This window comes from Polaribacter gochangensis (assembly GCF_046224025.1).
Classification (GTDB): Bacteria; Bacteroidota; Bacteroidia; order Flavobacteriales; family Flavobacteriaceae; genus Polaribacter; species Polaribacter gochangensis.
The window spans coordinates 346028-403698 of record NZ_JBJXRF010000002.1; the positions used below are offsets into that span (position 1 = coordinate 346028).

42 protein-coding genes (2 of these 42 running past the window's edge) are annotated in these 57671 nt (G+C 30.4%); 17 read left to right on the forward strand and 25 right to left on the reverse strand.

Features of this window, described 5'->3' with window-relative positions; genetic code table 11:
- Positions 1-38, reverse strand: the beginning of a protein-coding gene (locus ACEWL1_RS06910) for a T9SS type A sorting domain-containing protein (RefSeq protein ID WP_409232562.1). Its footprint begins 7693 nt before the window's first position; the window shows 38 of its 7731 coding nt (coding positions 1-38); the start codon lies at positions 36-38; its stop codon lies off the left edge, out of view.
- A gap of 367 nt (positions 39-405) precedes the next feature.
- Here ACEWL1_RS06910 and ACEWL1_RS06915 point away from each other — a divergent pair, with 367 nt between their 5' ends.
- The 3 genes from ACEWL1_RS06915 (at position 406) to ACEWL1_RS06925 (ending at position 4760) form a co-directional block, all read left to right on the forward strand.
- Positions 406-3618: a sensor histidine kinase gene (locus tag ACEWL1_RS06915; RefSeq protein ID WP_409232563.1), complete on the forward strand. Its 3213-nt coding sequence runs from the start codon at positions 406-408 to the stop codon at positions 3616-3618.
- Positions 3619-3625: 7 nt separating this feature from the next.
- The gene (locus ACEWL1_RS06920; RefSeq protein WP_409232564.1) at positions 3626-4267 is read left to right on the forward strand and encodes a response regulator; all 642 of its coding nucleotides are present in this window, start codon (positions 3626-3628) and stop codon (positions 4265-4267) included.
- 127 nt (positions 4268-4394) lie between these two features.
- The gene (locus tag ACEWL1_RS06925) at positions 4395-4760 is read left to right on the forward strand and encodes a response regulator (RefSeq protein ID WP_409232565.1); all 366 of its coding nucleotides are present in this window, start codon (positions 4395-4397) and stop codon (positions 4758-4760) included.
- Between the two features lie 194 nt (positions 4761-4954).
- On the opposite strand, the gene ACEWL1_RS06930 is transcribed toward ACEWL1_RS06925, so the two are convergent.
- Positions 4955-5467, reverse strand: a complete 513-nt coding sequence (locus ACEWL1_RS06930; protein WP_409232566.1) for a hypothetical protein — start codon at positions 5465-5467, stop codon at positions 4955-4957.
- 480 nt (positions 5468-5947) lie between these two features.
- Here ACEWL1_RS06930 and ACEWL1_RS06935 point away from each other — a divergent pair, with 480 nt between their 5' ends.
- Positions 5948-6313 (forward strand): response regulator, encoded by a 366-nt coding sequence (locus tag ACEWL1_RS06935; RefSeq protein ID WP_409232567.1) that lies wholly within the window; start codon positions 5948-5950, stop codon positions 6311-6313.
- 424 nt (positions 6314-6737) lie between these two features.
- Here the strand turns inward: ACEWL1_RS06935 and ACEWL1_RS06940 are convergent, their stop codons facing one another.
- Positions 6738-7250, reverse strand: coding sequence for a hypothetical protein (locus ACEWL1_RS06940; protein WP_409232568.1), 513 nt, complete (start codon positions 7248-7250; stop codon positions 6738-6740).
- Between the two features lie 347 nt (positions 7251-7597).
- Positions 7598-8992, reverse strand: a complete 1395-nt coding sequence (mnmE, locus tag ACEWL1_RS06945) for a tRNA uridine-5-carboxymethylaminomethyl(34) synthesis GTPase MnmE (protein WP_409232569.1) — start codon at positions 8990-8992, stop codon at positions 7598-7600.
- A 103-nt stretch (positions 8993-9095) separates the two neighbouring features.
- On the opposite strand from mnmE, the gene ACEWL1_RS06950 reads away from it, so the two are divergent.
- A complete protein-coding gene (locus ACEWL1_RS06950; protein ID WP_409232570.1) occupies positions 9096-9434 on the forward strand; it encodes a DUF4870 domain-containing protein in 339 nt (112 codons plus the stop codon).
- A gap of 308 nt (positions 9435-9742) precedes the next feature.
- Here ACEWL1_RS06950 and ACEWL1_RS06955 read toward each other — a convergent pair whose 3' ends face one another.
- The gene (locus ACEWL1_RS06955) at positions 9743-10180 is read right to left on the reverse strand and encodes a DUF4268 domain-containing protein (RefSeq protein ID WP_409232571.1); all 438 of its coding nucleotides are present in this window, start codon (positions 10178-10180) and stop codon (positions 9743-9745) included.
- Positions 10181-10269: 89 nt separating this feature from the next.
- Entirely contained in the window at positions 10270-10851 is a 582-nt protein-coding gene (miaE, locus tag ACEWL1_RS06960; protein WP_409232572.1) for a tRNA-(ms[2]io[6]A)-hydroxylase, read from the reverse strand.
- 113 nt (positions 10852-10964) lie between these two features.
- Here miaE and ACEWL1_RS06965 point away from each other — a divergent pair, with 113 nt between their 5' ends.
- Entirely contained in the window at positions 10965-12788 is a 1824-nt protein-coding gene (locus ACEWL1_RS06965; protein ID WP_409232573.1) for a cation:proton antiporter, read from the forward strand.
- Positions 12789-12868: 80 nt separating this feature from the next.
- Here the strand turns inward: ACEWL1_RS06965 and ACEWL1_RS06970 are convergent, their stop codons facing one another.
- Together ACEWL1_RS06970 and dnaX are read right to left on the reverse strand one after the other, a co-directional pair.
- Positions 12869-13648 carry a hypothetical protein gene (locus tag ACEWL1_RS06970; RefSeq protein ID WP_409232574.1) on the reverse strand — a complete coding sequence of 260 codons (780 nt, stop codon included), beginning with the start codon at positions 13646-13648 and terminating at the stop codon, positions 12869-12871.
- A 70-nt stretch (positions 13649-13718) separates the two neighbouring features.
- Positions 13719-15413 (reverse strand): DNA polymerase III subunit gamma/tau, encoded by a 1695-nt coding sequence (dnaX, locus tag ACEWL1_RS06975; RefSeq protein WP_409232575.1) that lies wholly within the window; start codon positions 15411-15413, stop codon positions 13719-13721.
- A gap of 216 nt (positions 15414-15629) precedes the next feature.
- Here dnaX and msrA point away from each other — a divergent pair, with 216 nt between their 5' ends.
- Complete coding sequence (gene msrA, locus ACEWL1_RS06980) at positions 15630-16214, forward strand: peptide-methionine (S)-S-oxide reductase MsrA (protein ID WP_409232576.1); 585 nt, start codon at positions 15630-15632, stop codon at positions 16212-16214.
- Positions 16215-16304: 90 nt separating this feature from the next.
- On the opposite strand, the gene ACEWL1_RS06985 is transcribed toward msrA, so the two are convergent.
- The 7 genes from ACEWL1_RS06985 to ACEWL1_RS07015 all read right to left on the reverse strand — a co-directional run bounded on the left by ACEWL1_RS06985 (position 16305) and on the right by ACEWL1_RS07015 (position 26072).
- Positions 16305-17135: a hypothetical protein gene (locus ACEWL1_RS06985; protein WP_409232577.1), complete on the reverse strand. Its 831-nt coding sequence runs from the start codon at positions 17133-17135 to the stop codon at positions 16305-16307.
- 296 nt (positions 17136-17431) lie between these two features.
- Positions 17432-18436 (reverse strand): alpha/beta hydrolase, encoded by a 1005-nt coding sequence (locus ACEWL1_RS06990; RefSeq protein WP_409232578.1) that lies wholly within the window; start codon positions 18434-18436, stop codon positions 17432-17434.
- A gap of 256 nt (positions 18437-18692) precedes the next feature.
- On the reverse strand, positions 18693-20468 hold the full coding sequence (locus ACEWL1_RS06995; RefSeq protein ID WP_409232579.1) for an AMP-dependent synthetase/ligase: 1776 nt from the start codon (positions 20466-20468) through the stop codon (positions 18693-18695).
- A 76-nt stretch (positions 20469-20544) separates the two neighbouring features.
- Positions 20545-22305, reverse strand: a complete 1761-nt coding sequence (locus ACEWL1_RS07000; protein ID WP_409232580.1) for an AMP-dependent synthetase/ligase — start codon at positions 22303-22305, stop codon at positions 20545-20547.
- Between the two features lie 241 nt (positions 22306-22546).
- The gene (locus ACEWL1_RS07005) at positions 22547-23323 is read right to left on the reverse strand and encodes a pentapeptide repeat-containing protein (protein WP_409232581.1); all 777 of its coding nucleotides are present in this window, start codon (positions 23321-23323) and stop codon (positions 22547-22549) included.
- A gap of 55 nt (positions 23324-23378) precedes the next feature.
- Positions 23379-24701: a sensor histidine kinase gene (locus ACEWL1_RS07010; protein ID WP_409232582.1), complete on the reverse strand. Its 1323-nt coding sequence runs from the start codon at positions 24699-24701 to the stop codon at positions 23379-23381.
- Positions 24702-26072 (reverse strand): sigma-54-dependent transcriptional regulator, encoded by a 1371-nt coding sequence (locus ACEWL1_RS07015; RefSeq protein ID WP_409232583.1) that lies wholly within the window; start codon positions 26070-26072, stop codon positions 24702-24704.
- Between the two features lie 274 nt (positions 26073-26346).
- On the opposite strand from ACEWL1_RS07015, the gene ACEWL1_RS07020 reads away from it, so the two are divergent.
- The 4 genes from ACEWL1_RS07020 to ACEWL1_RS07035 all read left to right on the forward strand — a co-directional run bounded on the left by ACEWL1_RS07020 (position 26347) and on the right by ACEWL1_RS07035 (position 33150).
- On the forward strand, positions 26347-27477 hold the full coding sequence (locus tag ACEWL1_RS07020; protein ID WP_409232584.1) for an efflux RND transporter periplasmic adaptor subunit: 1131 nt from the start codon (positions 26347-26349) through the stop codon (positions 27475-27477).
- A gap of 64 nt (positions 27478-27541) precedes the next feature.
- Positions 27542-28243 (forward strand): ABC transporter ATP-binding protein, encoded by a 702-nt coding sequence (locus ACEWL1_RS07025; protein WP_409232585.1) that lies wholly within the window; start codon positions 27542-27544, stop codon positions 28241-28243.
- 69 nt (positions 28244-28312) lie between these two features.
- Positions 28313-30733, forward strand: coding sequence for an ABC transporter permease (locus ACEWL1_RS07030; RefSeq protein ID WP_409232586.1), 2421 nt, complete (start codon positions 28313-28315; stop codon positions 30731-30733).
- Between the two features lie 2 nt (positions 30734-30735).
- Positions 30736-33150 (forward strand): ABC transporter permease, encoded by a 2415-nt coding sequence (locus ACEWL1_RS07035; RefSeq protein WP_409232587.1) that lies wholly within the window; start codon positions 30736-30738, stop codon positions 33148-33150.
- Between the two features lie 77 nt (positions 33151-33227).
- Here ACEWL1_RS07035 and purL read toward each other — a convergent pair whose 3' ends face one another.
- The 7 genes from purL to ACEWL1_RS07070 all read right to left on the reverse strand — a co-directional run bounded on the left by purL (position 33228) and on the right by ACEWL1_RS07070 (position 47540).
- Positions 33228-36929 (reverse strand): phosphoribosylformylglycinamidine synthase, encoded by a 3702-nt coding sequence (gene purL, locus ACEWL1_RS07040; protein ID WP_409232588.1) that lies wholly within the window; start codon positions 36927-36929, stop codon positions 33228-33230.
- Positions 36930-37069: 140 nt separating this feature from the next.
- Positions 37070-39286, reverse strand: a complete 2217-nt coding sequence (locus ACEWL1_RS07045; protein ID WP_409232589.1) for an endonuclease — start codon at positions 39284-39286, stop codon at positions 37070-37072.
- Positions 39287-39366: 80 nt separating this feature from the next.
- Positions 39367-40578: an RsmB/NOP family class I SAM-dependent RNA methyltransferase gene (locus tag ACEWL1_RS07050; protein ID WP_409232590.1), complete on the reverse strand. Its 1212-nt coding sequence runs from the start codon at positions 40576-40578 to the stop codon at positions 39367-39369.
- 69 nt (positions 40579-40647) lie between these two features.
- A complete protein-coding gene (locus ACEWL1_RS07055; RefSeq protein WP_409232591.1) occupies positions 40648-45117 on the reverse strand; it encodes a hypothetical protein in 4470 nt (1489 codons plus the stop codon).
- Positions 45118-45169: 52 nt separating this feature from the next.
- Positions 45170-45811, reverse strand: a complete 642-nt coding sequence (locus ACEWL1_RS07060) for a hypothetical protein (RefSeq protein ID WP_409232592.1) — start codon at positions 45809-45811, stop codon at positions 45170-45172.
- Between the two features lie 69 nt (positions 45812-45880).
- Complete coding sequence (locus ACEWL1_RS07065; protein ID WP_409232593.1) at positions 45881-46651, reverse strand: hypothetical protein; 771 nt, start codon at positions 46649-46651, stop codon at positions 45881-45883.
- A gap of 43 nt (positions 46652-46694) precedes the next feature.
- Positions 46695-47540 (reverse strand): hypothetical protein, encoded by an 846-nt coding sequence (locus ACEWL1_RS07070; RefSeq protein WP_409232594.1) that lies wholly within the window; start codon positions 47538-47540, stop codon positions 46695-46697.
- A gap of 141 nt (positions 47541-47681) precedes the next feature.
- Here ACEWL1_RS07070 and recG point away from each other — a divergent pair, with 141 nt between their 5' ends.
- On the forward strand, positions 47682-49778 hold the full coding sequence (gene recG / locus ACEWL1_RS07075) for an ATP-dependent DNA helicase RecG (protein ID WP_409233040.1): 2097 nt from the start codon (positions 47682-47684) through the stop codon (positions 49776-49778).
- Here the strand turns inward: recG and ACEWL1_RS07080 are convergent.
- A complete protein-coding gene (locus ACEWL1_RS07080) occupies positions 49771-50403 on the reverse strand; it encodes a hypothetical protein (RefSeq protein WP_409232595.1) in 633 nt (210 codons plus the stop codon). The genes recG and ACEWL1_RS07080 overlap by 8 nt on opposite strands.
- On the reverse strand, positions 50390-50797 hold the full coding sequence (locus tag ACEWL1_RS07085; RefSeq protein WP_409232596.1) for a MepB family protein: 408 nt from the start codon (positions 50795-50797) through the stop codon (positions 50390-50392). Before ACEWL1_RS07085 ends, ACEWL1_RS07080 begins: the two co-directional genes overlap by 14 nt.
- Before the next feature lie 237 nt (positions 50798-51034).
- Here ACEWL1_RS07085 and priA point away from each other — a divergent pair, with 237 nt between their 5' ends.
- The 5 genes from priA to ACEWL1_RS07110 all read left to right on the forward strand — a co-directional run bounded on the left by priA (position 51035) and on the right by ACEWL1_RS07110 (position 56917).
- On the forward strand, positions 51035-53482 hold the full coding sequence (gene priA / locus ACEWL1_RS07090) for a replication restart helicase PriA (protein WP_409232597.1): 2448 nt from the start codon (positions 51035-51037) through the stop codon (positions 53480-53482).
- A 113-nt stretch (positions 53483-53595) separates the two neighbouring features.
- Positions 53596-54048, forward strand: a complete 453-nt coding sequence (locus ACEWL1_RS07095; protein ID WP_409232598.1) for a hypothetical protein — start codon at positions 53596-53598, stop codon at positions 54046-54048.
- A gap of 305 nt (positions 54049-54353) precedes the next feature.
- Positions 54354-54914 carry an RNA polymerase sigma factor gene (locus ACEWL1_RS07100; protein WP_409232599.1) on the forward strand — a complete coding sequence of 187 codons (561 nt, stop codon included), beginning with the start codon at positions 54354-54356 and terminating at the stop codon, positions 54912-54914.
- A complete protein-coding gene (locus tag ACEWL1_RS07105; RefSeq protein WP_409232600.1) occupies positions 54901-55767 on the forward strand; it encodes a hypothetical protein in 867 nt (288 codons plus the stop codon). The genes ACEWL1_RS07100 and ACEWL1_RS07105 overlap by 14 nt, the downstream gene beginning before the upstream one ends.
- 28 nt (positions 55768-55795) lie before the next feature.
- Positions 55796-56917 (forward strand): hypothetical protein, encoded by a 1122-nt coding sequence (locus ACEWL1_RS07110; protein WP_409232601.1) that lies wholly within the window; start codon positions 55796-55798, stop codon positions 56915-56917.
- Between the two features lie 147 nt (positions 56918-57064).
- On the opposite strand, the gene ACEWL1_RS07115 is transcribed toward ACEWL1_RS07110, so the two are convergent.
- A protein-coding gene (locus ACEWL1_RS07115) for a sterol desaturase family protein (protein ID WP_409232602.1) crosses the window boundary here: on the reverse strand, positions 57065-57671 show its 3' portion. The gene runs 287 nt beyond the window's last position; 607 of the gene's 894 nt are visible here — the last part of the coding sequence; its start codon lies off the right edge, out of view; it ends in the stop codon at positions 57065-57067.

Sequence of the window (57671 nt, forward strand, 5' to 3'; positions counted from 1 at the left end):
GCTGTATGTACTAATTTTTTATGTAGTATTAGTTTCATAAAATTTTTTATTTATTAAAGAGGTGCCGCTAATTTTATTATGCAAAATAAACTTTTTAGCTGAATTAGTATCGCAAAAATACAAAAAAAGGATTATAATTAATGTAAATACCTAGTATTACAGCTATAGAATTTTTGTTTCATATTTTTTTGTATTTTAGGACTTATGATTTTTAAAAGAAAAATATACAAAAGGAGGCTAGTACTCTTAGCTATTGTTGGTAGTTATTTTGTAATTAGTAGTTTGTATATTATTTACTCGGATAAGTTTTTAATTTATTTTTTTAGGGGTGACCCTACTAATGTTCTGTTTGACGAGATACAATCATATAAAGGTATTGCCTTTATTTTCTTAACAGCGATTGTTTTGTTTTTAATACTTAAAAAAAGAGATGCTATCATAGAAAAATATATTAACAATAAAACAAGGTATTATAATTTATTTAATAACACACTTCATGGTGTAATCTATACCACAAATGATGGTGTGATTTTTGCGTTAAACAAGGCTTGTCTAGATATTTTTAATGTAACCAAAGCAAAGGTGATTGAAAAATCTGTTTATGATTTATCATCAAAATTAGTTGATGAAAATTTAACTCCAATAGCACTTCGTGAGCATCCAGTTAAAAACGCAATTCTAACAAAAAAAGTAGTTAGTAATGTAATTGTTGGTTATTTAAGCCCTAAGACCAATGTGTATACTTGGTTAAAAATTAATTGCATTCCTGAGTTTAAGAGAGGAAATAAAAAGCCATACAGAATTTGTATTACCATTGACGACATTACTTTGTTGAAAAATTATCAGAAAGAACTTGAAAAATCTCAAGAAGAAATAAAAGATTCTTTACAGAAAGTTGCTTTAAATGAATTTTTATTGAAAGAAGCCAATGTGATGGCAAAAATTGGTGTTTATGAAATAAATTCTAAAAAAGACAACATCAATCTTTCTGAGGAGATGTACCGCATTTTTAATATTCCTATCGAAGAAGAATATCCTTTTGAAATAGTGAGAAAATCTTTTAAAGAACAGTCGAAAATTCTTTTAAATAAAGTGGTGAATGAGTGCATGGAAAAAGGGACTCCATTTGATGTAGTACTCGAAATAGAACTCAGAGAAAGGCCAACAGTGTGGGCGAGAGTAATAGGAAAACCCATCTACGGAGAAAATAATGAAATAATCGGCAGGAGAGGAATCGTAAAAGATATTACCAAATCTAAAAATAATCAGGATAAATTAGAACAATCTAAAATAGATTTAGAAGAATCTTTAGCTGTAGTTAAGCGGAGTGAAATTCTGTTAAAAGAAGCTGGAAAGTTAGCTAAAATAGGAGCTTACGAATTGCTTACAGAAGCAGATGAATATTATTGGTCTGATGAAATGTATGCCATTTTTGGTCTAGAAAAAGGCACAGAAATTCCTCCGGAACAAGAGGTTAATAACCTATTTACTAGTAAATCTAAAGAGAAGTTATTGTTAGCTGTTGTAAACTTGGAAACTAAAAACATTCCTTTTGATTTAGAATTAGAACTAATTAATTTTAATCAAGAATATATTTGGATACATGTTATCGCTAAGCCTATTTTTAATGAAGACGAAAAAGTAATAGGAAGAATAGGTGTGATGCAAAATATTACAGATTCTAAAAATGTACAACTAGAATTAGAACTTTCTAAAAACAAACTTGAAGCTTCTTTAGAATTGGCAGAAAAAAAAGACATTTCACTAAAAGAGGCGAGTAAATTAGCGAAAATTGGGTATTGGGAATATGATCAATTAAACGATACAGTTACATGGTCAGAGTATATTTATCATATTTACGGAGCAGACCCAAAGCAAGATCCACCGTTACAACAAAAAATTGTAAAAGTTTTTGATAAAAAGTCTCAACAAAAATTAATGGAGGCAAATACAAGACTTATTGAAAAGGGTGATTCTTATGATCTTGAGTTTAGAATAGTCAATTTAAAAAATGAAGAAATTTGGATACGAAATGTAGTTCAACCTGTATTTAATGAAAAAAATGAAGTTGTTGGTAGAAGAGGAGTTCTGCAAAATATCACAGATTCTAAAAAAGCACAATTAGAATTAGAATTGTCTAAAAACAAACTAGAAGCTTCTTTAAACTTAGTAAAAGAAAATGAATACCTGTTAAAAGAAGCTGGTAGAATGGCAAATATTGGTTACTGGGGATACGATATGCAAACAAATACAAACATTTGGTCAGAACCTATTTATAAAATTTATGGAGTAAATCCAAAAGACGGCGTACCAGAGCTTAATGTTATTCTTAGTGTTTTTGAGGAAAAATCAAAAAAGAAACTTTTAAAAGCAATGTCAAACCTTACCAATAATGGAGTTCCTTTTGATATTGATTTAGAAATGACCAATTTAAAAAAAGAAAAACGTTGGATACGTAACATAGGAGAACCCTTGTATGATGCGCAAAATAAAATTATTGGAAGAAAAGGTGTGGTACAAGATATAACAGAACCAAAAAAAATAATGGCTCAAATAGATGAAACTGAAAAAATGTATCGTTTATTAGCTGATAATGCAAACGATTTAATTTGTTTGCACGAAACAGATAGTACTTTGGTCTACCTAAGTCCTTCTATAAAAGATTTATTAGGCTATAATAGGTCTGAACTTCTAGGTAAACCAATTTTTGAGTTAATTTATAAAGAGGATGTCCTACCTCTAAAAAAAGCTATTGAAGAAAGAGTATTTAAAGATGTTGATGCCGAGGCTTTTGTTTTTAGAATTCGCCATAAAAAAGGACATTTTATATGGCTAGAAACTTTAGCAACCTCTATTACTAAGGATAATGAAATAGTTTCATATGTTTCTTCAAGTAGAGACATTACACCTTGGGTTTTAGCAAAGCAAGAAATTCAAGAAAACCAAGCTTTACTTCAAAAATTAACAACAGAAATTACTTTAATAGAAGAAAAACAAAAAAAAGAAATAGCCACGAATATACACGATCATTTAAGTCAGTCTTTAGTGATTTCTAAAATGAGAATTAATGAATTGAAAAGGAACCCAGTATTTAAAAAGGTTGGTAAAGATTTGTTATTTATAGAAAAACATATTTCTGAAGCTTTAGAAAATAGTCGTAAAATAACCTATGAGCTTTCTCCACCTGTACTATATCAACTAGGAATTATAGATGCATTAAATTGGTTACTTGACAATATAGAAACTACGCACAAGATTAAGTGTGAGCTGAACTGTAATGTAATTCACATTAAACTTAGTGATGTAAAAGCAATTTTATTGTATAGAAGCATTCAAGAGGTAGTCATGAATTCAATAAAATATGCAAAAGCCTCATCAATAAATTTAACTATTGATAAAACCGATTCTGAGATTCAAATAAGTATTAGAGACAATGGAGTTGGTTTTGATATCACTACACTAAACAGGAAACATCACAACAAAGAATCAGATTTAGGATCAGGACTTGGATTGTTTACAATTAAAGAGCGTATCCGAAATATACAAGGTGAGTTTTCTATTTTATCAGAAATAAATGTTGGCACAACTGCAAAAATTGTTGTTCCTTTAACCCAATAACTTAACTATGGAAGAAATTAGAATATTATTAGTTGATGATCATAAACTGCTTCGTGATGGATTAAAAAACATTATAGAACAGAGAGCTGATATGCATATAATTGGAGAAGCATCTAATGGTAGAGAAGCAATTAAAAAATGTTCAAAACTACAACCAAATGTTGTTGTAATGGATGTTGCAATGGCTGGTTTAAATGGAATAGAGGCTGCAAGTCAAATTCATAAAAACCACCCAGAAATAAGAATTATTGGTGCTTCTATGCATTCTAGTAAACAGTTTATACAAGGAATGTTTAATGCTGGGGCATTAGGTTATTTATTAAAAGATGGAGACGCAGAAGAATTAATTACAGCCATAATTACCGTAATGGAAAACAGAAGATACTTATCAAAAGATATCAATCAAGAAATTCTTATTTCATTAAATAATAGTGAAGAAGAAGAAGATAAAAAAGAATTGAGCTTTAGAGAAAAAGAAGTTTTACAATTAATTGCAGAAGGTAATTCTTCAAAAGAAATTGGAGAAATTTTATTTTTAAGCTCAAAAACGGTTGATGTACATAGAAATAATATCATGAAAAAAATAGATATTTACACCATTTCAGAATTAACAAAATATGCAATACAAAAAGGATTAACTTCATTGTAAAGACAAAGATTTTTCTTTTTGTTAAATACGTATCTGTACTTAGGTAGTAAATATAAAAAAATAACTATCTTCGTCTTTTATTTTAGTTTATTTATTTTCTTCCCCCACAATAATTTAATTAAAACATATGAAACCAGAATTAAGCAACTTATTAGTTGTGGAGGATAACCTGTTTATAGGTGAAAAAATAGTTCATGCAGCTAAGGAAGTTAGTGGTATTAAAGAAGTGTTTTTAACTGAGTTTTTACAGGAAGCAATTTCTACTTTAAGCAACGTAAATTTTAAGTTAATTGTACTCGATCTGAGTTTGCCTGATGGTAATGGTATTGAGTTACTAAAATGGCTTAAAGAAAAAGAAACGACAACAAAGGTGCTTGTGTTTTCTACAGGTGTTGAATTAAAACAAATATGTTTAAGATATGGTGCTTTTGCTTTCTTTGATAAATCAAAAGATTTTGATAAATTAATTGATACTCTTAAAACACTCAACTGATAGCACTTAACAAATTACACCTCACTTGACAAGTTATTACTTAATCTTGTAAAAAAATGGAGAGCATAAAAAGGGCCCTACACCTCTAATTACACTCTCCTTTTCACCCTAATTATTATATTGTTTTTTATTAAGAAAATTGGAGAGTGAAAAAGGTCCCTACACCTCATTTATCACTCTCCTTCTCCCTTAAGTTATAAGCTAAATTTTAGTCCAACAAACCCGCTAATTACGTATTCGTTATCAGAATTATATAGCACTTTTAAATCTTTTCTTTTTGTAAGTTGTTGTGTACAAACAAACTTTAATTTGTCATTAACTTTAAAATTAAGTTCTCCACTTAAACTAAAACTAGCAAATCCTTCTTCTTGTCTGTAAATTTTTCCGTAATCTAAATAGATACCAGCACCAATTTTATTATAAATACTTTTAACAACGTATCCAGCACCAATAGCATATCTTTTGTAATTTTTTCCTATTAAATCAGCATACTCAACAGATACATAGGTTGCAAAATGACTTTTTTGAAGATTGTAAACAGGAACTTCAATTTTAGATAAAATGTTTGTTGTTAAAGGATCGTTTCCTTTTTGATCACCAACTAAGAAAAGTCTTAAATCTTGTTGTAAAGAAATTTCGATGTTGCTTTGAGCGTAGCTAAATAATGAAAGTATAAGTAGAAAGCTAGTAAAAAATATTTTTCTCATAATGGGGGATTTTATGTAATAATTAATTTGTATAAATTAGTACACTACAAAGATGCGCAGTAATGCAAAACCTCCCAATAGGTAATTTTCTTAATTTTAATAACTGTTATTAAATTGATATAAAAGGACTTATAAAAGGTGAAAAGAAGTGTGCATAAAAAAAAGCTAAACTTACAGGGGATAGGTTTAGCTTTTTTATAAATTCTAAGGGGATAAAATATAAAGGGGATAAATATAATTGTAGAACTTAATTGTATTAAAATGCTACACTACAAAGATGCTTGTAATTACGGAATGTACCTATAGGTAATTTCCTTAATTATTTAAGACTTTATTCTTGTTTTTGAAAATACTGTTTTGTCTTTATTTATTTGGATTAACTCGTATTTTTTTAGGTGATTTGCTTATATGAAAATTTGTTAAAGATGTATATTTTTGCCTTTTAGTTTATTAGTCTAACAAAACAAAATACATCAAAAATTGAATTCTAAATCAAATAACTTGTTAGTTGTTGAAGATAATCTCTTTATAGGGGAAAATATCGTTCATGCTGCCAAAGAAGTTAGTGGTATAAAAGAGGTGTATTTAACTGAATTTTTGCAGGAAGCAATTTCTACTTTAAGTACTGTAAATTTTAAGCTAGTTGTACTCGACTTAAGTTTACCTGATGGTAATGGTATAGAGTTGCTAAAATGGATTAATGAACAACAAATTAAAACAAAAGTTCTTGTATTTTCTACTGGTATAGAACTAAAACAAATATGTTTAAGATATGGTGCTTTTGCTTTCTTTGATAAATCAAAAGATTTTGATAAATTAATTGATACTCTTAAAACATTAAATTAAAAGCGTATTTCTTCTTACTTCTAAATTATAGAATTTTAAAATTTCGAAAAGTATTACAGATAAAAAAAACTAAACTCAGGATGAGATTTAGCTTTTTTAAATAATCTTTAAAAAAAAGGATATACTTGTGTGGTTAATTCTTTTTTAAATAATTACTGTATAAAAAGAGGAACTATTGTATACATTCCAAATAGGTATTTCTCTTAATTGAACAATTAACTATTCTTATTTTTTTTTTGAAATCATTTTTTAAGAAGAGTAATACAGGTTTCTGTTAAAGAAAAATAGGAGAATGTAAAAGAGATCCCTACACCTCTAATATCATTCTCCTTTTCACCCTAATTATTATATTGTTTTTTATTAAGAAAATTGGAGAGTGAAAAAGGTCCCTACACCTCATTTATCACTCTCCTTCTCCCTTAAGTTATAAGCTAAATTTTAGTCCAACAAACCCGCTAATTACGTATTCGTTATCAGAATTATATAGCACTTTTAAATCTTTTCTTTTTGTAAGTTGTTGTGTACAGACAAACTTTAATTTGTCATTAACTTTAAAATTAAGTTCTCCACTTAAACTAAAACTAGCAAATCCTTCTTCTTGTCTGTAAATTTTTCCGTAATCTAAATAGATACCAGCACCAATTTTATTATAAATACTTTTAACAACGTATCCAGCACCAATAGCATATCTTTTGTAATTTTTCCCTATTAAATCAGCATACTCAACAGATACATAGGTTGCAAAATGACTTTTTTGAAGATTGTAAACAGGAACTTCAATTTTAGATAAAATGTTTGTTGTTAAAGGATCGTTTCCTTTTTGATCACCAACTAAGAAAAGTCTTAAATCTTGTTGTAAAGAAATTTCGATGTTGCTTTGAGCGTAGCTAAATAATGAAAGTATTAGCAAGAAACAAGTAAGTAATATTTTTCTCATAATGGGGGATTTTATGTGAATAATTAATTTGTATAAATTAGTACACTACAAAAGTGGTTAAAGTTGTTGGCTGCACCAATAGGTAATTTTCTTAATTTTTACCATTAACATTTTTATTAACAAAGAATGACTTATAAAACCTTTCGAAAAAGTATGCATAAAAAAAAGCTAAACTTACAGGGGATAGGTTTAGCTTTTTTATAAATTCTAAGGGGATAAAATATAAAGGGGATAAATATAATTGTAGAACTTAATTGTATTAAAATGCTACACTACAAAGATGCTTGTATTTACCGAATGTACCTATAGGTAATTTTCTTAATTATAATAATTGAAACTTTTTTGTATTACTTCCCAATACAAAAGTTAGAGAAAATATGTCCAAGTATATCTTTATCAACATCATATTCTCCGGTAATATTTCCTAAATGGCGTAAACATTCACGAATGTCAATAGAAAATAAATCTGTAGAGATTTCTAAATCGATTCCTTGTTGCACAGAGTTAATTGCAATCAACGCATTATTTAAGGCTTCAAAATGACGAGAATTAGAAACTATAGTTTCATTATTGCTTAATGCGCCTGTATTAACCAATGAAGTTAATTCAGTTTTTAATTCGTTAATACCGATTTTTTGTTTTGCGGATAATAAAATTAAATCAGCTATTTCTGATTGTAAAATTGATGAATCATGACAAGATATAGTGTCAATTTTATTTGCTATAACTAATAAACGTTTATTTGGAAAACGTTCTTTAATCGTTTTAATCTCGTCTAAAAACACATCACTAGAATGTGAAAATTTATTAGAGTCAATTAAGAAAATAATTAATTGCGCATTTTCGGCTTTTTCGTAGGCTTTTTTAATTCCGATATTTTCTACAACATCTTCCGTTTCTCTAATTCCGGCAGTATCTATAAAGCGAAAGGCAACACCATCAATAATTAACTCATCTTCAATGGCATCTCTAGTTGTTCCTGCAATTTCAGAAACAATGGCTTTTTCTTCGTTTAAAAGTGTGTTTAACAAGGTTGATTTCCCAACATTTGGTTCGCCAATAATGGCAACCGGAATTCCGTTTTTCATGGCATTTCCAAATGCAAACGAATCAATCAAGCGTTTTAAAACCGAAGTAATTTGAGCAACCAATTCTTTAAATTTTGCTCTATCAGCAAACTCAACATCTTCACCAGAAAAATCGAGTTCTAATTCTATCAACGCAGCAAAATCTAACAGTTGTGCACGTAATTCTTTCAATTCATTGGTAATTCCGCCACGCATTTGCTGAATCGCCATTTGATGACTTGCTGCCGAATTAGAAGCAATTACATCAGCAACAGCTTCGGCTTGACTTAAGTCCATTTTTCCGTTTAAAAAAGCACGCATGGTAAACTCACCATTATCTGCCATTCTACAACCATTTTTTAAAAACAATTGTATAATTTCTTGCTGGATAAATACAGAACCGTGACACGAAATTTCAATGACATTTTCACCTGTATACGAATTTGGATTCTTAAAAACAGAAACCAATACTTCATCCAAAATATTATCATTATAAACAATATGACCTAAATGTATACTGTGAGATCTTTGATTGTTTAATGTTTTTCCTTTTTTTACAGATTTAAAAAAAGCATCCACAATTTCAATCGATTTTTCGCCAGAAAGGCGAATCACAGAAATAGCTCCAACTCCAGACGGAGTGGCCAATGCAATAATTGTATCGTTTTGAATCATGGCACAAAGATACGTAGTTAAATTAGTTTGAAAAACTCAAATTGTGTAACAAACTATAATTTTTAGAGTCTTATTAATAGATCAACTACTAAAATTTATCAAGATGAAAGAAAATAAACAATTACTCGTATTAACACATTTAAGTCAGTTATTAGACTTTGTTTCTGGAATTGGCGGATTTATTGTTCCTTTAATTTTATGGCTAGTAAAAAAAGATGAAGTTTTCGGAATGGATACACACGGAAAAGCAATTTTAAACTTTAGAATTACCATGTTTATCTACTTGCTAATTTGCATTCCATTAGTATTGTTCTTAGGATTAGGAATTGTTGGGTTTATAGTCATCGGAATTTTTTACTTAATTTTTCCTATTATAAATGCGCTCAAAGCAAACAATAATGAAGCTCCAAATTACCCGTTTAGCATTCAGTTTATAAAATAACACAACAACACATTATTTGAATTTAAAATCGCTCTTTTTGGGCGATTTTTTTTGTGAAAAAATAATAAAAAGTTGGGCGTTCCCTTGCTTCGCAAAAGCTACGTAAGGTCAGGCTTTGCACTACAATCTTTTTATTTGTTCTCGATACATCACGCTTTGGCGCGACTCTCGAACTGACATAAAAAGGATTTCCGCTACAATCCTTAACGCAGGCTAATTTATGAAGAAGCTGTTTTCTTGAAAGTATCGGAGTTTTTATTTTGCTTAGATTCCTGCTTCCACAAGAATGGCAAAGTCAATAATGTGTATTAAATCGCTTGCTTGATATACTCTTCGTATTCATGAAAAAACAACTCAAACTGTTCCATGTTTTCAACAAAAAACTCAAAACAACCTTGCCAAGAATTTTTGTTATAAATGCTAAATTTCTTCGGATAATTTACATAAACACGATGAATAATTTTACCAGAATCTAATTGGAATTGCTGATCAAAAATTACTTCAGAAAGATATTCTTCTGTTAAAATATTTTTTAAGGATAGTAGTTGTTCAAATAACAATTCGTTTTGTGTTTCATCAGGATGTTCAATATCTAGCACCACCATTGCTTGTTTGCGTTCTGCAACAAACTTAAACGAAAAACCTTTTATTTGTGTATTGTATTTCAACCACTTCCTAGGAAAAGATTTCCCAAATGCAATCCAAAAGTCTTTTCTAAGTTGGGCAGCTTCTTCTTTGCTAAACATTCTTTCAATTGTCAGTTATCAGTTATCAATTACCAATTATCAGTTATCAATGATAATTGTCCATTGTTCACTGTTCACTGTTCATTGTTTTATCCGTGAACTTTGGCTTCTGTTCCACGATTTCTCATCATTTCTGCTTCAAATTCTAATAAGGAATTCCATAGTTTATCAACAATATCTCTTTCTTCATATTCACGAGCAAAACCTAAAAAAACTGTATAATGATTGGCTTCAGAAATCATTAAATCTTTATAGAATTTAGACAATTCTTTGTCCTCCATATTTTCTGAAAACACTTTAAAACGCTCGCAACTTCTCGCTTCAATTAAGGCAGCAATTAATAAACGTTGTATCAAAGCTTCTTTTCTATCACCCGTTTTTTTGAAGAATTTCATCAACTGAATGGCGTAATCGTTTTTTTGTTCACGTCCTAAAACCATTCCGCGTTTTACCATAAAATCGTGCACCATTTTAAAATGCTCCATTTCTTCGATGGCAATTTCACTCATTGCTTGTACTAACTTCGTTTCTTCAGAATAATTGATAATGATAGAAACGGCGTTAGACGCCGCTTTTTGCTCTAAAAAAGCATGATCTGTTAATATTTGCTGTAAATTATCTTTGGCAATTTCTGCCCAAGAAGTTTTTGTTTCAAACTGTAATCCTAACATAAATTTATCTTCTAAAATAGGAAAACAAAATTACTGATAATTTATAGAAGCATCATGGCTGGTTTTATTGTTTTTTTTTTAACTTCCCAACCAAATTTTAAGAGAATTAAAGTATGTTAGAATTAGCAGGAATTATCATTTTAGGAATATTAGCACAATGGGTTGCATGGAAATTTAAAATTCCAGCAATTTTACCATTAATTTTAATTGGTTTATTGGTAGGGCCTATTGCTGCTGAATTTTTAACAGAAGATGGTTCTAAGTGGATTGAACCAATTTGGGATGGAAAAAAAGGTTTATTTCCTGGTGATGGTTTGTATTATTTTGTTTCACTAGCAATTAGTGTAATACTTTTTGAAGGTGGATTGACTCTGAAACGAGAAGAGATTAAGAATGTTGGCCCTTCAATTACAAAACTAATTACTTTAGGTTCTGCAGTAACCTTTTTTGGTGCTGGAGTATTGGCACATTATTTATTTGATTTAAGTTGGCAAATATCATTTCTTTTCGCGGGATTGATTATTGTAACCGGACCTACAGTTATTACACCCATTCTTAGAAATATTCCGCTTAAAAAAGATGTGTCTGCCGTATTAAAATGGGAAGGAATTTTAATTGATCCTATTGGTGCGTTAGTTGCCGTTTTGGTTTTTGAATTTATTAGCGTTGGTGGAGATAGTGGTTTTACAAAAACTGCTTTGATGGAATTTGGTAAGATTTTATTATTCGGAACATCCTTCGGATTTACCTTTGCGCACGCATTGGCATTTGTCATCAATAAAAAATTAATTCCACATTATTTACTAAACGTTGTTTCATTATCAACCGTGTTATTGGTTTTTGTTGAATCAGAAGTTTTTGCTCATGAGTCTGGTTTATTAGCTGTTGTTGTCATGGGAATGGTTTTAGGTAACGGAAAATTAAAAAACATTAAAGAGTTATTGTATTTTAAAGAATCCCTAAGTCTTTTACTCGTTTCTATTCTATTTATCTTACTTGCTGCAAATATAGATATAGTTGATTTAATGCTACTGTATAATTGGAAAACAGCTGTTTTATTTGCAGTTGTTGTATTTGTAATTAGGCCTTTAGCAGTTTTTCTAAGTACGTATAAATCAAAGCTAAAAACAAACGAAAAGTTATTTATAAGTTGGGTTGGGCCAAGAGGAATTGTAGCTGCCGGTATTGCATCTTTGTTTGGAAGTAAACTAATAAAACAAGGTGTAGAAGGGGCTGAATATATCACACCAATGGTATTTATGATTGTTTTAGGTACTGTTTTATTGAATGCAACAACAGCAAGGGTTTTTGCTAAAATTGTTGGTGTGTTTTTAACCTCATCAGACGGAATTTTAATTATTGGTGCATCACCAGCTTCACGTTTAATAGCTTCTTATTTGAAGAAAAATAACAGAAGAGTAGTGCTAATAGACAGCAATCCTAATCATATTAAAAAGGCAGAAGACATGGGTTTAGAGGCTATTGAAGCAAGTGTTTATGATGATGATTTGTCAGAAAACATTGAACTAAATGATGTAGGTTATTTAATGTCTTTAACCGGAAGCACTGTTATTAATGAATATGCCTTGTCGAAATATACAAAAGATTTTGGGGAACAGGGTGCCTATCGTTTAATTTCATCAGATGAAATGAAAAACCCAGAGGAAACGCCTATAGTTGGATTGTTTTCACATACTGATGATTTTATCAATTTAAGTGAAGTCGTTAGAGATAACCCAAAAATTAATGAGGTAGAAATACTTTCTAATGAAGATTATATTACTAAAATAGGAAAACTTAATTCAGAAATTGGCTCAATTCCTGTCTTTGTTAAAAGTAATGATGGTGTGATTCATATCATTTCTTCATATTCAGAAAAAATGAATGTAGAAGAAGGAAATATGTTAATGTATTTAGGGAAAACAATAGAATTTTAATTAAAAAGTAGCTGTTCGAGGTTTTTCTTTAAGTTTCCCCTTAAAATTGTCATTCTTGTGAAAACAAGAATAAAATTACTTTATTTACTCCAACTTTTTTCAAAAGAAACTCCTTTTTGTAATTGCTTTGTTAACGACGTTAAACCAGCATTTTTAATGATTGAAATCACTTTTTTTGGCCATGTTTTTCTGTAGTTATAAGAATTTAATTTACCTCCAATTCCGTTGATAAAATCAATAGCAGTTTGTTCTTCTAATAATATGCTTTTTCCGTGCTTTGCAACTAAAGCATCCATTTTTTTTCGAGTTTCTCGATAGGCTTTTATTCTACTTTTTCTTCCAATAAAAACAGTAACAAAATCTCTAATATTTGCCACATGAGCATTCGCTTTTGCCTTTGGATTGTGTTTAAAATACCCTAATTGATATTTTGTGCCAGCTATTGGTTTTGGTCTATAATCTTTCTTTAAACATTCTGGTCTGTTTTCCCATTTCAATTCTTTTTTAGAATATTTTAGAATCTCTAAAGAATCAAATAAAATCTTCTTAGTTTTTAAGACTCTTGGCAAACGTAAAGCAGGCAATTCTGTATCGCCTCTTCTGGTTCCTAAACTCAAAATGTTTCCTGTAATTTGTCCGATATAACCGCTGTCCCAACCAGATTCTAGGCCAGTAATTGCCAATAAAGCTGCTGGAGGAATATTATTGTCTAAGCATAATATAGTCGCTTTTTTAGACATTCCTTTGTAAAAAGATTTTACATGAGCATATTTGCGTAAACTATATTTTTTTGTATTTTTTTCTTGAGAAAGACAATGAATAGTAAGTAATAAAAATAAAATGGCAGTTATTTTTTTCATTATCAGCAACTTAACTTTAATTCTTTTTTTTAAACTGGCTAAAGATATAAATTAAACAGTGCTATACAAATTATACGTCTAATTTAAATACATCTTTTAACCTTGCCATTGCAGGGTTTTTTTCTAGCAATTTAGAAAATTTTTCTTGAGGTGTATATGCAAATTTTTTAACAACAGTTTCATTTACAAGAATTGAAAGTTCAATTCCGTAATTATTTAAAGTAGTTCTTAGGTGTTTTATAAGTTTTGGTTTTTCCTTTTCTATTTGATCTTGCATCAAAGTATTTGGCAATGTCAAACTAATGGTAAAGCCTTCATTTAAAACAGGAAGATCCGCATTAAAAGTAGCTGCAATGCTTTTTTGACCACTTTTAATTAATTTTGTATGATATAATTTCCATGCTTTTTCAAGCTCTTTTTGTGTAAAAACATCTTTTGGGTGATTGTCGAAATTCTCATCAATAACAACTTCTTTTTTGTCTTCTTTTTTGATGTGAATACTTTTTAAAGACAATGAAGAGGCTCTTCGTTCAACGTTTTTAAGAACAGGCTTTTTTGAAACAACTTTTTGTGTTGGTTTTTTTGGCTCTTCAACTTTAGCGATATTTTTTTTGTTTGCTGTTGTTTTTGCAATTGCTTTTGCAACAGGAGAAAGTGAAGTGAAAAAAGTAGCAGGAATTATGTAGTTAACTGACTTTTTTTTTTCTCCATCAAAAGTGATAGAGGCAATTTGCATTAAGGTTAATTCAACCAACAATCGTTGATTTTTACTAGCTTTATAACTTAAATCGCAATCGTTTGCTTTGTTAATTGCAGCAACTAAAAAAGGTACATTTGCTTTAGAAGATTGTGCTAAATATTTCTTTTTAGCCGAATCTCCAACCTCTAATAAATCAATAGTTATTTTATCTTTGGCAACTAACAAATCTCTAAAATGAGAAGCCAAACCATTGATAAAATGATGCCCTTCAAAACCTTTTGATAAAACGGTATTAAAGGCAACTAGAATTTCGGGAATCTTGTTTTCTAAAATTAAATCTGTTATGTTAAAATACACATCGTAATCTAACACGTTTAAATTTTCAGCGACTGCTTCTCTAGTTAAGTTTGTTCCAGAAAAACTTACAACTCTATCAAAAATTGACAATGCATCTCTCATTGCACCATCTGCTTTCTGAGCAATGATGTGTAGTGCATCATCATCAGCAGCAATTCCTTCTTTTTCAGCTATAATTTTTAAGTAATTTTTTGCATCTAAAACGCCAATTCTCTTAAAATCAAAAATTTGACAACGTGATAAAATAGTCGGAATTATCTTATGTTTTTCTGTAGTAGCTAAGATAAAAATTGCATGTGCTGGCGGCTCTTCTAAAGTTTTTAGAAAAGCATTAAATGCAGCTTGAGACAACATGTGAACCTCATCAATAATATATACTTTATACTTTCCTGTTTGTGGCGGAATTCGAACTTGATCTGTTAAATTTCTAATATCATCAACAGAATTGTTTGAAGCAGCATCCAACTCAAAAATATTAAAAGCAAAATCTTCATTTGTAGAAATATTTCCAGCTTGATTTATTTGTTTTGCTAAAATTCTTGCACAGGATGTTTTTCCAACTCCTCGCGGTCCTGTAAACAATAAAGCTTGTGCTAAATGATTATTTTTTATAGCATTTTCTAACGTATTGGTAATTGCTTGTTGCCCAACAACATCGGCAAAAACCTGAGGTCTATATTTACGTGCAGATACTATAAATTGTTCCATGAAATAACCATTTCTTTATAAAAACAAATGTAGGTAACTCGATGGCGTTTTACAACTAAACTTGTATTTGGATTGCTAAAGTTTTTAACAATTGTATAATTTCTTTTTATCTTACGACCAAGTTAAAAATTAGAAATCATTTGTATGAAATTTTTAAAATCTATTCTTGTTATAACTTTTACTCTTTTGTTCTTTTTAATGATGAGCTTTTCCAATATGTCAGCTCATAAAACTTTTTACAAAACTCAACATAAAGAACTAAAAATTGCATATTTCGCAAGCGGATGTTTTTGGTGTGTAGAAGCTATTTTTGAAAGTGTTGATGGAGTAGAAGAAGCCATTTCTGGTTATGCTGGCGGATTTACAAAGAATCCAACATATCAATCAATCGGAACAGGAAGAACAGGACATGCAGAAACGGTTGCTGTGTATTACAATCCCAAGAAAGTAAATTTTATAACGCTCGTGAAAGTTTTTTTTGGTTCTCATGATCCAACCACAAAAAATGGTCAGCATCCAGATTATGGTTCACAATACAGATCTATTGCTTTTTATCAAAACAATTCAGAAAAAAATATGATTGAGCAATTTATAAAAGATCTAAATGATTCTTATTATAAAGGTAAAATTGTAACTGAAGTTACAGAGTTAAAACAGTTTTACCAAGCAGAAGCATATCATCAAAATTATGAAAAACTAAATCCGAACAATCCGTATGTGAAAAATGTTTCAATTCCGAGATTAAATCGTTTTAAAAAGAAGTTTCCTGAATTGTTAAAGAAAGGTGCTGTTAAACATTAAATATAAAAAAAGCGTTGCCAATTGGCAACGCTTTTACATGCATCCTTAATACACAATAAAGTATAAACTGTGTGGGTTTATACAATGTTTTTATTGATCCTCTAATAGCACATATTGAACATACATTCTATATGCTCCTGGTTCTGCAAAACTTTTATTTCCATTAGATGCGCCACCTCCAGCTAATACTGTATTGGCATTTGCACTAGCAACAATATTTTCTGCAACTGTTGCATCTGCGTTATAAGCATTTGGAAAAACCGCTGGATAACCTGGTAATATTCTATAATCAATTTTGTAATAGAAGTTTGGATCTTTCTTTTTTACGTTCGAATAAAAACTTCCAGCTGGCATATAATCTTTTTTATCACCACTAGATAGTCCGCTTTGTCCTGCAATATATTTTCCACTTCTATTTGGCGGTGTAGCAGAACCATCAGCAGCAACATACAAGCTGTTTCCAGCACTTGATCTAAACGGATTTGTAAAGTCTTGACTGTAATCTGGATACGTTGCTAAGCTTCCTTCAGTTGCAGTATTAATTTGACTTTGTTTAATCTCTAACAAGCTAAGTGGTAAATTTGCAACAGAATTTACGTCAGAGCCATAACTTTTTTCTTGTTCCCAAAAAGTACTTCCGTTTGGGTTGTCTTTAATTGTTCTTCCAACAGCATATAAATCCCATTTAACAGTAGAAGTTACTTTTAAAATGGTTGCAGCATTTTTTACAATTCCGTTTGCAAGTTGTTTTTTGTTGTTAAAAACAAAATTAATTTGTTCTGGCGATGTCATTTCTAATTGCAGAACAGGTTTTAAATCCATCAGAAAAGAAACTCCTGATTGACTACTTTTTTGAGCTTGAATTAAAGTAACGATTCCAATTAAGAATACACTGGTTACTAATTTTGATACATTTTTCATAATACACGTGTTTTAAGGATTACTAATTATTTTTACTTTTATGTTTAACCTTCCTAAAGCACCTGCAATTAAATGCAGATGCCGTTTAGGAGGGGTTATCTTGTTTATTATCAATGCAGTAATTAGGTGAGCTAATTATTGTACTGACGGTTATTATTTAATTTTTAATTTGAAAAACGATGTTAAAAACAATTGCTAATACTGTAGGGATTCATTAGCAATACCACATGTTTAGGGATTCTGTGGTTCGAATCTGTTGACTTTAACTGTACTTGAATTTTTCTTTATTTCTAAATTTAAATTTTTTGTATCCAGTTAATAATCGTGTCTGTTGCTTTTTTATCGATGTTATAAATAACATTAGATTGTAAAGCTCCAGCGGTTAAGTAATGATTTAAATTTTTCATCACTTTTACCGTTATTAAGGGGTTGTTGTAATTTTTCAACAAATTAACTTCCGTTTTAGGGTTTACAAATTTATCTTCTGTACCAATGAGATAAATTGTCGGAATTTGAAGCTGTTTGTAAACAGTTTCATAATCTTGTTTGAAAAGGTTGATATGTGTTAAGCTCCAAAATTTGATATCATTTAATTTAAAACCTTTTTTATGAATGGCTTTAATACCTAAATCTCTTAGTGCTATAGAACTTATATTTTTTTGTTGCTTTGTTATTTGTACTAAGGTGTCTAATAAAGCAATAGTTTCTTGTGCTGTTTTATTTTTGATTTTATACTGTGGAAGTGTTTGTATCTGATACTTAGAAGCTTCAGAAAAGTTTTTAACAGGTGACGCAATTTGAATTAAAAAATCGACCTTAGTTGTAGAGTTTGCACTATTATTACTCGTAATTGCAGAAGCCATTCCGCCTAAGCTATGGCCAAGTATGCCAATTTCTTTATTTTTTAATTCGGGTAAGGATTTTAGATATTTTATACAATAAGAAACATCGTCAGTTAGGCGTTCAATATTAGATGTAAAGTTTCCTTGAGATTTACCTACACCACGTTCATCAAAGCGATAAACGGCAATGTTGTTCTCTAAGAATGTGCTAGCTAATTTATAATGTGAATAACGAGTGTCTTTTCCAGAACCAGGAACAATTACTACAATTTTTTTATAAGAAGATTTTGGCGTAAGTAAGGTACCAGACAAAAGAATATTATCTGTGTAGTTAAAGAAATCTATATCTAAATGAGTATAGTTTTCTTTCCCTTCTATTTTCTTTTCATGAGAAAATATAATTTGACCATTAACGAATGTGCACACCAATAGGAGTGACATTACAATGATTTTCTTCATAATATTTAAAATATAATTACGATTTACATTGTACTTATATCTTCTTTAGGGTGAGGATAGATGATAAAATTAATGATGAATTTTAAGGGAATTCATCTGATAAACTAGGGTTGTTTATCGTATCGTATTTAAGGGAGTATAGAAACTTTAATTCCTATATTAAATTCGCTGCAAATATATACTTTTTATTTTATTAAAAAAAATAAACATTTTATAAATAAAAAAAGCGCTACTTGCTAAGTAACGCTTGTTGTAATTATCCTCTGTAAATTTCTTCGTAGAGATCTTTATAAATTTCTTTTATTATTTTTCGTTTCATTTTCATGGTCGGAGTTAAATGTCCGCCATCAATTGACCATTCTTCTGGAGTTAATTTAAACTTTTTAATTTGTTCCCAATTACCAAAATTAATATTGCAATTGTCTACTTCAACTTGAATTCTATGATGTACAATTTCAGAATTTGCAATTTCTTCGTTAGACGTTCCAACTGCATGTCCTTTTCTTTTAATCCAATCTTTAATAAATTCAAAATTAGGCTGAATCAAAGCTGCAGGCATTTTCTCTCCTTCTCCAATTACCATAATTTGTTCTATAAAACGAGATTGTTTTAAAACACCTTCTAAAAGGGCTGGAGCAACATATTTACCACCAGAGGTTTTAAACATTTCCTTTTTACGATCTGTAATTTTTAAAAATCCGTCTTTAGAAACTTCTCCGATATCTCCAGTATGAAAATAATCACCAGTCATCACTTCTGCTGTTTTTCCTGGATCTTTGTAATAGCCCAACATAACATTTGGACCTTTTACTAAAATTTCTCCGTCTTCAGCAATTTTTACTTCAACATCCTCAATAATTCTACCAACTGTTCCAACTCTAAATCCTTCATTTCGTTGGTCATTTACAGAAACAACAGGGGATGTTTCAGTTAAACCATAACCTTCCATAATTGGCATTTCTGCGGCAGCAAAAAAGCGTGTTAATCTTGGTTGTAAAGCAGCACTTCCAGAAACCATTAAATCCAATCTTCCTCCTAAACCATCTTTAATTTTTGAAAATATTAACTTGCGAGCTAAGGCTAATTTTTTTTCGTACCACCAACCATTGGCGCCATAAGGTTCGTATTGTAAACCAATTTCAATTGCCCAATAAAATAATTTTTGCTTGATGCCTTTTAACGCTGTACCACGTCCATATATTTTATCGAATACTTTTTCGTATAACCTAGGAACTGCTGTCATTACATGAGGTTTAATTTCTTTTAAATTATCGCTCATTTTTTCTATAGATTCTGCAAAATAAATTTCTACACCACAATATTGATATAGGTATAAAATCATTCTTTCAAAAATATGACAAACAGGTAAAAAACTTAAAGCCTGACTTTCTCCGCTAACTAAAGGGACTCTTTTTTCACTTGCTAAAACATTAGAAACAATATTACCATGCGATAACATTACTCCTTTGGGCTTTCCAGTTGTTCCTGAAGTATAAATAATTGTTGCTAAATCATCAGAAGTTACTACCTTTTTGCATTCTTCAACATCAGGTTGATTGCTTTCATCAATACCAAGTTGAAGAATTTCAGACCAATTATGTTCACCTATTATGTTATCAAATGTATAAACTCCTTTTAGCTGTGTATTTCCTTTAATTTGATTTAATTTTTCTAATACAGTTTCATCAGAAACAAAACAATAAGTTGCACCTGAATGATTTAAAACATATTCATAATCTTCTTTACAGATGGTTGGGTAAATAGGAACGTTTTGTGCACCTAATTGTAAAATACCAATATCCATTATATTCCACTCAGTTCTATTTGTGGTTGATATAACAGCAATTTTGTCATCTTTTTTTATTCCTAAACGTAATAATCCACGACTAATCTGATTTGCTTGATCAATATATTCCTTAGTTGTTATTGAATACCATTTATTATCTTTAAAAGAAGTTAACGCTTTTTCTAGGTTGTATTTTTTTAGCTGATAATATGGAAAATCGAATAATCGTAAAATTTTTGATGACATAAAGTAACAATTTGAAAGTAGTGCAAAGTATAAAAAATAGGTTGATTTTACAAATGAAATCAGCCTAGATATCATTTTAAGAATTATAAATTTTTTGGAATAAATGTTTGTACTTCTTTTTTATATTTTTGCGTTTCATTTTCATGGTTGGTGTTAGTAAATCATCTTCTATTGACCATTCTTCTGGAGTTATTTCGAATTTTTTTATTTGTTCCCAATGTCCAAAATTTGCATTACAAATAGCTATCTCTTTTTGAATTCTTGAAATAAGTTTAGCATCTGTTGCAACATTTGTAATGGTGTAGTTTTTTCTTCTTGCCCATTCTTTTACAAAATCAAAATTAATTTGTATCAATGCTGCTGGCATTTTTTCACTTTCTCCAATCACCATTGCTTGCTCAATAAAACGAGATTGCTTTAAAACACTTTCTAACACAGCAGGAGCAATATATTTTCCACCAGAAGTTTTAAACATTTCTTTTTTACGATCTGTGATTTTTAAAAACCCATCTTTATCTATGGTTCCAATATCTCCTGTATGTAAAAAACCATTTATAATGGTTTTATTTGTTAGTTCTTCGTTTTTATAATACCCCAACATTACGTTAGAACCTTTTACTAAAATTTCTCCGTCCTTTGCTATTTTAACTTCGATATCATTTAAAACTTTACCCACAGATCCAATCTTAAAATTACCATTTCTTAAATCGTTAATAGATACTCCAGGAGAAGTTTCTGTCATTCCATAACCTTCAAAAATCGGAATTCCTGCTGCGCAAAATATGGTAATTAAACGTTCTTGTAGAGGAGCGCTGCCAGAAACCATAAAGCGTAATTTACCACCTAAAGCTTCTTGCCATTTGCTAAATATTAGTTTTCGAGCTATTTTTAGTTTAAAACTATAAAAAGCAGTATTTTGATTATACGGTTTATATTTTTCAGCCAAAGCTAATGCCCAAAAAAAGAGTGCTTTTTTTATTCCAGAGAGCCCGTTTCCTTTAGCTACAATTTTATCAAAAACCTTTTCAATTAATCTTGGAACAACCGGCATAAAATGTGGTTGAATTTCTTTTAAATTATCACCTAATTTATCAATTGATTCAGCAAAATGAACTTCAAATCCCATTAAGTGATAATAATAGGAAGCAAAACGCTCAAAAATATGATTGATTGGTAAATAACTAACAACTCTATGATGATTGCCCTTTAGATCTAGTGCTTCTGCACTTACTAATGTGTTTTCAACAATATTTCTATGTGATAACATTACACCTTTGGGTGTACCAGTTGTTCCAGAAGTATAAATTATGGTTGCCAAATCATCTGGTTTTACAGTTTTTTTACGCTCTTCTACTATGAGTTGATTCTTTTCTGAATCCCCCAATTTTAAAAAAGAACTCCAGCTAGTTTCTGCATTGATTTCATCGAATGTAAATACTTTTTTTAACTGTGTTTTCTCTTTAACGGCATTGACTTTATTTAATAAATCTTTATCAGAAACAAAGCAATACAAAGCATCAGAATGGTTAATGATATATGCATAATCTTTTTCAGATAGCGTAGGATATATGGGAACATTTTGAGCGCCAATTTGTAGTATCCCAATATCTAACACATGCCACTCATATCTGTTGTTTGAACTTATAATTGCAATTTTATCATTTGGTTTTATGCCTAAGTTTAATAATGCTCTACTAGCATTATTTGCTTGTTTTATAAATTGTTGGGTAGAGATTGATTCCCAACTATTTTCTTTCTTAAATACATAACATTTTTCTTGAGGAAATTTTTCATGTTGATGATAAATAAAATCAAATAATCTGCTGGGCTTGCTCATGTTTAAAAAATATTGAGCAATATAAATAAAAAAGCGTTATTTTCGAAGATAACGCTTTCTGTATATATTAATAAAAGTTTATAGAAGCTGGCTTTATTTATATAAAGCCAGCTATTTTAAGAGTAAGTCAGCCCCTAATCTCACTTAAACTTAACTATTTCATCTTTTTCAGGGATCATAATTTCCAGTGCAAGATATATAGTTTATAGTTTAATGTCAATAGGTATAAATACCTGTTTTTTTAGTGGAAACTAAACTTTTTTCCATTAATGCTGGCATATTTTGCATCAACATCATATTCAACATGCATTCCTGCAACATCAAATTGGCCTTTTACTTTTGTGTATTTAATGTTTAAATCTTCTTCAAAACGTGTTTTATTAAAAGAAACACCATCTTTAAACTTTGTATATTTGAACGTAGCTGATTCTTTAAAAACAGCATTAGCAAAGCTTACATTATTATTAAAAACAGTGTATTTAAAAGTAGATTCTTCTCCGAAAATAGTATTTAAGAAACTAATATCTCTTTTAAAATCTGCATATTTAAATGAAGTATCTCCATTAAATTTACTCTCAGAAAAATCAGCTTTGCTTCTAAAGTGTGAATATTTAAATTGTGCCATTTCTTTAAAAACACAGTTTTTAAAAACGGCAAGGTCATCAAAATTGGCTACAAAGGTATATCCAGTATCTTCATCATGGATGTATGCAAAAACATTGTCTTCAAACGTACAGTTTACAAATGAAATTTTACTATTAATTTGTTTTTCTACCTTATTGCTAGAACTATTATTGCTCCACCAACTACTTTTTCTTCTTTTTGGTAGTTTTTCTAACTGATCGTTCATGAAAGTGAAATCTAAATCACCTACAATTGTTGCATTTTTATAGGTAATATCTTTTCCGTTTTTGATATCTCTCATAATATCTGAAGCATGTATTCTTTTTTGTGCGATACTTATTGTTGTAAATAAGAAACAAACAATAAGAGCTGTAATTTTTAAACTAATTTTCATAATTGATTCTTTAAGGTTTGTTGTAAAGACATGTATTTTCTTAAATTGTTACAGTTTAGTTTATGAATGTTATAATAAATGAAGTCTTTCCTTTTTTAGAGTTAAATTGAAGAGTTCCGTTATGTGCTTCGATGATGCTTTTAGAAAGTGTTAGACCAATTCCAGAGCCATCTTTACGAGTTGTAAAATACGGAATGAATATTTTGTCTTTAATTTCATTAGAAATACCACTTCCATTATCTATTATAGATAGATGTGTTCTGTTTTTATCAGAAGAAATATTAATTTTAATTAGTGGTTCAGCAACTTTTTCGAAAGAGTGAATACAATTAGAAATTAGATTTATAATTACTTGTTCTATTTGTTGACTGTCGGCATTTAAAATATTAAAATTTTCGACTGTAAAGTCTATTTTAATATTTTTTTGAGAAAACTCTTGATCAAATAATAGCAACGTATTTTTAATGATTTCTGTTAAGTTTACTTCCTCTTTTTGTGGCAAAGGTAATTCTGCTAATTTTCTATACGTATCTACAAACGATGTTAAATGATGTGATCTTCGTTTGATGATTTTTAATCCTTGAGAAAGCTCATCGATGGTATTTTCATCTGTGTTTTCTTCGTGCAATAAGGAGTCTAAATTTTCTGCCAAACTACTAATAGGGGTAATGGTATTGATAATCTCATGAGACATTACATTCATCAATTTAAACCAAGCTTCTTTTTCTTTTTTATCAATTAATTGCTGAATGGTTTCTAAGCTAACAATTAAATAACCATATTCATTTGTTTGAGTAACAGAGGTTTTTAAAAAGAAATTTTCTTGTTCTTCGTTAATAGTTAAAGAAATGGTAAGTCTGTTTTCTTTCCAATCGTTTATGTATTGGGCAAGTGTTCCTATTCTCTTGTTTAATAAATTCCAGTTGTAAAATTTCGGAATTTTTAAAAAATTAGCAAATGCTTTGTTGATTTGAAAAACTTCAATGGATTCGTACGTATCTTTTCTTAAAATAAGAATTCCGATACTTAAACTTTCAATAATATTTATAAAAATTAATTCTTCGGATGTTTTTTGAAGATTATTTTTCCTATGTTTTTCTAGCAATAAAGCAGTTTTGTTATGTAAAGGGTTTTTCCTTTTTTCACTAGAAATGGTATTCGAATAATCGTCGTACAATAAACAATCCATAGATTTTTCTATGTCACTAAATAATTTTTTTAGATAATCAATCAATAAAAAAAGTTGAAAAAGGATAAGTAAGAAAAAGCCAATAGTATTAATGATATAGGCGTTTGTATAGCTGTTAGAAACAACAATTCCGTTAAGAATAATTAATAAAACTCTAACAATAATTTGAATGTATTGTGGTTTCCCCATTTATAATTGATGCTTTTCTAATCTTCTATATAAAGCGGCTCTTGTTAAGCCTAAATCTTTTGCAGCTCTAGAAATATTACCTTGATGTTTTTCTATTGCTTGTTCAATTAAAATTTTTTCTGTTTCCTCTAAATTTAGACTATTTTCTAATTGTACCGTTGTTTTTTTTGCAGAAAAATGTAAATCTTCAGGCACAATTTTGACATTGTCTGTAATAATAACAGCACGTTCAACGATGTGTTCAATTTCTCTAATATTTCCCGGCCAATTGTAATTATTTAATCCGTTTATAGCTTCTTTGCTAAAACCTTCAATTTTTTTTCTGTACTTCTGATTCAGTTTTTTCAAGAAATAATTCGCTAATAATTCTATGTCTTCTGAACGGTTACGAAGTGGCGGTAAGTTTAATTCTATGGTGTTAATCCTAAACAATAAATCTTGTCTAAAAGTTTGTTCATCAACCATTTGGTGAATTGGCGCATTGGTAGCACAAATAATACGAACATCTAAATCTCTTTCTTTTCCTTCTCCTAATCGTGTTATTTTTCTATTCTGAATTACAGTTAGTAATTTAGATTGTAAATGAAGTGGTAGGTTACCAATTTCATCTAAAAAAATGGTTCCACCTTTTGCCAATTCAAATCTACCTAAAGTATCTTTTTGTGCATCTGTAAAAGCTCCTTTTGCGTAACCAAATAATTCACTTTCAAATAAGTTTTCATTTAGAGAACCTAAATCTACATGTATAAATGGATGATTTTTACGTTCAGATTGTAAATGTATTTCTTTTGCAAACACGTATTTTCCTGTTCCGTTTTCACCTAAAATTAAAATATTCGCATCCGTTGGGGCAACTTTTTGTACTAATTTAATAGCCGAATTCATCGCAGGAGAATTGCCAATAATATGTTCTGTTTTTTGATGAAATTCTTTGTCTTGTTGTTCCTGAATCGTTTCTAATTGTGTGTTTTTTCTTTTAGAGCGCGATAATTCTACTCCAACATTAACAGCAGCATATAACTTTTCTGAAGTCCAAGGTTTTAAAATAAAATCTGTGGCGCCTTTTTTTATTGCTTCTACTGCCACATTAACACTACCAAAAGCGGTCATTAAAATAACAGTTGTTTCTGGGCTAACTTCTTTAATATGTTTTAACCAATACAAGCCTTCTTTTCCGTCTTCAAAACCAATACGGTAATTCATATCTAACAGCACAACATCCAAACTGTTTTTGGAGATGTGTGAATTTATTTTCTGGGGATTGTTTTCAGTGATAATTTCTGAAAAATATTTTTTTAAACTAATTCTTGCTGAAAACAAAATATCAGTATCGTCATCAACAATTAAAATTGTGGCTTCTTTTTTTCTCATACCACATAATTAATACTTTGTTTGAATATGAACAAAAAATTGTTCGAAAATGAACACACATAAATTCGGGCTCTTTTTTAAGTAGTTGATTTATAGTTGATTAAATTTTGTTATACCGTGGCATATTTGTGGCTTATACATAATCAAACAAATAACAAAAATGGATAAACAAATTCAACCTAAGAATAAAAAAACAAAAAAAATATTGCTTTGGGGAATTCCTGCAGTTTTTTTGTTCGTTATAATTTTAGTGAACATGACTAGAAAAAAGCAAATGAATTTACAAAAAGCTACGATAAGTATTAGAGAAGTTGTAAAAGGAGACTTTGAAGATGTCATTTTATTTAATAGTACCGTTGAACCAACCACTTCGGTATTGGTAAATGTAATTCAAGGAGGTTCGGTCTCAGAAATTTTTGTAGAAAGCGGACAAACGATTAAAAAAGGTACTCCACTTCTAAAAGTATACAATCCAAATGCAGAATTAAATTATTTAACGCAAGAAACCGCAATGGTAGAGCAGATTAATAATTTAAGAAATCTACGTGTAAATATTAAGAATCAGCAATTAAACTTAGATCAACAACTACTAAGTATTAATAATGATTTTAGAAATGCAAAACGACAATATGAATTAGATTCTATTTTATACCAAAAAGAAGTAATTGCAAAGAATGATTATAAAAAAACATCACAAGAATACACGTTTCAAAAAGAAAGAAACGATGTGATTAAAAAGAGTGTTTTTAGCGAAAAAGAAAGTAGAAATATTCAATTAACTAATATCGATACTTCGTTAATAAATATGGAGAAAAGCCTTGAATTACTTAGAAAAAATAAAGAAAATTTTATTGTAAAAGCTCCTGTAAGTGGTTTGTTGTCATCGTTTAATCCAATTTTAGGAGAAAGTTATAATCAAGGACAGCCAATTGGAAAAATGGATGTTTTAGACGGATATAAATTAGTTGCAAAAGTAGATGAATATTATATCTCAAAATTAAGAGAAGGAATTAGTGGGAGCGTTGCTGTGAACGGAAAAAACTACGATGTAAAACTGTCTAAAATATATCCAGAAATTTTAAGCGGACAATTCAAGTTAGAAATGAATTTTAAAAAGGATTCGCATTTAAGCGATGTAAAAAGAGGCATGTCGTTAAAATCTAAAGTGTTCTTATCGGGCAAAATTAAAGCGCTGTTACTGCCAAAAGGATTGTTTTATCAAAGTACAAATGGTACATGGGTTTTTGTTTTGAATTCTGATAATAAAGCAGTAAAAAGAACTATTAAAATTGGTAGAGAAAATCCATTTTATTATGAAGTTTTAGAAGGGCTAGAAGAAGGAGATAGAGTAATAACTTCTAGTTATGATGATTATAAAAATGTAGAAGAAGTGAATATTGATTAAAGAATAGTATTCAGTTGGCAGTTACAGTTTATAGTAAAAAAATAAAAATTTAAAAAAACATAAAATGATTAAAATAACAGATTTAGTAAAAGTATATAGAACAGAAGAAGTAGAAACTACAGCATTAAACAAGTTAAGTTTAGAAGTAAAAAAAGGCGAATTTGTTTCCATTATGGGCGCATCAGGTTGTGGAAAATCAACCTTGTTAAATATTATTGGCTTATTAGATGCTCCAAATAACGGAAGTTATGTTTTTGATGAAATAGAAGTTGCAAGTTTTAATGAACAACAACGGTCAGAATTGCGTAAAGAAAACATCGGATTTGTGTTTCAGAATTTTAATTTAATTGATGAACTATCGGTGTATGAAAATGTAGAATTACCATTAATTTACAATAAGGTAAAAGCATCAGAAAGAAAACAACGCGTTACAGAAATTTTAGAAAGAATTGGTATTGCACATAGAGCAAAACACTTTCCGCTGCAGCTATCAGGAGGTCAACAACAAAGAGTTGCTGTAGCGAGAGCATTGGTAACTAATCCAAAATTAATTTTAGCCGATGAACCAACTGGGAATTTAGATAGTAAAAGTGGAAATGATGTCATGGAATTATTAACAGAACTGCACGCAACAGGTGCAACTATTGTTATGGTTACACACTCTTCTTACGATGCACAATTTTCATCGAGAATAATTACCTTAAAAGATGGTGAAGTAGTATCCGAGAAAACAAATGAACATAAAGTAGATGTTTTAGTTAAGTAATTTTTTATAGAAAAGAGAAAAGTTTCATCTAGCTAAAAGCACATTGCTTAAGGCGTAAAGCATATAATTATGTTTCAAATTTGGTTTAAAGTATTTTTTAGAAATAGTAAAAAAAATTGGTTAAACGCACTTATAAATATTAGTGGTTTAACGCTTGGGTTAGCTGGTTTATTAGTCGTTTTACTATACTTAAATGAAGAAAAAAGTTACAATGAATGGAACCCTAATAAGGATGAAGTTTACAGGGTAAATTTAAAACGTCCAAAAACTGGTGATATTTGGTTTACTGTAAATCCAGGTATGTATTTAACGTACCCAAAAGAAATTCCAGAAGTAATTGAAGCTTTAATGGTAAATCCATTTTATAGAAGTAGAGTTATTCAATATAAAGACGTGTTTGAATTTACCGATAAAGTAACTTTTACAGAACCTCAGTTTTTTGATTTTTTTCCTTTTGAAATTATTGAAGGTTCTTCCCAGAAATTTTCTGAAACAAGAACAAACATTGCAATTTCTGAAGCCTATGCAGAACGCATTTTTAAAGGGGATAAAGCTGTTGGTAATTCGGTAATTATTAGTGGCGAGAATTATATCGTTGCTTGTGTGTATAAAATCCCAAAAAACTCACATCAAGAACCAGATTTGTTACTCCAATTTAATGAAGAATTTGAAGTTCATTGGGGGAATCATAGCAACGAGTTGTTTTGTAAATTTTCTAAAGATGCAGATTTAATGGGAGTTATAGGGAAAATGAATCAAGTTATCATTGATAAAGCCTATAAGCCTACCGCAGAAGAAAATGGATTTACAATCGAAGAGTTTGAAAAACGTTATGGAATTCCAACTGTACTTTTAGATAAATTAGATACAATTTATTTACATAGCACAGCAAAAAGAGCGGGCCCGAGCGGAACAGGAAATTATCAGCTATTAATGGTATTATTAGGTTTGTCTATTTTGTTAATTGTAATCTCTTGCGTAAATTTCATCAACTTATCCATTGCTTCTGCAAGCCAAAGATCAAAAGAAGTTGGTGTAAAGAAAACATTGGGTTTATCTAAAAAACAATTACTATTTCAATATGTATTTGAAATTGTTTTTCAGGGCTTGGTCTCGTTTATGTTTGCATTAATAATTGTAGAATTAACATTGCCATTCTTTAATGAATTTGTGCAAAAAGAGATTTCAATATTGCATACAAATTCCTTAGTAACACTATTTGTAACTGCAATTTTAATTTCATTTTTTGTAGGAAGTATTCCTGCAATCTATTTATCAAATTTTAAAGCGATAGAAGTTTTAAAAGGAAGTGTCGCAAAAAGTAAAAAAGGAAATTTAGCTAGAAACTTTATGTTAGGTATCCAATTTTTAATATCAGGATTTTTTATAATTAGCATGCTAATTGTTGGAAATCAGATTAATTATATGATGCAAAAAGATCTTGGTTTCGACAAAGAGCAAGTACTCATCGTAGATGTTTATAGTATTGAAAACAGGTACGTTAAATTTAAGTTAGCAAAAGAAGTATTGTCAAAAAACAACAACATTATAGCTGTTACATCTAGCATGTTTGTTCCTGGTGAAGGTTATGTAAGTGGTACGTCTTTAAGACATAAAATTAATGATGTTAGCATGAACACTGCAGCTAATTTGATTGATTATAATTATATAGATTTTGCTAAAATTAAAGTTTTAAAAGGTAGAGACTTTTCAAAAGAAATAGCTTCAGACACGATTAATAAAATTATAATAAATGAAACTGCAGCTAAAGAATTAGGAATTTACAACAGCCCTATTGGAGAAAAATTAGGGCTAGGTTGGTTAGAAGACGATGCGCCAACTTTTGAGGTAATTGGTATGGTACAAGATTATCATTTTGATGGATTTGACACTAAAATATTACCAATGTTTTTTGTGTTATGGGATAGCTTTGATTTTGCTGATAGATGGCTTCCTGCTATTCAGTTTAAAATAAAACCGAATAATATCGACAAAACAATTGCAGAAATTGAAACTTTTTGGAAACAAAATGTTGATGTTAAATACCCGTTTAAGTATCAGTTTTTAGATCAAAAGTTTGCTAAGACCTATGTAAAATATCAGAAGCAACAAACCATGTTTTTACTATTATCATTACTCGTGATTTTAATTTCACTTTTAGGGTTATTTGCGTTAGCTACGTTAACAATTCAACAGCGATTAAAAGAAGTTGCTATCAGAAAAACGCTAGGTGCATCAGTAAAAGAAATTATGTTTCAGTTGTTGAAAAACTTTCTTAAAGTTGTTTTAATTTCTTCTATAATATTAATTCCGATTGCTTATTATTTTATGCAAAATTGGTTGGATAATTTTGTGTATAAAATAGATATGCCATTGCTTCCGTTTATAATTACACCCATTATTTTAATTGTTTTAGTATTTGCAGTTGTAGGTTTTAAAGCCTACAAAGCAACAAAAATAAATTTGATTAAGTATTTAAAGTTCGAGTAGATATGTTACAAACATGGTTTAAAATATTTTATAGAAACAGCAAAAAGAATTGGCTGAACATAGTTGTTAATATCTTTGGATTAACAGTTGGTTTTGCAGGTTTGTTACTGGTTCTACTGTATTTAAATGATGAAGAAAGTTATAATGCAACAAACCCAAATGTAAATGAAGTATATAGAGTAATTCATAAATTATCTGATGGAGCAGTTTGGGATAGCAGTACAAATGTAGAAGGACCAAAATATCTAGAGGACATTCCGGAAATAATAAATTATTATTTAAGTGATGGTTGGTATGGAGATTTTGTAGTAAAAATTGATGGCAAGGATGTTTTTACTCGTGATATGTTGAGAGGCAATGCTAGTTTTTTTGATTTTTTTCCTTTTAAAATTACAGAAGGAAGTGTAAAATCATTTAAAGAAGTAACTTCAAATGCTGCAATATCAGAAGAACAAGCTAAAGTTTATTTTGGTAATAAATCTGCAATTGGTAAAACAATAATATTTAGGAATAGAACTTATGTTATAACAACAGTTTATAAAATAGAAGGCAAGCATTTTTATATGCCTAAAGTTGTTACGCAATTTGAAAAAGAACAAGAAGGTCATTGGGGAAGTTTTTCTAGCACTTTATTTGTAAGAACCAACAAAGATGTGCTTTTAGAGGATGTAAATAAAAAAATAAATGATGTTTGGTTTAAAAATGCTACAGAACCGCAAGCAAAAGTTGAAGGACTTTCTACAGATGAATTTTTTGAAAAATATGGAGTTACTGTCATTCTTGAACCGTTAAAAGACATCCGATTAAAAACAATTTCAGATCAAGCGGGTCCAGAAGGAAAGGGAAGTTATGATTTAATAATTATTATGTTGTCTTTATCAATATTATTGATTTTAATTTCGTGTGTAAACTTTATAAACTTATCAATTGCTTCTGCAACACAAAGAGCAAAAGAAGTGGGTGTAAAGAAAACTTTAGGTTTGTCAAAATTAATTTTAATAAAACAATATGCTTTAGAAATTGTATTACAAGGATGTATTGCTTTTTTTTTATCATTAGTTGTAGTAGAGCTTATTTTACCTTCTTTTAATGATTTTATGAATAAAGAAATTTCCATTTTAAATTTTGAATTACTGCTTAAAGTAGCTGCTATTGCAATAGTTATATCTATAGCAATTGGTTTTATTCCAGCTATTTACTTATCAAAATTTAAATCTGTAGAAGTATTAAAAGGGAATGTTTCTAGAAGTAAACAAGGTGTTTTCGCAAGAAACCTAATGCTTGGAATTCAGTTTTTAATTTCTGGGTTTTTCTTAACAGGTTCGTTAATCATTTACAATCAAGTAGATTATATGATGAGCAAAGATTTAGGTTTTAAAGGCGACCAAATAATTGTTGTATCAATGAATGAATATAAAGATAGATATAAGAAATTTTTATTGGCAAAAAAAGAGTTGTCCAAACATCCAAATATAGAGGTAGTAACAAGTAATTCATATGTTATAGGTGGTGGAAGCTCTAACTCTACTAATGTTAGTTACAATGATATCTCTGTACAAACCAACGGAAACGCAATTGATTTTGATTATCTACAAACGCTAAATATAAAAGTATTAAAGGGTAGATTTTTACAAGAAAACATAAGTTCAGATACTATCAAAAATATTTTAATTAATGAAACTTTAGCAAAAGCATATAATATTTATGATGACCCAATTGGTAAAAAATTAAAAGTTGGTTATGGTGATTCTAAAGCTAAAGATGGTAAATATGAAATTGTTGGAATGATAAAAGATTATCATATTAATGGACTCGATTCTAAAATTCCGCCAACAATATTTTTTAATTGGGATACTGTAAATCGGATGAAGCAAAACTTTTGGCTGGTTCAGTTTAAAATTAAACCAAATAATGTAGAAGAAACTTTAAAATATATAGAAAACTATTGGAAAGATAATATAGAACAAGGATATCCATTTAGTGCACAGTTTTTAGATAAGCGTTTTGCAAGAACATATAAGAAATACCAGAATCAACAAACACTATTTTTAATCTTAACTTCTGTTGTTATTATTATTTCATTACTTGGCTTATTTGCTTTGGCTACTTTAACCATTCAACAGCGTTTAAAAGAAGTGGCAATTCGTAAAACATTAGGAGCTTCAGTAAAAGAAATTATGTATCAATTAATTAAAAATTTTTTAAAAATCACATTAATTGCATCTGTAATTTTAATTCCGATTGCGTATTACTTTATGCAAAATTGGTTAGATAATTTTGTCTATAGAATTGATATGCCAATAATTCCGTTTATTATAACGCCAATTATACTAGCAATTTTAGTTTTTGTAGTTGTCGGATTAAAAGCATACAACGCAACAAAAATAGATTTAATAAAGTATTTAAAGTTTGAGTAATAATTAGAATCTATAGTATACAAAGACAGCTTTTGAAATATTTCAAAAGCTGTCTCATTTTATAAATAATATAAGTGCTATTTATTCTCAATCCAGTTTTTAGCATTTACAAATGCTTCTAACCAAGGACTTACTTCATCTTTTCTTCCTTTTGGATAATTTGCCCAGTTCCATTGAAATGTAGATCGCTCAATATGTGGCATCATAACTAAATGACGTCCAGTTTTATCACTCATCATTGCAGTATTAAAATCTGAACCATTTGGATTTGATGGATACGAATCATATCCATATTTAGCAACGATGTTATAATTTTCTTCAGGTTCTGGAAGCTTAAATTTTCCTTCTCCGTGAGAAATCCAAACTCCTAAAATACTTCCAGCTAAACTAGATAACATAACTGAGTTATTTTTTTGAATTTTTACAGAAGTAAATGCGCTTTCGTGTTTTTGAGAATCGTTGTGTACCATTTTTCCGTGAACATTGTGTTCTGGATGTATCAATTCTAATTCCATAAACAACTGACAACCGTTACAAATTCCGACAGACAATGTATCTTCTCTTTTAAAGAAGTTGTTGATAACTGTATTTGCTTTTTCGTTGTATTTAATTGCTCCAGCCCAACCTTTAGCAGAACCTAATACATCTGAGTTTGAAAATCCACCAACAGCTCCTAAAAACTGAATGTCTTCTAGGGTTTCTCTACCAGAAATAATATCTGTCATATGCACATCCTTAACATCAAAGCCAGCTAAATACATAGCGTTTGCCATTTCACGTTCAGAATTAGATCCTTTTTCTCTTAGAATTGCTGCTTTTGGTCTCGACTGCGATTGACCTGACAACTTACTGTCACTTTGAGCAGAGTCGAGAAGTCCTGTAAAATGTTTTGGGAATTTATATTGTAAAGGTTGGTTTGCAAAGTTTTCAATTCTTGCTTTTGCCAATCCGTTTGCTGTTTGTTTTTGATCTAATAAGAAAGAAGTTTTATACCAAGCATTTCTCATATTAGCAACATCAAAAGAGAAGTTGTCTTCATTATTTTTAATGGTTACTTTTCCAGAGCTATTTGTCGTTCCAATATTGAAAAACTCAATATTATTTTCTGATAAAATTTCTTCAACTGATTGATCAGCTTGAAAAACGATTCCAGAATTTTCTGCAAACAATACTTTGATTGAATCTTCTTCATTTAATGCTGATAAATCAAAATCAGCTCCTAACTTGTTATCAGCAAAACACAATTCTAATAAAGTTGTAATTAAACCACCAGACGCAACATCGTGTCCGGCAACAATTTTATCTTCTTTAATTAAATTTTGAATCGTATTAAAAGCATCTTTTACAAAAGCGGCATTTTTAACATCTGGAGCTTCATTTCCTATGGTATTTAAAACTTGATTGAAAGAACTTCCTCCTAATTTAAAAGTATCTTGAGAAATATTAATATAGTAGATATTTCCACCATCTATTTGTAAAACAGGTTCAACAACTTTAGTAATTTCATTACAATTAGCTGCCGCAGAAATAATTACTGTTCCTGGAGAAATGACTTCTCCATCTGTATATTTTTGCTTCATAGAAAGCGAATCTTTTCCTGTTGGAACATTGATTCCTAAATCGATAGCAAACTCAGAAATTGCTTTTACAGCTTTATACAAACGCGCATCTTCACCTTCATTTTTACAAGGCCACATCCAGTTTGCTGACAATGAAACACTTTTTAAATTATCTTTTAAAGGCGCCCAGATAATATTGGTTAACGATTCTGTAATTGAATTTCTACTTCCTGCTTCTGGATGAATTAACCCAGAAATAGGCGAGTGCCCAATGGAGGTTGCAATTCCTTCTTTTCCTTTATAATCTAACGCCATAACTCCGACATTATTCAGCGGTATCTGTAAAGGTCCGACACATTGTTGTTTGGCAACTTTTCCACCAACACAACGGTCAACTTTGTTGGTTAACCAATCTTTACAAGCAACAGCTTCTAACTGTAAAACTTGTTCTAAGTAGATTTGTAAGTTTTTTGTTTTATAACGCGAATTTTTATAATTTCTTTCAACAGTTGTATCTGTTAAAATTGTTTTTGGCGAAGAACCAAACATGTCTTCCAGCGCTAGATCCATTGGTTTATCACCTTTGGTTTTAGACTCAAAAGTAAACCGATAATCTCCTGTAACATCACCAACAGTGTACATTGGCGAACGTTCTCTTTCTGCAATTCTTTGTAACGTGTCTATATGTTTTTCTGCAATGACCAATCCCATTCTTTCTTGAGATTCGTTACCAATAATTTCTTTTGCTGATAAGGTTGGGTCTCCAACAGGTAATTTGTCTAAATCTATTTTTCCTCCAGTATCTTCAACCAATTCTGACAAACAATTTAAATGTCCACCAGCGCCATGATCGTGAATTGAAACAATAAAATTTTCTTCACTTTCTACCATGCCACGAACAGCGTTTGCAGCACGTTTTTGCATTTCTGGATTAGAACGTTGTACGGCATTTAATTCAATTCCTGACGCAAATTCTCCAGTATCTGCAGATGAAACTGCTGCGCCACCCATTCCGATTCTATAATTTTCTCCACCAAGAATTACAATTTTATCTCCTTCTTTTGGCGTGTCCTTTAATGCTTGATCTGCTTTTCCATAACCAATCCCACCAGCTTGCATAATAACTTTATCATAACCTAGTTTTCTTGGTTTGGCGTTACTTGAAGCAGCATTTTCTTCATGCTCAAATGTGAATACAGAACCACAGATTAATGGTTGTCCAAATTTGTTTCCAAAATCTGATGCTCCATTTGACGCTTTTATTAAAATATCCATCGGAGTTTGATACAACCAATCTCTAGCATCAAACTTTTGCTCCCAAGGCCTGTTTTCTTCTAAACGAGAATATGAGGTCATATAAACCGCAGTTCCTGCTAAAGGCAGAGATCCTTTTCCGCCAGCCAATCTATCTCTAATTTCTCCTCCAGAACCTGTTGCTGCTCCGTTAAAAGGTTCAACGGTAGTAGGAAAATTATGTGTTTCTGCTTTTAAAGAAATAACAGAATTATAATCTGATGTTGTATAATAATCTGGTTTGTCTGCTGTTTTTGGCGCAAACTGTTCCACTTTAGGACCTTTTATAAAAGCAACATTGTCTTTGTATGCTGAAACGATATCATTAGGAAATTGCTTAGAGGTTTCTTTTATCAATTTGAATAATGATGTTGGCATTTCTTCGCCATCAATAACAAAAGTTCCGTTAAATATTTTATGACGACAGTGTTCTGAGTTTACTTGACTAAATCCGAAGACTTCAGAATCTGTTAATTTTCGTCCAATTTTTGTTGCAACACTTTCTAAATATGCTACTTCTTCATCACTTAAAGACAAACCTTCTTGTTGGTTGTAAGCTGCAATATCTTCAATATCTAAAATGGGTTCTGGTAAAATATTGATGGTAAAAATATCTTGATTTAAACCCTTAAATTTCTCAGAAATCATTGCGTCAAAATCAGTAAAATCTTCAGAAACTGCTGTAAATTCTTCAACTCTAATGATTCCTTTAATACCCATATTTTGGGTGATCTCAACGGCATTTGTACTCCAAGGAGTAATCATTGCAGCACGAGGACCAATAAAAAAAGCGTCGAGAGACGCCGTGTTTATTTTAGGTTGATTGCCAAAAAGCCAATTTAATTTTTTGATGTTTTCAGCCGATAATTCTTTTGCTGTTTGAACGGCAAATACTTTGCTGTCTTGGTTTCCAAAGAAATGAATCATTTATTGTGTGTTTGTGTTGTTGTTTTAAAATGCAAATTTAATATAAATCCTTGAATTTCTTATTTAAAAGTGTTATTGATTTAAAGAGTTATACACGATGTTTTAAACAAAAAAAAGCGGCTTTTAGCCGCTTTTTTAATTTAGTTTTTTATGAGTTTTTGTATGCTCGTGCCTTTGTTTGACATTAGTTTGATAATATACAAACCATTGTATAAACCATTTAGGTTAATACTAGATGTTGGATTAGAAATAGATATTACTTCTTTTCCGTTTATGGTATAAATTTTCACTTTATCAATTTTTATTGAAGAAGAATTTACAATGTTTAATACATTACCATTTAAAGGGTTTGGATATAATTTAAACAATGCATTGTCAATTTTATCTACACTTAATGTTGCAGTATGACTTCCAATTCCATCAAAAGTATTTTTAGCTAGAACTTCCCATTCATTTATATCAAAAGTACCATTTGGAGTTGAGATAGTAGCTTTTCTACGTAAAGTCATGTCTTTAATATGATCACTACCATTATTTTCTTCTCCAACAATATCAATCAACACACCATTTTTAAATAAGCCCACAGGATCGTTTCCATTAAAATTAGCAGGTGATCCATATTTATAAGGTGCATCTTGATTATTTGGAACGATTAAATCTGCATTGTTTGTTAAATTAGTATCAGCGCTTCCAGCATGTATGATAACAAAAACATCATTAGGTAAAATACTTGTATTTGCTGAATTTACTAAGAATTCGGATTTTGTCAATGGCAATTCATCTACCCAAGAACCTCCATTAGATTGTTTTTTAATTGAATACGCAGTTAAATCAATTGAAGAACTTGTTAAATTTACAATTTCTATCGCCTTGTTATTTCCACCATCTGGTTCTACATATTCTGAAATAAATAATTCGGTAACCCCATTAGAAGAACCATCAGTTGTAGTAATATTTACAGCAGCACTTTGTGCAGATTTATTATCAGCAGCGTCTTTAGCTAAAACAGTAACAGCGTATGTTGTAGAGGCGGTTAAACCTGAAAAAGTATAGGTTAATTCTGTAGTAGTAGAAGCTGTAAACGTACCATTAACAAAAATATCATAACCAGTTACAGCCGTATTGTCTGTAGCAGCACCCCAAGTAATTTTAAATGTTGTTCCAGAAATATTGCTCGCTACAATATTTGAAGGAACAGTTGGAGCTTCTGTGTCTTGTAAGGTTGCAGCATTTACAACTGTACTTTTTGCAGATTTGTTATTGATAATATCTTTTGCTTCTATCGTAAAAGCATAGGTTGTGTTTGTTGTTAAACCAGAAATGGTAATTGTTGTATTTGCAGTTTGTGCAGTTAAAACATCATCTACATACACATTATACCCCGTAACACCAACATTATCTGTTGAAGCATCCCAGGTTAAATCGATTGAAGTTGTTGTTTGGTTACTGGCAACAACGTTCGTTGGAGTAGTAGGTGCTTCTGTATCAGAACCTGTGTAAATTCCCCATGTATCTTGTGCAGAATCTCCACCCCAAATACGAGTCGCTAAATACGGATTGTCTATAAATGGATTTCTATTTCCTTGAGCTGTTGTGTTGGTAGTAGTGTCTTCATGATACGTATTGCGTTTTTTCTCTAAATCAGAAACAGGATCTTCTACATTCCATTGTAGAAATAAGTCAATCATATCATCTGGTGTAAACTGTTTATCACCAATACCAACACCTGTTGGTAAACATTGATCGCCATAACGTAAATACATATACATTACAACTCTAGCAACATCGCCTTTCCATTCATCACCAGGATACCATGCGTTTGTATTTGGTCCAGATAAACCAGGATATGTTACACTAGAAAAACCCGATGCAGTCCCAGAACCAGCGCCAAATTTACGATTGCTTCTAGTAGAGTTTCTATCTTTGTCAGCAGGTCTTAAGTTGTGTGCATCTGTACCAGGACCTGGATCGTCTGTAGTTAAACTTGGATTTGCCAAAGATTTAGAATATACATGCTCTCTATTCCATAAAAGACTGTTTGAAGAACTACCATCCTGATATGCGTTATTTCTATACAAATCGTTTGTACCATCACTATCAGTACCATTTTCCCATCCGTAAAATAAAATCACTTCATTGGCATTAGTTGGGTTGGCATCTGTAATTTTACTAACTGTCCAGATATCTGGAGTGTAATCTAATTTTCTAATATGTGTGTTTGTAATTTTAGTTGCTAATGCATTTTTTAATTGAATTCCTGTAAGTGTTAGGTCTACATCATTGTAATAAGACTCTTGAGAAAAAGAGAGTAATGACACAAACAACAGAAAATAAAAAGAAAGTAATTTTTTTACCATGTTCTTAGTTTTTTTAATGATTAAAGTGATTTCTTTTTCGACAATTTAAATTTCGTATTTCAGCAATAAAAGTACGAAACTTATTTTTTTTCTAACAATGCCATATAGAATCCATCATAGCCAGATTCTGAAGCTAATATTTTTTTATCGCTAACAAATATAAACTCTTTTCCTGATTCTGAAGTTAAAAATTGTTTTACTTGTTCTTGATTTTCAGAAGGAAGCACAGAGCAGGTTGCATACACCATTTTTCCGCCTGGTTTTACCATTTTAGAATAACTTTGCAAAATATCTTGTTGTATTGCTTTGATGTTGTCTATAAATTCTGGTTGTAATTTCCATTTAGAATCTGGATTTCTACGTAAAACGCCCAAACCAGAACATGGAGCATCAATTAAAACTCTGTCAGCTTTGTTGTGTAATTTCTTAATTACTTTGGTAGAATTTATTTCTTTTAAATCGATGTTGTGTGCTTTGTTTCTTTTTGCTCTAACTTTTAATTTTCGCAATTTACTTTCGTAAATATCCATGGCAACAATTTGTCCTTTATTTTGCATTAATGCAGATAAATGTAATGTTTTTCCGCCAGCACCAGCACAAGTATCTACTACTTTCATTCCGGGTTTCACATCTAAATAAGCAGCAACTAATTGAGAAGAAGCATCTTGAACTTCGAAATATCCTTTTTTAAAGGCATCAGTTTTAAAAACATTTGCTCTTTCTACCAACTTTAATGCATCTGGATGATTTGGAAGTGTTTCTGTAAAAATACTTTCTTGTTCTAATTCCTTTTGGAGTTTTTCTTTGGTAATATTGAGCGTATTTACTCTTAAAACTACATCAGCTTGTTTGTTAAGAGCAGCCATTTCTTTGGTCCACAGTTTTTCACCTAATTCTTTTACACAGATTTCATCCATCCAATCTGGAATAGATTCTCTGTATTTTCTTATTTTAGAAAGTTCATCAAATTTTCCTTTGATTCTTCTTGTTGGTGTTTCTTCAATTTGATTCCAATCGGGTAGTGGTATTCCTTTTAAAACACACCAAACGGTAAATAATCTCCATAAATTTGGTCTGTCAAAAGGCTCTTTTACTTCTGCAATTTCTGCATATAAACGCTTCCATCTTACAATTTCGTAAATAGTTTCTGCAACAAATTTACGATCTCTGCTTCCCCAACGTTTGTCTCTTTTTAATGCTTTTTCTACTGCTTTACCAGCATATTCTCCTTCATTAAAAACATCGCGTAAGCTATCGATTACGGCATATGTTAAATTTCTGTGTAGTCTCATTTATAGAATATTAATCACTAAAAAAGTTGTAGTTTCTTAGGACTTGCAAATGTAAGAATAAAGATGAGATTAATTTTTCTTTTTAGTAAAATCTGTAAAAATTACTTTTCTACGTTTTTCTATGATGTAAAAAGAGACATAAACGCCGTCTTGTGTACTTTTTAATTTTAGAGGAATGTTGTTTCTTGTAATTTGCAAACGGCTGTTTAAAATGCTTTCATCCATGGTAATTACATAATCTCCAAAAGGCAAATAAAACTCAAATCTACCCTTGCTGTTTGTTAAAGCTCCATAAACTTTCTCTCCAATTGTTGCACTTATTTTTATTCTTGATAAATCTAAAGGAGCTTCATCTGCTACAGCAATTTTTTGTCTGTCTAAAACAACATCACCATATACTTTTACTCCTCTAACAAAAGGAACATAAACAATGTTATCATTCTCAATTATAACAGTATTATTGATGTTTGGAAACCATCCATTTAAATTTTCTAAAGAAAAGGCATCAAATTCATACTCATCTTTTAATAAATTTTGCATGACTGCTTCACCATTGATATCTGTTAAAACTTCTTTTTTATCAATTTTAACTACAACGTTTTGTAGCAACGTTTCATCATTGTCTCTAATACCGTTTCCGTTAACATCTAAAAAGGCAACAAATTTAGCATCTGCAGCTGTTCTGTCTACAAACGGAATTGGAATTCCGAAGTCTTTTTTAAGGCTAAAGTTTAAATTAAAATTACTACTTGAAACCTGATTTGCACCAGTAAATTGATCTCCTGCTTGATTGTCTATTGGATCGTAAACCGAACTAAAATCTCTCGTAGTAAATGTGTAATTTGTACTCATTCCAAAGCGCCAACCAGAATTATTAAAGAAATAGATTGTTGGATATATGCCTAATGTGTGATTGTTAAACACGTTGTTGTAACTGTAAATTGCATTTGATTCTATTACTAATTTTCTGTTTGAAAATAAATATTGATTTTGTGCAGAGATTCGTATTGATTGCGGTGTTATAAAGTCGTTTAATGCTTGTTGTGATGTTAACGATGAAAAAGCACCTAAGTTATATTTTGCATTAAAATTCCATGTTCTATATCTTGTTAAAGAAGACAATTCAAAATTAAAATAATCTTTATTATCAATATTATTTAATTCTGGTTTTGTGTAACCTGCTTTTAAATAGATCGAGTTGATAAACTGTTTTTCAAAATTATAATTAGAAAAGCGAAATGTTAATCCTCTATTATGAATTATACTATTTGGAAAGTTTCTATATTCATAATACAACCCTGCCTGATAGTTCCCAGTTTCATTACTTGTATTAAAAACTAAATTGTTGTAGAATGATTTTTGAGAGTAATTTTCATCACCAGTTATTGGATTAAAATTAGAAGATTGTTGGTAATTGTTAGATAAAAAAGCACTCCATGTATTATTAATAGCATATGTAGTTCGTTGATTTAAATACATTCTATTAAAGTTACCGTAACTAAAATTTTTGTCGTTAAATCGTGTATTAAAGTTGTATTTAACTCTTTTGTTAAAAAAACTTGAACTATAACTTATACCAAATAAGATCCCATTCGGATTAAAAAACACAGGTTCATTATCCATTTTTTTATTAGTAAATGAACTTAATAAAGAAAAGTTATGATTTTTATTAATTCTTATTGATGGCTGAATGGATAATACATTGATACTTCTGTTAGAAATGCTGTTTATATTTCTACCGAGTTGTGTTTTTATTCTTATATCTTCGTTGTAATTAAAATTGTACCATCCACCAAAACTTATAGAACTGTTTGATGCTGCAAAACCGTTTGAGTTTACATAAAATGCGCCTAGTTCATGAGTATCATTAAAACGATAAGAACCTTTTACTCCGTAACCAGAACTAGAAACTCCAGTGATATTTCCACTTACTTGTCCAACTTCTATTGTTTTTTTATCATCAAAATAACCAACATACCAAGGTGCATTATTTAAAATGTTTTGTGTATAGTAAGAATTGCTATAACTAAGATCTGTTGAGTAAATTAAATTAGCGGTCGGACTCAATTGTTTAAAACCCCTTAAGTTTAGTGATAAAAAAGAACGCTCGCTTAAAATATTTTGTGCGCTCATAATTACAGTTATTGGTAGGTATGGGTATCCATAAGGATTTGCTTTTATTTCGTTGGGCAACTTAATAAAATCAACTTTTGTTCTTTTTTGTAAAGAATATTTATTAGATCTAGGTTCTCTACTATTAATAATTAAGCTATGTGTTTTTTTATCTTCTGTTTTATTAGGGGTATACGTATTGTAAGAAATTCTTCTAAAATTTCTTACATTCATATCTTTAAATGTAATGAGATAATCAAAATATTTTTTCTCTCTTGCTTCTAGGCTGAATGTAATATTTGGTTGGTTTATAGGTTTACCCAAAGTATCTGAAAGAAATAAATCTTTTTTAGGAATAGAGTAGTTAACAAATAAATCTTGTTTGTAATTTCCAGAATTGTGAATTTGAAACTTAAAGCGCTTCTCTTTTTCTCCGTTTTTTAAATAAATGCTTTGAGAATCTGTAAGCTCAATATCCCAACCGACTTTCTTTTTGGTTTTTAAAGAAAAATAATTATTTGCTAATTGTCGTTGGTCTGTATCAATAATAAAAGAATTGATAATAATTTCTGTATTACCGTTTACCAATTTAGTTGGACTAATAATTATAGGAACAATTGTAGTATCGTTTTGCTTTGCAATATACTTTTTATTCGCGTTGTCAATTCTTGTCCACCCGCCAGGAATTAATAAGTCGGTTGTAAATGTAATAGGTTGATTGCCAATATTAATAATCTTTAATACGTTCGATACAATTTGTCCATCTTTTAAATCAATTTCTGTTCTTACAAATTTTGACAATATATTTCCAGTTCTAGTGTAGGCAACTGTATCTAAAAATTTAGGAGTATCAACTAAATCAGAATGAATAAGGTGACTGTCATCAATAGAATCGTTGAATATTCGATTTTTATTTGTGTTATTTAATGCAATTTTTGTAGAATCATTTCCATTAAATATATTATCAATTTTGCTTTTTGCAACACTGTTGATAATTGAGTCTTGTTTTCTCTTAATTTCTTCTTCGGCAAAAATTTTAGCTTCTGCAACTTTAATTGAATCCTGAATTCTTTGTTTGGCTAAAATTGAATTTATGATATTATTTATAGAATCTTGTTTTCTTTTTGTTAGTTCGGTAACACTTAATCTTGTAAGAGACGACTTAATAGAATCTTGTTTTCTTTTTGCTGCTTTTTGTAATGCTATGGCATTATTTAATGCTTCAGTTTTTATTTTTGCCTCAATATTTGCTTTAGCAATTCTAATAGAGTCTTGAATAAATTTAACCTTTCTATTGATGTCTGCTAAAACGATAGAATCGCTTCTTCTTTTGGCATCAAAATTAGCTTTTGCAATTCTAATAGAATCTTGTATATATTGTGCTTTTCTAATTGATTCTACTTGATTTATAGAATCTAGTTTTAATTGGGCAGCAAGATTAGATTGAGCAATTTTAATAGAATCTTGTCTTAATTTAGCTCTTCTAATTGCATCAAATCTATCTAAAGAATCTCTTCTTTTTTTTGCGAGAATATTTGCTTTTGCAATTCTGATAGAATCTTGCTTAAACTGTGCAATTCTATAAGCTTCAACTTGTTTTACCGAATCTCTTTTTCGTTGAATAGTTAGTTTTGTTTTGGCAATTCTGATAGAGTCTTGTCTTAATTGGGCAATTCTTATCGCTTTTAATGTATTTAATGAATCTTGTCTTTTTTGTGCTTCTATATTAGCATTAGCAATTCTAATAGAATCGTTTCTCAGTTTGGCTTTTCTGAGATTGTTTGCCACAATAATAGAATCTTGTTTTCTTTTTAAAATACTATTGTTTAAGGCAATTTTTATTGAATCGTTTTTTTGTTGAAGTGCTTTAACTTTATTGGCAATTATAATTGAGTCTTCTGTGCTTTTAGCAACACGCTTAGCTTTTGCAATTTTTATTGAATCGAGTTTTAATTTCTTTTTAATTTTATTTTCAACTAATCTAATGGAATCTTTTTTTCTTTGGACAATTCTTGCAGCCGCCTTGTAAGCTTTTACCTGTTTTAAAGAATCATTTCTTCTTATAATAGCATTTAATCTGGCTTGCCTTTTCTCTGCGTTGCTTAATTTTTTTGGTTTTATTATGGTGTCTCTGTTTTTTTGTGCCCTATCATTTTTTTTTGCAGCATTTATAGCATCTTTTTTAACAATGTCATCTATTACTTCTTTTGAACTTTTCTTGTAAAATTTTAAAATAGAATCGAGTTCTTCAATTCTTTTTGATAAATCACTTGAGTTTTTTGCAGTAAGCACAGCTCTTCTTTTTAACAGATTTATAGAATCTGTTTTTGTAATGAGGTCTTTACTTTGGTATTTTGTTTTTGGAATAAAAAGAACAGTATCTTTTAATTGGGAATGCCCAATACTAGCCGAGAAGATTAGAACCAATAGAAGTAGGGTTCTATAAGATAAATTTAGAGAATAGTTATTTTTCAAAACATTATTTCACTTCTTCTAGTCTAAATTTAATATTTAATTTATAAACTCCTGGGTTAAATTTAAATCCAGGCTTTATTCTTAAATCTACATTAAAACTATATTCGTTGTAGTGGGTTAAATAACTTCCTGGGCCATTTACATTTTTTGTACCGCTTGCAGTACAAGACCCTGCGGGTACAATTACTTGAGGTACCAATTCTTCAATGATGTCTAAAATATCATTAACATCTGTAAAAGACCTAAAACTTGTATTTAAAGGGGTTCCACAATTATTATTTACTCTTACTTCTAAATCACTAATAGAAGGTTTTAAAGAATTACCATTACCGTATAAAGTTATTTCTTCCCATTTGTCAGCTAAAGTTCCAGCACCAGAATTGTTTTCTATAAACATTCTTAATTTCCAGGAACAATTTAGATCTATCGGAGTTTTACTCTCCACTTTAACTCTTAATCGAGCAACACTTAATAGTGTAATTCCAGCATTATATTTAGAAAAATCGGTAAAGGTAAAATTTGCATCAACAGTTGAACTTGACTGTAGTTCTACAACACCACAATGTATTTGGGCATAAAAGACACTGCTAATTAATAAAAAAGTAGCTGTAAAAAATGTTTGATATTTTCTTTTATATTGTTGCAAAATTAATTGTAATAAATAAGGATGTAATTTACAAATTACATCCTTATTAAAATATTATAAATGAAGTTTTTATTGATCTTCTAATAAAACATATTGTACATACATCGTGTAAACTCCACCTTCAGCATAAGAATTTGCAGTACCACTTGTTACTAAATCCTCTGCAGTAGTGCTATCAGCTTGAAAAGCATTAGGGAAAATAGCAGGTAATCCTGGAGCAATTCTGTAATCTAATACATAGTAAAAGTTAGAAGACGTTCCTGAATTGTTTAGGTATGTACCGGCAGTCATTGTATCTCCTGTTCCAGTAGTTCCTGCATGTCCAGCAATATATTTGTTTGCAATTGTTGGAGGTGTAGCAGAACCGTCGTTGTTTACAAATAAACTATTGTTTCCTGTAGCTGCTGCTTGATTTGTTGAAAAAGCTGCACTATAATCTACAACACTTGTACCAGCTGTTCCGCCAGAGTTAGCTCTACTTTGTCTAAGTTCTAATAAACTTAATGGTAATTGGTTAACAGAATTTGATGTTGATCCATAACTTACTTGTTGATCCCAAAATCTGTTTCCAGTTTGTGATCTACCAACTGCGTATAAATCCCAATTTACTGTTGCGCTAACTTTTAAGATAGTCGCTCCGTAATTAGTAATACCAGATTGGTATTCAGTAATGTCATCAAATACAAATTCAATTTGATTAGGAGTTGTCATTTCTAACTCTAATACAGGTTGCATATCTAAAGTAATAGATACGTCTTTTTCGTCAACTAATTGAGCATTTGCTGAAAAAGCAAACCCAATTAAGACCATTGTTGATAATAATTTTGAAAAATTTTTCATAATAAATAATAATTAAGGGGGTTAATAATACTGTTTGTTAAATTTAATTAATTTCGAACTCTAGTTTAGCTGCTTGTATTTCTTCAGAGTTTTCATAATCTAAAACTCCTACAGCTAAATATTTTCCTTTTCCTAATCCTTTAAGTGAAAAACTAAAATCTCTAATTAAATCAGGAACTATTGTAAATTTCTTAACTTTTAAACGTTGCTGAACTCCTGTATCTAAATTTGTTAAATCTATATATGAGGTACAATAAGCAATTCCATCTCCAGTATTTTGTACTTCTAAGTATAAAAATTTAGAAGAACTACCGCTTTTTAACTGAAAATCTGTAAATTCTATTTTATTGTCTATTACATTTGGAGGGTTTTGATAAGCAAAAATTCCAAAAGCAAAAGTGGGTACAACACCTAAAGCGATTGTACTGTTATCATTGTTAGTAGTTGCTAGCGATTTTCTCGGAGCAACTTGTTCTACCATTAGTATAGACCAAGCAGCTTTGTCTCCTTCACTTGTATTTGGGACGCTAACTGTAACTTTGACTAATTTTTTTTCAAAAGGTTTTAACTCAATAAATGTCGGAGAAACACTTAACCATTTAGATAATGAGTATTTTCCTTCACCAGCAGGTAAAAAACTACTCTTTCCTTTACCGTTCATGTTAAAATCATACATATTAACATTGAATTGTTTTGGAGTAGAAGTACTGTTGTTTACGGTAATATCGTAAGTTTTTACTTCACCAGACTTTTGACTGAAGTGAAAATGGGCTGGTGCAACAGAAACACCCGTAGATTTACGAGCACTGTTGGTTTGGTTCGATTTGTCCTGACCATAAGTAATATGAGCAGAAACTAATAATAAAATCGAAACTAGTCTTAGGGACAACTTAGTTTTTAAGGGCATTTTTATTATTTTCTCTGAGCCAAATAAACAAATAAAATTAACAACTACCAAATTTTTTGTTAAAATATATATCAATCTAATTATGTACTTTCGTTATTCTAAAGGAAAAACTAGTTAAAATTGATTAATTTAAACAATCCAATTACATATATAAATGGAGTAACTTCTAATAGGGCTTCATTGCTTTATCAAGAGTTGAAAATTAAAACGTGTAATGATTTATTACACTTATTTCCGTTTAGATATATAGATAAAACACAGTTTTATAAAATCAATCAATTACAAGAAAGCGGAGCAGATGTGCAAATTGTTGGTAAAATAACTCGCGTTATAACGGTACAACAAAAACGCGGAAGTAGACTGGTTGCTACCTTTGTTGATGAAACTGGCACGATGGAATTGGTTTGGTTTAAAGGAGTAAAATGGATTAAAGATGCTTTAAAAGTGAATGTTCCGTATGTTATTTATGGAAAACTAAACAGTTTTAATAAGTCTTTTTCGATCCCGCATCCAGAAATGGAGTTGCTTTCTGAATCTAAAAAGAAAGTACAATCTGCAATGCAACCTGTATATCCATCCACCGAAACCTTAGGGAATAAAAATATTAGCAATAAAGTAATAAGAACGCTCATCCAAAACTTGTTTATTCAGCTAGATGGAAAAATAAACGAATCATTATCAGAAACATTTATCAAACAATACGGGTTGATGTCTAAGAAAGAGGCGTTGTTAAATATTCATTTTCCTAAAAGTCAAGAAAACCTTGCAAAAGCACAGTACAGATTAAAATTTGAAGAATTATTTTTCATTCAACTACAACTCATCCGAAAGAAAATCATTCGAAAATCAAAATTAAAAGGATATGTTTTTGAAAACGTCGGAGAAAAATTCAATGATTTTTACAAAAACAATTTACCGTTTGATTTAACCAACTCACAAAAACGTGTGTTGAAAGAAATACGTAGAGATTTGGCAACCGGAATTCACATGAACAGATTGTTGCAAGGCGATGTGGGTTCAGGAAAAACAATTGTTGCGTTATTAACCATGTTGTTGGCAATTGACAACGGATTCCAAGCGTCTTTAATGGCGCCAACAGAAATATTAGCCACACAGCATTATAACGCGATTGTTGAGTTGTTAAAAGACGCTAATATAAAGGTAGCAATATTAACGGGTTCTGTTAAAGTTAAAAAGCGTCGAGAGATTCATCAACAGTTAGAAGACGGAACGTTAGATATATTAATAGGGACGCACGCTTTGTTAGAAGATAAAGTGGTTTTTAAGAATTTAGGAATTGCCATTATTGATGAGCAACACCGATTTGGTGTAGCGCAACGTTCTAAAATGTGGCAAAAAAACGAATTGCCACCACATGTGTTGGTAATGACAGCAACTCCAATTCCGAGAACGTTGGCAATGTCGGCGTACGGAGATTTAGACATTTCTGTCATTGATGAATTGCCGCCAGGAAGAAAAGAAGTGAAAACGGTACACAGATTTGACAGCAACAGATTGGCAGTTTTTAAATTTTTAAAGGATGAAATTGCAAAAGGAAGACAAGTGTATGTTGTGTATCCGTTAATTCAAGAATCTGCTGCAATGGATTATAAAGATTTAATGGACGGTTACGAAAGTATTTCTAGAGATTTTCCGATGCCAACATATCAAATTAGTATTGTACACGGTAAAATGAAACCCGAAGATAAAGAATACGAAATGCAGCGCTTTGTAAAAGGCGAAACACAAATTATGGTAGCAACAACGGTTATTGAAGTTGGTGTAAATGTGCCAAATGCAAGTGTGATGGTGATTGAAAGCTCTGAGCGTTTTGGGTTGAGTCAATTACATCAATTAAGAGGACGCGTTGGAAGAGGAGCAGATCAGAGCTTTTGTATTCTATTGTCAGATGTAAAATTGTCTGCGGATGCAAAAACGCGTTTAAAAACGATGGTAGAAACTTCAGACGGATTTAAAATTGCAGAAGTGGATCTAAAACTGCGTGGACCAGGAAATATTATGGGAACACAACAAAGTGGTGTTTTAAATTTAAAAATTGCTGATATTGTAAAAGACACATCTATTTTAGTTGCGGCCAGAAATGCGGCAATCGATTTGCTTTCTGAGGATGCAACTTTATCAAAACCAGAAAACAGCGTAACTTTAAAAACCTATACACAACATCAAAAAACTAGCGGACTGTGGGCAAATATTAGTTAGCTGAACCCAACCAAACATCTGCATGTTTTTCTGAATAATACGTGGTGGTTTCTCCTTCTTTGTTGGTGAATTTTGAAATACGTGTTTTAGGGTTTTTTATAACTCTTTCAATCATTTTTTTATTATCTAGATAATCTTTAAGAGAATAAAACTCGTCCGGTTCACCAATTTCATCAACGGTGAAATGATTTTCATTAAGACGGTATTCCCATTGCAATCCTAAAGAGTCAGAAGGAAATGGTTTGTTTTCTTTGGGTTTGTGAAACGTTTTGTCATAAAAGTCTAATAATTCTCCAATAGAGCAAACCACTTGAGAGTTTGAAACATCATTATTATAAAACCAAATTCGTAAATAATAAGGTTCATTTAGCTTATCTAATTCTTGTTTCCAGTGATTGTGAATTTCTAAGATTCCAGCAATTATTTTCTTTCGAGTTTTTCCTTTTGGTGGAGCAAAAACACTATTTAAAACAGAAATATTTCCAAAAGGCTGAATCCAAACTTTTACATATTCTCTTTGATTTCTTTTTAAATAATTGAGATCTAATTTTTTAGAATTTTCTACCCAATTATCAATCGCTTTCCAAATGCGTTTGTGTCCTCTAATTTTTTTAGTTCGATTCATCTTTAAAATAATTGATTTGCCAAAGTTGTGTTTTTATCGCTTGTTTACTGGTTGGTTTGTCCCAACTCGGATACACTCTAAAGCCTCTTTTTCCGTCTTTTATTTCGGTGGATAGAATTCCGTGTTTGATTAAAACTTCTTTCGGGAGTTTAAAAACACCATTTCTTTCTTCATTTTTCACTTTGATAAAAAAGAAATCGAAATCATCAGAATACTTGTGTGGTTCTGTAATTCCATTTGCATTTCGTTTCCAACACGTTACAAATTGCCCAATTTTCTTCGGAGTAATTTTAGCCGTTCTTTCAATGATCTTGATGCCTTCAATTTGATAAGAACATGCGTGGTATTCGGTGCTTTCTATTTCTTGTTGATAATTAGAAATAATTTGGTTCATTATACAAATAAACACTTTTTTAAAAAGTTAAACGAAACTATTTTTGATAAATTCTTCTTTTGAAATCTATTTATTATGTAGGTAAATTTGTGTAGTTTTGAAATCAATCTGTCATTTCGAAATGAGTTTGTAAAACGATTGAGAAATCTGCTAATAATTAAAAGATTTCTCGATTGCGCCTGCCTGCCTCAGGCAAGGCTCGAAATGACAACATAATCAATTGTAAAACCACTCGAAGTGACAGCGAACTTCATAGACGTTATATTACCCATTCCAATTCAGAAAACCTTTACCTATTCAGTAACGGAAGCAGAAGCTGAATTCCTACAAAAAGGAATGCGCGTTGCCGTTTCTTTCGGAAACACAAAAATGTACACGGCGCTGGTGTTAAAAATTCATCAAAATAAACCAGAATTGTACGAAGCAATTGAAATTCTACAAATTTTGGATGAGAAACCAATTGTAACCGAAGTTCAATTGCAAAATTGGCAATGGATTTCGAGTTATTACATGTGTTCTTTGGGTGATGTTTACAGAGCTGCTTTGCCATCAGCATTTTTATTAGAAAGCGAAACCATTGTTTTAAAGAACGATGCTTTTACTGAAGAAACTGAACTGACTGATGATGAATTTTTGATTTTTGAAGCGTTGCAACATCAATCTCAATTAACCATTCATCAAGTTGCTGATATTTTAGGCAAGAAAAAAGTATTGCCAATTATCAACGAATTGATTCAGAAAAAAGCGGTTTCTGTGCAAGAAGAAATTTACGAACAATACAAACCAAAAATGGTAAAATATGTTCGTTTACATTCGCAATTTACTTCTGATGAAGCGCTACAAAATTTATTGATCGAGTTAAACAGAGCAAAAAAACAACGAGAAGCGGTCTTAGGATATTTTCAATTATCCGCAGATAAAAAACCAATCAAAGCCAAAGATTTAGAAACAAAAACAGGTGTTTCTACAGCGGTTATAAAAGCACTTGCTGATAAAGAGATTTTTGAATTGTATGAAATTCAAACTGACCGAATCAATTTTAAAGGAGCTACAAACGAGTTGAAAAATCTGAACGAGTTTCAAGAAACTGCTTTGTCAGAAATAAAAACTGCTTTTGAAGAAAAAGAAGTGGTGTTGTTGCACGGAATTACAAGTTCTGGAAAAACAGAAGTCTACACAAAATTGATTGAAGACAATTTACAATCGGGAAAACAAATCTTGTTTTTATTGCCAGAAATCGCTTTAACTACGCAAATTATTACACGTTTAGAAGCGTATTTCGGAAATCAAATTTCTGTATTTCATTCTAAATATTCGATGAACGAAAGAGTAGAAGTGTGGAATAATGTCTTAGAAAATAAACAAAAAGCACAAATTATTTTAGGTGCAAGATCTTCTGTTTTTTTACCATTTTCTAATTTAGGTTTGATCATTGTTGATGAAGAACACGAAACTTCGTACAAACAATTTGAACCTTCGCCACGGTATCACGCAAGAGACACAGCAGTAGTGTTGGCGCATCAACACAAAGCAAAAATTTTATTGGGTTCTGCAACGCCGTCTTTAGAAAGTTATTTTAATACGCAAAATGGCAAATATGGTTTGGTGGAATTGAATCGCCGTTTCGGAAATGTACAATTGCCAAAAATCGAGTTGATTGACATCAAAGAAAAACATCATAAAAAGAAAATGAACGGTCATTTTTCTGATCGTTTAATAGTATTAATTACCGAAGCGTTAGAAAATAAAGAACAGGTTATTTTATTTCAAAATCGACGTGGGTTTTCGCCAGTTGTAGAATGTACTACCTGTGGAGTTGCACCGCAATGTCCAAATTGCGATGTGAGTTTAACCTATCATAAATATCGAAACGAATTAAAATGTCATTATTGCAATTATCAACGTGCAATGCCGAACAATTGTTCGGCATGTGGAAGCAATACTTTAGACACCAAAGGTTTTGGAACAGAGCAAATTGAATTGGAATTGAAAGAAATTTTTCCGACCTACACTATCGGAAGAATGGATTTAGATACAACGCGTGGAAAACATGGATATCAAAAAATAATTGGTGCATTTGAAGCACAAGAAATTGATGTTTTAGTCGGAACGCAAATGTTGTCTAAAGGATTGGATTTTGAAAATGTTTCGTTAGTCGGAATTTTAAATGCCGATACTATGTTGAATTTTCCAGATTTTAGAGCACACGAACGCAGCTACGACATGATGGTTCAAGTTTCTGGACGTGCTGGAAGATCTAAAAAACAAGGAAATGTAGCGATTCAAACTTTTAATCCATATCATCAAATATTGCAACAAGTTTCTACCACAAACTATGCAGAAATGTATAAAGAACAATTGCAAGAACGCTGGCAATATCACTATCCGCCGTATTACAGATTGATAAAAATCACACTAAAACACAAAGATTATATAAAAGTTGACAGCGGAGTTAATTGGTTGGCAAAAGCCTTTCAAAATGTATTTAGAGAACATGTTTTAGGTCCAACTGCCCCCGTAGTTTCTAGAGTTCGGAATCAATATATTAAAAACTTAACGATTAAAATTCCGCCTAAACAAAACTTAGCAGAAACGAAAAAACAGATAGCTAAAATTAAAAATACGTTTCAATCTGTAAAAGAATTTAGACCGATTCGGTTTATTGTGGATGTGGATGCGCAGTAGTTCAGTTGTCAGTGAACAGTGAACAATTATTAGTGAACAGTTGTCATTCCGAAATGAGGAACGATTGAGGAATCTCATAATATAATAATCAGTTAACAATTCTCTTTTAAAAGATGAAAATTACAATTCAGAATAAACCAATATCTAAAGAATTTTTACAAGTTCCAGAATTCAATTTTGGTCAATTTCAACGTTGGAAAAACCACGAACAAATAACCTATCAATTAGAAATTGAAACTTCTGCTTTTATCACTTTAATAGAAGCCTATTTTAATGAGTTTAGAGCAACCGAAATTGAAGATGATGACGTTCTAGGTTTAGAAGAATTGATTGCTTATAAAAACTTAGGCTTTCCAACGTTAACAGAAATGCTAACGAATCACAAAGAAATCTTGTGCGATGTACTCATTTTTAATGCGTATGAAATTTTACATCTTCTTTTCAAAGAACAACTTTCGGCTAAAGAAAAGTATTTTTATTCAGTAAACTCTATCGATGCAATTCATTTTAAAAAATCGAACGTTCTACTTACTGGAATTTGTTTTTTAGTGAAACGAAATCAGTGATTATTATCAATGAACAATTATCAGTGAACAGTTGTCAGTTAACAGTTGTGATTCTGAAATGAGGTACGATTGAGGAATCTCATGTTTAGTACTTGTTTGTTGAGATTTCTCCTTTCGTCGAAATGACAGGTTGTGTGGAGTCGAGAACTATTTTTATATTGATTTTTAACTGTTACAAATAAGGATTAAGAACGTCTTTAGTGTAGTTTCATTCAAAAAAATATTTTTTTATTAACCGCAAGCAACCATTTTAAAACTTCTGTAGTCTATATATTTGTAAGGCGTTTAAAAATCATCAAACCGGATTGAAAATTATACCATTGCATAACCAAACAAATCAGCTAATTGCTGATGCCATCAAACAAAAAAGAGAAGCACAACAAGAGTTGTTCGAATTGTATTCTCCTAAAATGTTGGGTGTTTGCAGGCAATATGTAAAAGATGTACATCATGCAGAAGATTTGATGTTGTCCGGGTTTTTAAAAGTTTTTACACATCTTCCTCAATTTAAAAACGAAGGAAGTTTTGAAGGATGGATTCGAAGAATTATGGTAAATACATGTATTTCGTATTTGCGAAAAAAGAATCCTGTACAATTATCGGACGAAGAATATGTGTTCAATAACCAAGCTATAGATAGTTTAGAAAGCACAGAATTAGAAGACATTCAGAAGTTAATTGATGAATTGCCTACAGGGTATAAAATGGTGTTTAATTTATATGCAGTAGAAGGCTATAAACATGCAGAAATTGCCAAAGAGTTAAACATTACGGAAAGCACTTCGAAATCGCAATTATTTAAAGCGAGAAAATGGTTACAAGCACAATATGTAAGAATGAATACAATAGCAAATGGAGACAAATAATATCGATAAAATTGTTAGAGATTCGTTAGATTCAAGAACAATGAAGCCATCAAATTCGGCTTGGGAACGATTGAGCGCTCAATTAGATAGTGCGCAAGAAAAGAAACGTAAAAATTGGTTTTTATATGTTGGTTATGCCGCATCAATTCTACTAGTAGTTTCAGTAGCTTTTTTTATAAATACGGATGATGGTATTGAACCGATGATTCCAGAAAAAGTGGTTACATCGCCAATTATTGACACCTCAAACTTTGTAAAACCAACCATTGAAAATACAATTAAAACGGAAACTGTAATTGTAAAAGCGGATGAAGTAGAAGGGAAGCAACAAGAAAAAAAGCCAATTGTTACAAAGAGAAAACCTCAAGTTAAACAAGCAAAAATTATTGAGGAAAACCCGATTGTAATTGCTGATGCTACGGTTGTTATTAAAAAAGAAACAAAGAATCCGTTACAACAAAACAGAATCATCATTGATAGTAATTCATTGTTAAAATCTGTAGATAAAACCGAAACGAAAGTTACTGAAACAACAATTGCAATTCCGAAGGAAACAAAGAAATACATTCAGAATAGTGCTATAAAAATTAATAGTGACGCGTTGTTGTATGCGGCTACAAATCCGGATAAAGAGATCAACGAATATTATAAAAAATACAATATTGATAGAAATGATGTGTTGAAAAATATTCAGAAAGAAATCAATAAAACAAACTTAAAAATAGATGCTGCTACTTTATTAACAAGCGTAGAAAAAACAATTGATGAAGAAACTTTTAAAAAGAGTTTTATGCAAGTTGTAAAGGGTAAAATCACTGGATTAGCAGAAGCTATTGCTAACAGAAATAATTAAACATAATATACTTTAAAAAGATAAAGAAATGAAAAAAATACTATTCATACTAGTGTTGTTTTGTACAGCAATTGCTTTTTCTCAAGAGAAAAATTTTGAAGACGAAGTGAAAAAAATTTCAAATAGAATTGAGTTAATCACCAAAACAGAAAAGGCTGCTTTAAAAGAAAAAGTGGAAAAAATAAACTTACAATTAGAGAAGAAAGAAATCACATCAGAACAAGCACAAAAATTAAAGAAAGAAGCGGCAGATTTTCATGCAAAAGTGATTTCAGATAAAGTTGCAATTGAAGAAGGAAAATTACAGTTATTGGTTCAAGAAAAAGCAAACGGAAAAATAAAAAGCACTCAGAAAGAAACTGATTTAGATGATATCGAAGATTCTTTTACCATTGGAAGTAAAACGGTTAGAATCCGAATAAACGACAATGAAGATTACGGTTCTAGAAGAAATACTCGTTATAGAGAAAGAAAAACAAGATGGGAAAGCAAGGGTAAAAGAAATAGAAGTACTACGACTCAGTTTGTGTTTGCAATGGGTGTAAACAATGTGTTGGTAGATCATCAATTATCTTCTTTAGAAACTTCTAACTATCAATTTTGGCAATCGCATTTTTACGAAGTTGGTTTTACGTGGAAAACGCGTTTTGATAAAGAAGCTTCTAAATTGTATTTAAAATATGGGTTGTCATTTTTATGGAATAATTTAAGACCTGAAGACAATAAGTATCATGTTGTAAATGGAAAAATGACAGATTTAGTTGTGCATTCTGAAAATTTATCAGAAAACAGATTGCGCCATGTTCAAATGAATTTCCCAATGCATCTTGAATGGGATTTTTCTAGAAATGGAGAATATTCTGATGGCCATAAAAGAGACAGAACCAATCAATCTGTGCGCTTAGGAATCGGTGCTTTTGCGGGGTTCAAATTAGGAACTCGTCAATACATTGAATACACAGATATTAACGGAACTAAAGTAGAAGAGTTGCAAAAAGACAACTTTAATATGAATATTTTCAACTATGGTTTAAGTGCGTATTTAGCGTATAGAAGCACAGGTTTTTATGTAAAATATGATATGAATCCGTTGTTTAAAAATACGGATGTTAGAAACATTTCGATGGGGGTTCGTTTCGATTTTAACTAATTAGATTTGCCACGAATTCACGAATTATAATATTTTGCACGTCCGAGCAGAGTCGAGAGCTCATTAAAGACTGACATTAACAGTATCTCGACTCCGCTCGATGTGACATTTAGTTTTTATCTAAAATAATTCGTGAATTCGTGGCAATTATTTCTCCTGATTCTTTTCCCATTCTTTGCGCATGTCGGTAGCTAATATTCCTGTTCCGTCATGTTTCCAACCTGGAGGTTTTAAGAAGTAGTTTAGTTTGTTAAATACAGATGTTTTAGAAGTAAATACATCTTTAAACAAGTCAAACCATTCTAAAAAAGCAACTTTAAGCGGATTAAAAGTATGGATGCTTGTGGTCAATCCATAAACTGGTTTTTCTACTTCTGGCTCAAAAGTGCCAAAAATACGATCCCAAATGATAAAAATTCCGGCATGATTTCTATCTAAATACTGCGGATTTGTTGCATGATGCACTCGATGATGACTTGGCGTATTAAAAATAAATTCAAACCATTTTGGTAATTTATCAATCAATTCGGTATGAATCCAATATTGATACAACAAGCTAATCGACATTTGAAACAAAATCATTACGGGATGAAATCCAACTAAAACTAACGGAATCCAAAAGACAAAAGAGGTAAAAGTCCCTGTCCAAGTTTGTCGCAAAGCGGTACTTAAATTATATTTTTGCGAAGAATGATGCACAATATGACTTGCCCAGAAAAATCGATTTTCATGACTAATTCTGTGAAACCAATAA

Excerpts from the sequence above, each read along its gene's own strand:
- ACEWL1_RS06920 (WP_409232564.1), top strand. The coding sequence starts at position 3,626 with ATGGAAGAAATTAGAATATTATTAGTTGATGATCATAAACTGCTTCGT.
- ACEWL1_RS06925 (WP_409232565.1), top strand. The coding sequence starts at position 4,395 with ATGAAACCAGAATTAAGCAACTTATTAGTTGTGGAGGATAACCTGTTT.
- ACEWL1_RS06930 (WP_409232566.1), bottom strand. The coding sequence starts at position 5,467 with ATGAGAAAAATATTTTTTACTAGCTTTCTACTTATACTTTCATTATTT.
- ACEWL1_RS06940 (WP_409232568.1), bottom strand. The coding sequence starts at position 7,250 with ATGAGAAAAATATTACTTACTTGTTTCTTGCTAATACTTTCATTATTT.
- mnmE (WP_409232569.1), bottom strand. The coding sequence starts at position 8,992 with ATGATTCAAAACGATACAATTATTGCATTGGCCACTCCGTCTGGAGTT.
- ACEWL1_RS06950 (WP_409232570.1), top strand. The coding sequence starts at position 9,096 with ATGAAAGAAAATAAACAATTACTCGTATTAACACATTTAAGTCAGTTA.
- ACEWL1_RS06955 (WP_409232571.1), bottom strand. The coding sequence starts at position 10,180 with ATGTTTAGCAAAGAAGAAGCTGCCCAACTTAGAAAAGACTTTTGGATT.
- miaE (WP_409232572.1), bottom strand. The coding sequence starts at position 10,851 with ATGTTAGGATTACAGTTTGAAACAAAAACTTCTTGGGCAGAAATTGCC.
- ACEWL1_RS06965 (WP_409232573.1), top strand. The coding sequence starts at position 10,965 with ATGTTAGAATTAGCAGGAATTATCATTTTAGGAATATTAGCACAATGG.
- ACEWL1_RS06970 (WP_409232574.1), bottom strand. The coding sequence starts at position 13,648 with ATGAAAAAAATAACTGCCATTTTATTTTTATTACTTACTATTCATTGT.
- dnaX (WP_409232575.1), bottom strand. The coding sequence starts at position 15,413 with ATGGAACAATTTATAGTATCTGCACGTAAATATAGACCTCAGGTTTTT.
- msrA (WP_409232576.1), top strand. The coding sequence starts at position 15,630 with ATGTCAGCTCATAAAACTTTTTACAAAACTCAACATAAAGAACTAAAA.
- ACEWL1_RS06985 (WP_409232577.1), bottom strand. The coding sequence starts at position 17,135 with ATGAAAAATGTATCAAAATTAGTAACCAGTGTATTCTTAATTGGAATC.
- ACEWL1_RS06990 (WP_409232578.1), bottom strand. The coding sequence starts at position 18,436 with ATGAAGAAAATCATTGTAATGTCACTCCTATTGGTGTGCACATTCGTT.
- ACEWL1_RS06995 (WP_409232579.1), bottom strand. The coding sequence starts at position 20,468 with ATGTCATCAAAAATTTTACGATTATTCGATTTTCCATATTATCAGCTA.
- ACEWL1_RS07000 (WP_409232580.1), bottom strand. The coding sequence starts at position 22,305 with ATGAGCAAGCCCAGCAGATTATTTGATTTTATTTATCATCAACATGAA.
- ACEWL1_RS07005 (WP_409232581.1), bottom strand. The coding sequence starts at position 23,323 with ATGAAAATTAGTTTAAAAATTACAGCTCTTATTGTTTGTTTCTTATTT.
- ACEWL1_RS07010 (WP_409232582.1), bottom strand. The coding sequence starts at position 24,701 with ATGGGGAAACCACAATACATTCAAATTATTGTTAGAGTTTTATTAATT.
- ACEWL1_RS07015 (WP_409232583.1), bottom strand. The coding sequence starts at position 26,072 with ATGAGAAAAAAAGAAGCCACAATTTTAATTGTTGATGACGATACTGAT.
- ACEWL1_RS07020 (WP_409232584.1), top strand. The coding sequence starts at position 26,347 with ATGAATTTACAAAAAGCTACGATAAGTATTAGAGAAGTTGTAAAAGGA.
- ACEWL1_RS07025 (WP_409232585.1), top strand. The coding sequence starts at position 27,542 with ATGATTAAAATAACAGATTTAGTAAAAGTATATAGAACAGAAGAAGTA.
- ACEWL1_RS07030 (WP_409232586.1), top strand. The coding sequence starts at position 28,313 with ATGTTTCAAATTTGGTTTAAAGTATTTTTTAGAAATAGTAAAAAAAAT.
- ACEWL1_RS07035 (WP_409232587.1), top strand. The coding sequence starts at position 30,736 with ATGTTACAAACATGGTTTAAAATATTTTATAGAAACAGCAAAAAGAAT.
- purL (WP_409232588.1), bottom strand. The coding sequence starts at position 36,929 with ATGATTCATTTCTTTGGAAACCAAGACAGCAAAGTATTTGCCGTTCAA.
- ACEWL1_RS07045 (WP_409232589.1), bottom strand. The coding sequence starts at position 39,286 with ATGGTAAAAAAATTACTTTCTTTTTATTTTCTGTTGTTTGTGTCATTA.
- ACEWL1_RS07050 (WP_409232590.1), bottom strand. The coding sequence starts at position 40,578 with ATGAGACTACACAGAAATTTAACATATGCCGTAATCGATAGCTTACGC.
- ACEWL1_RS07065 (WP_409232593.1), bottom strand. The coding sequence starts at position 46,651 with ATGAAAAATTTTTCAAAATTATTATCAACAATGGTCTTAATTGGGTTT.
- ACEWL1_RS07080 (WP_409232595.1), bottom strand. The coding sequence starts at position 50,403 with ATGAATCGAACTAAAAAAATTAGAGGACACAAACGCATTTGGAAAGCG.
- ACEWL1_RS07085 (WP_409232596.1), bottom strand. The coding sequence starts at position 50,797 with ATGAACCAAATTATTTCTAATTATCAACAAGAAATAGAAAGCACCGAA.
- ACEWL1_RS07095 (WP_409232598.1), top strand. The coding sequence starts at position 53,596 with ATGAAAATTACAATTCAGAATAAACCAATATCTAAAGAATTTTTACAA.
- ACEWL1_RS07105 (WP_409232600.1), top strand. The coding sequence starts at position 54,901 with ATGGAGACAAATAATATCGATAAAATTGTTAGAGATTCGTTAGATTCA.
- ACEWL1_RS07110 (WP_409232601.1), top strand. The coding sequence starts at position 55,796 with ATGAAAAAAATACTATTCATACTAGTGTTGTTTTGTACAGCAATTGCT.